The organism is Pseudoalteromonas sp. SMS1 (genome assembly GCF_021530565.1).
Lineage (GTDB): Bacteria > Pseudomonadota > Gammaproteobacteria > Enterobacterales > Alteromonadaceae > Pseudoalteromonas.
Genome location: NZ_JAKGBI010000018.1, coordinates 57,672 through 115,342 on the forward strand (window position 1 = coordinate 57,672; position 57,671 = coordinate 115,342).

General features: G+C 43.9%; 53 protein-coding genes (2 of these 53 cut by a window edge). 42 read left to right on the plus strand and 11 right to left on the minus strand.

The window, feature by feature from the left end:
- From flhA to L1286_RS18120, 12 genes are all read left to right on the plus strand, one after another.
- Window positions 1-377, plus strand: the final stretch of a protein-coding gene (gene flhA / locus L1286_RS18065) for a flagellar biosynthesis protein FlhA (RefSeq protein ID WP_235408433.1). Its footprint begins 1,723 nt before the window's first position; 377 of the gene's 2,100 nt are visible here — the last part of the coding sequence; its start codon lies beyond the left edge, outside the window; the stop codon is at window positions 375-377.
- Between the two features lie 19 nt (window positions 378-396).
- Window positions 397-1,926, plus strand: coding sequence for a flagellar biosynthesis protein FlhF (gene flhF, locus L1286_RS18070; RefSeq protein ID WP_235408434.1), 1,530 nt, complete (start codon window positions 397-399; stop codon window positions 1,924-1,926).
- Window positions 1,919-2,779 (plus strand): MinD/ParA family ATP-binding protein, encoded by an 861-nt coding sequence (locus tag L1286_RS18075; protein ID WP_023401816.1) that lies wholly within the window; start codon window positions 1,919-1,921, stop codon window positions 2,777-2,779. Before flhF ends, L1286_RS18075 begins: the two co-directional genes overlap by 8 nt.
- Window positions 2,780-2,781: 2 nt before the next feature.
- Window positions 2,782-3,516 (plus strand): RNA polymerase sigma factor FliA, encoded by a 735-nt coding sequence (locus L1286_RS18080; RefSeq protein WP_235408435.1) that lies wholly within the window; start codon window positions 2,782-2,784, stop codon window positions 3,514-3,516.
- Between the two features lie 47 nt (window positions 3,517-3,563).
- Window positions 3,564-3,947 (plus strand): chemotaxis response regulator CheY, encoded by a 384-nt coding sequence (cheY, locus tag L1286_RS18085; protein WP_010364893.1) that lies wholly within the window; start codon window positions 3,564-3,566, stop codon window positions 3,945-3,947.
- Window positions 3,948-3,968: 21 nt separating this feature from the next.
- Entirely contained in the window at window positions 3,969-4,733 is a 765-nt protein-coding gene (locus L1286_RS18090; RefSeq protein ID WP_235408436.1) for a protein phosphatase CheZ, read from the plus strand.
- Between the two features lie 15 nt (window positions 4,734-4,748).
- On the plus strand, window positions 4,749-7,025 hold the full coding sequence (locus tag L1286_RS18095; RefSeq protein ID WP_235408437.1) for a chemotaxis protein CheA: 2,277 nt from the start codon (window positions 4,749-4,751) through the stop codon (window positions 7,023-7,025).
- Window positions 7,026-7,108: 83 nt separating this feature from the next.
- On the plus strand, window positions 7,109-8,266 hold the full coding sequence (locus tag L1286_RS18100) for a protein-glutamate methylesterase/protein-glutamine glutaminase (RefSeq protein ID WP_235408438.1): 1,158 nt from the start codon (window positions 7,109-7,111) through the stop codon (window positions 8,264-8,266).
- Window positions 8,267-8,328: 62 nt separating this feature from the next.
- Window positions 8,329-9,114 carry a ParA family protein gene (locus L1286_RS18105; RefSeq protein ID WP_235408439.1) on the plus strand — a complete coding sequence of 262 codons (786 nt, stop codon included), beginning with the start codon at window positions 8,329-8,331 and terminating at the stop codon, window positions 9,112-9,114.
- Window positions 9,107-9,904: a chemotaxis protein CheW gene (locus tag L1286_RS18110; protein WP_235408440.1), complete on the plus strand. Its 798-nt coding sequence runs from the start codon at window positions 9,107-9,109 to the stop codon at window positions 9,902-9,904. The genes L1286_RS18105 and L1286_RS18110 overlap by 8 nt, the downstream gene beginning before the upstream one ends.
- 24 nt (window positions 9,905-9,928) lie before the next feature.
- Window positions 9,929-10,426 carry a chemotaxis protein CheW gene (locus tag L1286_RS18115; RefSeq protein ID WP_023401824.1) on the plus strand — a complete coding sequence of 166 codons (498 nt, stop codon included), beginning with the start codon at window positions 9,929-9,931 and terminating at the stop codon, window positions 10,424-10,426.
- A complete protein-coding gene (locus tag L1286_RS18120) occupies window positions 10,427-10,858 on the plus strand; it encodes a DUF2802 domain-containing protein (RefSeq protein WP_442961750.1) in 432 nt (143 codons plus the stop codon).
- Between the two features lie 461 nt (window positions 10,859-11,319).
- Here the strand turns inward: L1286_RS18120 and L1286_RS18125 are convergent, their stop codons facing one another.
- Both L1286_RS18125 and L1286_RS18130 read right to left on the minus strand, forming a co-directional pair.
- The gene (locus L1286_RS18125; protein WP_235408442.1) at window positions 11,320-11,616 is read right to left on the minus strand and encodes an EscU/YscU/HrcU family type III secretion system export apparatus switch protein; all 297 of its coding nucleotides are present in this window, start codon (window positions 11,614-11,616) and stop codon (window positions 11,320-11,322) included.
- A gap of 2 nt (window positions 11,617-11,618) precedes the next feature.
- Window positions 11,619-14,132 carry a flagellar hook-length control protein FliK gene (locus L1286_RS18130; RefSeq protein ID WP_235408443.1) on the minus strand — a complete coding sequence of 838 codons (2,514 nt, stop codon included), beginning with the start codon at window positions 14,130-14,132 and terminating at the stop codon, window positions 11,619-11,621.
- 106 nt (window positions 14,133-14,238) lie between these two features.
- On the opposite strand from L1286_RS18130, the gene ccmA reads away from it, so the two are divergent.
- From ccmA to L1286_RS18180, 10 genes are read left to right on the plus strand one after another with little or no spacing between them, the layout of a single operon-like run.
- Window positions 14,239-14,862 (plus strand): cytochrome c biogenesis heme-transporting ATPase CcmA, encoded by a 624-nt coding sequence (gene ccmA, locus L1286_RS18135; protein ID WP_235408444.1) that lies wholly within the window; start codon window positions 14,239-14,241, stop codon window positions 14,860-14,862.
- Window positions 14,862-15,548 (plus strand): heme exporter protein CcmB, encoded by a 687-nt coding sequence (gene ccmB / locus L1286_RS18140; protein ID WP_235408445.1) that lies wholly within the window; start codon window positions 14,862-14,864, stop codon window positions 15,546-15,548. Before ccmA ends, ccmB begins: the two co-directional genes overlap by 1 nt.
- Before the next feature lies 1 nt (window position 15,549).
- Window positions 15,550-16,287 carry a heme ABC transporter permease gene (locus L1286_RS18145; RefSeq protein WP_235408446.1) on the plus strand — a complete coding sequence of 246 codons (738 nt, stop codon included), beginning with the start codon at window positions 15,550-15,552 and terminating at the stop codon, window positions 16,285-16,287.
- 2 nt (window positions 16,288-16,289) lie between these two features.
- Window positions 16,290-16,496: a heme exporter protein CcmD gene (gene ccmD / locus L1286_RS18150; protein WP_235408447.1), complete on the plus strand. Its 207-nt coding sequence runs from the start codon at window positions 16,290-16,292 to the stop codon at window positions 16,494-16,496.
- Complete coding sequence (gene ccmE, locus L1286_RS18155; RefSeq protein ID WP_235408448.1) at window positions 16,493-16,972, plus strand: cytochrome c maturation protein CcmE; 480 nt, start codon at window positions 16,493-16,495, stop codon at window positions 16,970-16,972. The genes ccmD and ccmE overlap by 4 nt, the downstream gene beginning before the upstream one ends.
- A gap of 1 nt (window position 16,973) precedes the next feature.
- Window positions 16,974-18,926, plus strand: coding sequence for a heme lyase CcmF/NrfE family subunit (locus L1286_RS18160; RefSeq protein ID WP_235408449.1), 1,953 nt, complete (start codon window positions 16,974-16,976; stop codon window positions 18,924-18,926).
- 3 nt (window positions 18,927-18,929) lie between these two features.
- Window positions 18,930-19,508 carry a redoxin family protein gene (locus L1286_RS18165; protein WP_235408450.1) on the plus strand — a complete coding sequence of 193 codons (579 nt, stop codon included), beginning with the start codon at window positions 18,930-18,932 and terminating at the stop codon, window positions 19,506-19,508.
- Window positions 19,498-19,974, plus strand: coding sequence for a cytochrome c-type biogenesis protein (locus tag L1286_RS18170; protein ID WP_235408451.1), 477 nt, complete (start codon window positions 19,498-19,500; stop codon window positions 19,972-19,974). Before L1286_RS18165 ends, L1286_RS18170 begins: the two co-directional genes overlap by 11 nt.
- Entirely contained in the window at window positions 19,971-21,248 is a 1,278-nt protein-coding gene (gene ccmI / locus L1286_RS18175) for a c-type cytochrome biogenesis protein CcmI (RefSeq protein ID WP_235408452.1), read from the plus strand. Before L1286_RS18170 ends, ccmI begins: the two co-directional genes overlap by 4 nt.
- Window positions 21,249-21,980, plus strand: a complete 732-nt coding sequence (locus L1286_RS18180; RefSeq protein WP_235408453.1) for an MlaA family lipoprotein — start codon at window positions 21,249-21,251, stop codon at window positions 21,978-21,980.
- Between the two features lie 51 nt (window positions 21,981-22,031).
- On the opposite strand, the gene L1286_RS18185 is transcribed toward L1286_RS18180, so the two are convergent.
- Window positions 22,032-24,059 carry a TonB-dependent copper receptor gene (locus tag L1286_RS18185; protein ID WP_235408454.1) on the minus strand — a complete coding sequence of 676 codons (2,028 nt, stop codon included), beginning with the start codon at window positions 24,057-24,059 and terminating at the stop codon, window positions 22,032-22,034.
- Between the two features lie 227 nt (window positions 24,060-24,286).
- Window positions 24,287-25,510 (minus strand): EAL and HDOD domain-containing protein, encoded by a 1,224-nt coding sequence (locus L1286_RS18190; protein WP_235408455.1) that lies wholly within the window; start codon window positions 25,508-25,510, stop codon window positions 24,287-24,289.
- A gap of 276 nt (window positions 25,511-25,786) precedes the next feature.
- Between L1286_RS18190 and putP the strand changes: the two genes are divergently transcribed.
- Entirely contained in the window at window positions 25,787-27,265 is a 1,479-nt protein-coding gene (gene putP, locus L1286_RS18195; RefSeq protein WP_235408456.1) for a sodium/proline symporter PutP, read from the plus strand.
- 97 nt (window positions 27,266-27,362) lie between these two features.
- On the opposite strand, the gene L1286_RS18200 is transcribed toward putP, so the two are convergent.
- The 4 genes from L1286_RS18200 to map form a co-directional block, all read right to left on the minus strand.
- The gene (locus tag L1286_RS18200; RefSeq protein ID WP_235408457.1) at window positions 27,363-28,070 is read right to left on the minus strand and encodes a hypothetical protein; all 708 of its coding nucleotides are present in this window, start codon (window positions 28,068-28,070) and stop codon (window positions 27,363-27,365) included.
- 111 nt (window positions 28,071-28,181) lie between these two features.
- Entirely contained in the window at window positions 28,182-29,009 is an 828-nt protein-coding gene (gene dapD / locus L1286_RS18205; RefSeq protein WP_235408458.1) for a 2,3,4,5-tetrahydropyridine-2,6-dicarboxylate N-succinyltransferase, read from the minus strand.
- Between the two features lie 10 nt (window positions 29,010-29,019).
- On the minus strand, window positions 29,020-31,638 hold the full coding sequence (glnD, locus tag L1286_RS18210; protein WP_235408459.1) for a [protein-PII] uridylyltransferase: 2,619 nt from the start codon (window positions 31,636-31,638) through the stop codon (window positions 29,020-29,022).
- Between the two features lie 181 nt (window positions 31,639-31,819).
- Window positions 31,820-32,608, minus strand: coding sequence for a type I methionyl aminopeptidase (gene map, locus L1286_RS18215; protein ID WP_235408460.1), 789 nt, complete (start codon window positions 32,606-32,608; stop codon window positions 31,820-31,822).
- A 290-nt stretch (window positions 32,609-32,898) separates the two neighbouring features.
- Here map and rpsB point away from each other — a divergent pair, with 290 nt between their 5' ends.
- From rpsB to dnaE, 16 genes are all read left to right on the plus strand, one after another.
- The gene (gene rpsB, locus L1286_RS18220; protein ID WP_211010464.1) at window positions 32,899-33,627 is read left to right on the plus strand and encodes a 30S ribosomal protein S2; all 729 of its coding nucleotides are present in this window, start codon (window positions 32,899-32,901) and stop codon (window positions 33,625-33,627) included.
- A 106-nt stretch (window positions 33,628-33,733) separates the two neighbouring features.
- Window positions 33,734-34,585 (plus strand): translation elongation factor Ts, encoded by an 852-nt coding sequence (gene tsf / locus L1286_RS18225; protein ID WP_235408461.1) that lies wholly within the window; start codon window positions 33,734-33,736, stop codon window positions 34,583-34,585.
- A 141-nt stretch (window positions 34,586-34,726) separates the two neighbouring features.
- Window positions 34,727-35,467, plus strand: a complete 741-nt coding sequence (gene pyrH / locus L1286_RS18230; protein WP_063370658.1) for a UMP kinase — start codon at window positions 34,727-34,729, stop codon at window positions 35,465-35,467.
- Window positions 35,468-35,572: 105 nt separating this feature from the next.
- On the plus strand, window positions 35,573-36,130 hold the full coding sequence (gene frr, locus L1286_RS18235; protein WP_063370657.1) for a ribosome recycling factor: 558 nt from the start codon (window positions 35,573-35,575) through the stop codon (window positions 36,128-36,130).
- Window positions 36,131-36,358: 228 nt separating this feature from the next.
- On the plus strand, window positions 36,359-37,132 hold the full coding sequence (locus tag L1286_RS18240) for an isoprenyl transferase (protein WP_235408462.1): 774 nt from the start codon (window positions 36,359-36,361) through the stop codon (window positions 37,130-37,132).
- An 11-nt stretch (window positions 37,133-37,143) separates the two neighbouring features.
- Entirely contained in the window at window positions 37,144-38,010 is an 867-nt protein-coding gene (locus L1286_RS18245) for a phosphatidate cytidylyltransferase (protein ID WP_235408463.1), read from the plus strand.
- On the plus strand, window positions 38,007-39,212 hold the full coding sequence (gene ispC / locus L1286_RS18250) for a 1-deoxy-D-xylulose-5-phosphate reductoisomerase (protein WP_235408464.1): 1,206 nt from the start codon (window positions 38,007-38,009) through the stop codon (window positions 39,210-39,212). The genes L1286_RS18245 and ispC overlap by 4 nt, the downstream gene beginning before the upstream one ends.
- Before the next feature lie 3 nt (window positions 39,213-39,215).
- Window positions 39,216-40,577 (plus strand): sigma E protease regulator RseP, encoded by a 1,362-nt coding sequence (gene rseP, locus L1286_RS18255; protein ID WP_235408465.1) that lies wholly within the window; start codon window positions 39,216-39,218, stop codon window positions 40,575-40,577.
- A 61-nt stretch (window positions 40,578-40,638) separates the two neighbouring features.
- Window positions 40,639-43,110: an outer membrane protein assembly factor BamA gene (gene bamA / locus L1286_RS18260; RefSeq protein WP_235408466.1), complete on the plus strand. Its 2,472-nt coding sequence runs from the start codon at window positions 40,639-40,641 to the stop codon at window positions 43,108-43,110.
- Between the two features lie 10 nt (window positions 43,111-43,120).
- Window positions 43,121-43,639 carry an OmpH family outer membrane protein gene (locus L1286_RS18265; RefSeq protein ID WP_235408467.1) on the plus strand — a complete coding sequence of 173 codons (519 nt, stop codon included), beginning with the start codon at window positions 43,121-43,123 and terminating at the stop codon, window positions 43,637-43,639.
- Complete coding sequence (gene lpxD / locus L1286_RS18270; protein WP_235408468.1) at window positions 43,639-44,679, plus strand: UDP-3-O-(3-hydroxymyristoyl)glucosamine N-acyltransferase; 1,041 nt, start codon at window positions 43,639-43,641, stop codon at window positions 44,677-44,679. The genes L1286_RS18265 and lpxD overlap by 1 nt, the downstream gene beginning before the upstream one ends.
- An 11-nt stretch (window positions 44,680-44,690) precedes the next feature.
- Window positions 44,691-45,143, plus strand: coding sequence for a 3-hydroxyacyl-ACP dehydratase FabZ (fabZ, locus tag L1286_RS18275; protein ID WP_063357028.1), 453 nt, complete (start codon window positions 44,691-44,693; stop codon window positions 45,141-45,143).
- A gap of 2 nt (window positions 45,144-45,145) precedes the next feature.
- Window positions 45,146-45,916, plus strand: a complete 771-nt coding sequence (lpxA, locus tag L1286_RS18280) for an acyl-ACP--UDP-N-acetylglucosamine O-acyltransferase (protein ID WP_235408469.1) — start codon at window positions 45,146-45,148, stop codon at window positions 45,914-45,916.
- A gap of 121 nt (window positions 45,917-46,037) precedes the next feature.
- Window positions 46,038-47,192 carry a lipid-A-disaccharide synthase gene (lpxB, locus tag L1286_RS18285; protein ID WP_235408470.1) on the plus strand — a complete coding sequence of 385 codons (1,155 nt, stop codon included), beginning with the start codon at window positions 46,038-46,040 and terminating at the stop codon, window positions 47,190-47,192.
- Window positions 47,182-47,775 (plus strand): ribonuclease HII, encoded by a 594-nt coding sequence (gene rnhB, locus L1286_RS18290; RefSeq protein ID WP_235408471.1) that lies wholly within the window; start codon window positions 47,182-47,184, stop codon window positions 47,773-47,775. Before lpxB ends, rnhB begins: the two co-directional genes overlap by 11 nt.
- 2 nt (window positions 47,776-47,777) lie before the next feature.
- Window positions 47,778-51,269: a DNA polymerase III subunit alpha gene (gene dnaE, locus L1286_RS18295; RefSeq protein ID WP_235408472.1), complete on the plus strand. Its 3,492-nt coding sequence runs from the start codon at window positions 47,778-47,780 to the stop codon at window positions 51,267-51,269.
- Window positions 51,270-51,340: 71 nt separating this feature from the next.
- Here dnaE and accA read toward each other — a convergent pair whose 3' ends face one another.
- Window positions 51,341-52,300 carry an acetyl-CoA carboxylase carboxyl transferase subunit alpha gene (accA, locus tag L1286_RS18300; RefSeq protein WP_235408473.1) on the minus strand — a complete coding sequence of 320 codons (960 nt, stop codon included), beginning with the start codon at window positions 52,298-52,300 and terminating at the stop codon, window positions 51,341-51,343.
- A gap of 76 nt (window positions 52,301-52,376) precedes the next feature.
- Complete coding sequence (locus tag L1286_RS18305; protein WP_235408474.1) at window positions 52,377-52,631, minus strand: hypothetical protein; 255 nt, start codon at window positions 52,629-52,631, stop codon at window positions 52,377-52,379.
- Window positions 52,632-53,023: 392 nt separating this feature from the next.
- Between L1286_RS18305 and tilS the strand changes: the two genes are divergently transcribed.
- Together tilS and L1286_RS18315 are read left to right on the plus strand one after the other, a co-directional pair.
- Window positions 53,024-54,349 carry a tRNA lysidine(34) synthetase TilS gene (gene tilS / locus L1286_RS18310; protein WP_235408475.1) on the plus strand — a complete coding sequence of 442 codons (1,326 nt, stop codon included), beginning with the start codon at window positions 53,024-53,026 and terminating at the stop codon, window positions 54,347-54,349.
- Window positions 54,336-54,671, plus strand: coding sequence for a hypothetical protein (locus L1286_RS18315; RefSeq protein WP_235408476.1), 336 nt, complete (start codon window positions 54,336-54,338; stop codon window positions 54,669-54,671). Before tilS ends, L1286_RS18315 begins: the two co-directional genes overlap by 14 nt.
- A 49-nt stretch (window positions 54,672-54,720) precedes the next feature.
- On the opposite strand, the gene L1286_RS18320 is transcribed toward L1286_RS18315, so the two are convergent.
- Window positions 54,721-55,617, minus strand: coding sequence for a GGDEF domain-containing protein (locus L1286_RS18320; RefSeq protein ID WP_235408477.1), 897 nt, complete (start codon window positions 55,615-55,617; stop codon window positions 54,721-54,723).
- A gap of 197 nt (window positions 55,618-55,814) precedes the next feature.
- On the opposite strand from L1286_RS18320, the gene L1286_RS18325 reads away from it, so the two are divergent.
- A protein-coding gene (locus L1286_RS18325) for a cation:proton antiporter domain-containing protein (protein WP_235408496.1) crosses the window boundary here: on the plus strand, window positions 55,815-57,671 show its 5' portion. 141 nt of this gene lie beyond the right edge of the window; 1,857 of the gene's 1,998 nt are visible here — the first part of the coding sequence; the start codon lies at window positions 55,815-55,817; the stop codon falls past the right edge of the window.

Sequence of the window (57,671 nt, forward strand, 5' to 3'; positions counted from 1 at the left end):
CAGATGTACTGACCGCTGCAGTACGAATTTCACTGCGCAGATTAATCGTTCAAGATGCGGTTGGTAATGCAGATGAAATACCTGTCATAACATTGGCGCCCGAGTTGGAACAGATGTTGCATCAGTCTCTTCAGAACGCAGGTGATGAGGGGGCAGGCATTGAGCCAGGCCTTGCGGAGCGACTTCAAGGTTCTTTGAGAGAAGCGCACCAAACGCAAGAAATGCTAGGCGAGCCGTCCATCTTATTAACCTCAGGTATGTTAAGAAGTGTTTTATCAAGATTTGTCAAACATACGATCCCTGGTTTAAGAGTAATGTCTTATCAGGAAGTGCCAGATGAAAGACAAATTAAGATCATTAGCTCTGTTGGGCAATAGAGGAACGAGGTGCTGAGTCATGAAGATTAAAAGGTTTTTTGCAAAAGATATGCGTACGGCTTTGAAAGAAGTAAAAGAAGAGTTAGGGGCAGATGCAGTCATTATGTCGAATAAAAAACTCGCTGACGGTGTTGAGATCGTCGCAGCCATTGACAATGACAGAGTAGCTGCTCAAGCGCAACCAACTGCTGCACAAACTCAGATTGCACCAGAAGCACAGCAAACTTATAGCCAACCTGCGAGAGTCGTGAAGCCACAAACGCGTCGTGCCCAAACAGAACCTCAGGCGAGGGTCGCAGATAGCCTAGAAGCACTCCTAGAGCGTCAAGCACCTAAACCTCGTTCTCCAGAGCTTGCTTCTATGTTTTCTCAATCAGGCATCGACACTGGCGACCTTTTTGCACCAAAAGCAGAGCCAAGCACGGAATTTCAAAAGCCAGACTATCAAGCTGGTTACCAAAAAAATGACTATCAACAAGCCGAAATGCGGGCGGCTAAACCTCAGGCTGCATCGCGCCCAACACGCGCACCTGAACCAATCGCAGATGATTGGGGATTTGACGATGATCTTGACGCAGGTTTTGATGCAACGCCAGCAGCAGTAGAGCCCAAGCAAGATGAAATGAGCTCTATGCGAGATGAAATGAACGCAATTCGCCAATTGCTCGAATATCAACTATCAGGCTTAATGAAACAAGAAATGGAACGCAGAGACCCAACTAGAGCTTGCCTAGTCGATAGACTTCAAGGTATGGGGATCAGTGCAGACGTTGCAGAGCAAATGGCGTGTTTCATTCCCGATGACGTATCTCGCAAAGAAGCTTGGAACGCATTGTTGAATATGGTTGTTAATCAGATGCACACAACCAACAATGATATTCTTCGTCAAGGTGGTGTTTACGCCATGGTTGGACCAACCGGTGTTGGTAAGACGACGACAGTTGCTAAATTGGCCGCATTGGGCGCGCAAAAGTACGGCGCGGATAAAGTTGCCCTAATTACAACAGATACATACAGAATTGGCGCTTACGAGCAGCTAGCAACTTATGGTAGAATCATTGGCTGTCCGGTTAAGCAAGTAAAAGATGCGAATGAGTTAGCTGAAGTTCTTTATCATTTACGCAATAAGCGTCTAGTATTAATAGACACTGCGGGTATGAGTCAAAGAGATTTACGCTTGACTGAGCAGCTAAACACATTGATGCGTAGCTCGAGAGTAGATATTCGTAGTTATTTAGTATTAAGTGCAACATCTCAGATGCATGTATTGCAAGAGACCGTAAATCACTTTAAAAAGGTGAATCTAAGCGGTTGCATTTTTACAAAACTTGATGAATGTCTAAGTTTGGGCGAGATTATTAGTATTGCGATTCAAAATCGCTTACCAATAGGGTATCTTACCAACGGACAACGAGTGCCAGAGGACATTCGTGTAGCAAATGCTCAAAAATTAGTAAAAAAGGCTGAGCAGTTGTATTTAAAAAGAACAAAAGCACAACATTCGCGACGTGAAGCAGTGGCGTCCCAGACAGTAGGAATGTATGATTAATACAGTTTTAGATCAAGCAAGTGGCCTGCGTAAGATGAATCAAAAAAGTAACCACGGAGTCAAAGTAATAGCAGTAACTGGTGGTAAAGGCGGAGTCGGTAAGACCAACGTTTCATTGAATACTGCGATTGCGCTAGGACAACAGGGCCATAGAGTTTTAGTTTTGGATGCCGACTTAGGTTTGGCTAACTGTGACGTGATGCTAGGTTTAAGGGTCGAACGCAACTTATCGCATGTATTATCAGGTGAATGTGAACTTGATGAAATTTTAGTTGAGGGACCCGCGGGGATTAGAATCGTTCCTGCCACATCTGGCTCTCAAAACATGGTTGAATTGAGCCCAGCGGAGCATGCTGGCCTTATCCGTGCCTTCAGTGAACTCAGCAATGACTTTGACGTACTCATAGTAGACACTGCTGCAGGTATCTCAGACATGGTGTTGAGTTTCTCTCGTGCGGCGCAAGATGTAATGGTTGTTGTATGTGATGAACCAACATCAATCACAGATGCATACGCCTTGATTAAAGTGTTGAGCAGAGAGCATGGCGTCTATAAATTCAAAATCGTAGCCAATATGGTTCGTAGTTTACGAGAAGGCCAAGAATTATTTGCTAAACTCTCTAAAGTGACTGACAGGTTTTTAGATGTTGCATTAGAGCTAGTTGCTACGATTCCTTTTGATGAAAACATGCGTAAATCTTCGAGACGTCAAAAAACCATCGTAGAGCTTTATCCTAACTCTCCGGCGGCCGTGGCCTTTAGAGGTTTGGCGAGTAAAGCTGTAAAGTGGCCGGTTCCGCACCAACCTTCGGGCCATTTAGAGTTTTTCATTGAGCAATTGGTTAACGGGTAATTATGGCTACACCGGTCAATCGAATGGCGGGATATCAATCTGTGGACCACTTAAATAAAGTGGTCGAGCGTCATACACCTTTGGTCAAGAAAGTCGCATGTCACTTACTTGCCAGACTGCCTGCTAGTGTTCAGCTAGATGACCTTGTCCAGTCAGGCATGATTGGACTAATTGAAGCAACAAAAAACTTTGATGCAAGCAAAGGCGCTAGTTTTGAAACCTTCGCAGGAATCAGAATTCGTGGCGCGATGTTGGATGAAATTCGACGTGGTGACTGGGCTCCCCGTTCAGTTCACAAAAATAGCCGTCTAGTCGCAGAAGCTATCGCAGAGCTCGAATCTACCTTAGGCAGAGAACCTAAAGACACGGAAATTGCTGAAAAACTTGATATTCCTTTAGATGAGTACCATCATATTTTACATGACGTGAATGCAAGTAAAATTATTGGAATAGAAGACTTGGGCGTTGACCAAGATGTAATTTCACCTGCAGACAATGATTTAGCGCTAGACAAACCATTCAATAACGTTAAGAATGAGCGCTTTAATGAGTCGTTGATAGATGCAATAAAAACATTACCAGAAAGAGATTCATTGGTTTTGTCTTTGTATTACAACGATGAAATGAATTTAAAAGAGATTGGCCATATCTTAGATGTGAGCGAGTCTCGAGTGAGTCAGATTCACGGTCAGGCAATGATTAAACTCAGAGCCAAAATAAATGACTGGATCAATTAGAGTACATTTTAATATTTTTATAGGTTCAAACCTCACCGGAGGAAGTTTTGGATAAGAACATGAAAATTCTCGTGGTTGATGATTTCTCTACAATGAGAAGAATAATCAAAAACCTGTTGAGAGACTTAGGCTTTACAAATGTTCAAGAGGCTGATGACGGCAGCACTGCGCTTCCGATGTTGCAAAATCAAGAATTTGACTTTGTTGTTACCGATTGGAACATGCCTGGCATGCAGGGGATCGATCTACTCAGGGCTATTCGTGCAGACGACAGCCTTAAGCACATCCCTGTCTTGATGGTAACTGCTGAAGCCAAAAAAGAACAAATCGTAGCGGCTGCGCAAGCTGGTGTGAATGGCTATATTGTTAAACCATTTACAGCTGGAACACTAAAAACCAAGTTAGAAAAAGTTTTTGAACGCTTAGGCTAGCAACGAGTTAAGGATAGGCTTATGTCAGAATCCTCTGCGCCACAAATTACATTAGAGCAAGCTAAACAACTTGTTGAGTATCTTGAGAATGGTGACCAAGAGAAAGCCGACCAAATTTTAATTGAAGCAACCAATAAAGAGCAATCGGAGTTGTTTGCTGAAGTCGGAAAATTGACACGTCAATTGCACGAATCTCTAAAGAACTTTGAGTTAGATACACGGTTGTCAGATCTAACTACTGAGGCTCTTCCAGATGCAAAACAGCGTTTAAATTATGTTATGGAAATGACAGAAAATGCTGCTAATAAAACAATGGATGCAGTGGAAGCGAGCCTGCCGCTTGCTCAAGAGTTAGCGGACGAGCTCTCAGAGATAAAACCTACCTGGGATAGGTTGATGAGTCGTGACATTCAACTTGGAGAGTTTAAATCTCTGTGTCACGACCTAAACGACTTTATGCAATCTTCGCAAGGCCGTACAGACGAATTACAGTCGTTGATGACGAATGTTTTAATGGCTCAAGACTATCAGGATTTAACTGGACAAGTCATTCGCCGAGTCATAGAGCTCGTCAGAGAAGTTGAAGACAGCTTAATACATCTGTTAACCGTATTTGGTACAGCAGAAGTGGGTCAACTTAACACGGCTCCAAAACCACAAGAAGTAGTTGAAACCACTGATGAACTATCGGGTCCAGAGGGGCCAATCATTGACGCTGAAGAGCGAGACGATGTCGTCTCAGGTCAAGACGAAGTTGATGATCTGTTATCTAGTTTGGGTTTCTAATAGGAGAGTATAATAATGAGCTTTGAAGTCGATGAAGATATCTTACAAGACTTTCTTGTTGAAGCTGGAGAAATACTCGAACTGTTATCTGAGCAACTCGTTGAATTAGAAAATAACCCAGATGACAAAGATTTACTGAACGCAATATTCAGAGGGTTCCATACTGTTAAAGGTGGAGCAGGTTTTTTGGGTATGAACGAGCTGGTTGATGCTTGTCATGGTGCAGAAAACGTTTTTGATGTGTTAAGGCAAGGACAGCGCTCAGTTAATCCTGAATTAATGGATGTAATCCTGCAATCTTTGGATACCATAAATGATATGTTCGCTTGTATTCAAAACCGCGAACAGCCAGAGCCTGCAGACCAAGAGTTACTCGATGTCTTACATAAACTCAGCCAGCCAGAGTCCGCTGATGAAGCCCCCGCCGCTGCAGAACCGGTTGTAGAGGCGCCTGTCGTGCCCGACACACCAGTTGCCCCTGCAGTTGAAGATGATGTTTTCTTTGAACTGGATGGCAGTGCTGACAATGACGGTGAGGGTAAAGCGCAATCAGACAGCATTGATGAAATTACTGAAGAAGAATTCGAAAGCTTGCTGGATGAACTACACGGCGCTGGAAAAGCCCCTGCACCTGAAGGCAAGGTAGAATCAGCGCCACAAGCACCTGAACCGAGTAATGCGAATGATGGTGACATTACAGACGACGAATTTGACAGTCTGCTTGATGAGTTACATGGTGTAGGGCAATTTGGAAGCGCACCAAGTGAGCCTCAGCCAGCGGCGCCAGCAGCCAGCGAACCTGCTGCATCTTCTCCTACGGCCAGTTCTGGTGGAGATGATGAAGAAATCAATGATGATGATTTTGAGGCGTTACTAGACGAGTTGCATGGTAAAGGTCAGGCACCAAAGAATTTAGAAAGCGAAGCACAGAAGAGTGCTGAGCCAGCTAAACCAGCGGCTCCCGCGACGCCAGCGCCACAACCTGCAGCAGCGCCACAACCTGCAGCAGCGCCACAACCTGCAGCAGCGCCAAAACCGTCACCCAAGCCAGCTCCAGCAGCCAAAGCTGCACCACCCGCAAAATCCGAACCCAAAGCAGCAGCGCCAAAGAAACCTGCGGCACAGGCAGAAACAACGGTACGTGTTGATACTAAACGCCTTGACCAAATAATGAATATGGTTGGTGAGTTGGTACTAGTCAGAAACCGCTTAGTGAGCCTTGCTAACAATAGCAACAGCGAAGCAATGGGTAAGGCAATTTCGAATTTAGATGTTGTGACTGCTGATTTGCAGGGCGCGGTTATGAAAACGCGAATGCAGCCAATTAAGAAAGTCTTCGGACGTTTCCCTCGCGTAGTACGCGACTTGGCTCGCAGCCTGAAAAAAGATATCAATCTAATTCTTGAAGGTGAAGACACAGATTTAGATAAAAACTTAGTTGAAGCGCTTGCGGATCCTCTTGTCCACCTAGTTAGAAACTCGGTAGACCACGGAATTGAAATGCCTGATGTTCGTGAGGCAGCAGGAAAAGCTAGAACGGGTACTGTGACTTTATCAGCGTCACAAGAAGGCGATCATATTCTCCTAACGATCAGAGATGATGGTGCGGGAATGGATCCTGAAAAGCTGAAGAAAATTGCCATTAGTAAAGGTGTCATAGATTCTGATCAAGCAAGCAGATTGTCTGATACAGAAGCTTATAACTTAATCTTTGCACCCGGTTTCTCGACTAAAGAACAAATTTCAGACATCTCAGGCCGTGGTGTAGGCATGGATGTTGTGAAAACCAAAATTACCCAACTCAATGGTCAGGTAAATATTCAGTCTGAGCTTGGTGTAGGGACTATTTTAGAAATCAAAGTACCACTGACGTTAGCGATTCTACCTACCTTAATGGTGATGGTAGGAGAGCAAACATTTGCATTACCTTTGGCAGGTGTGAGTGAAATTTTCCACCTAGATTTGACCAAAACAAATGTGGTGGATGGTCAGCTCACAATTATTGTCAGGGAAAAAGCCATCCCACTGTTCTATTTGGAGCATTGGCTGGTTAAAGGCACAGACATAAACCAGAAAAAAGCCGAAGGGCATGTGGTAATAGTCCAAATAGGTACACAGCAAGTCGGCTTTGTAGTGGACTCGTTAATTGGTCAAGAAGAGGTTGTGATAAAACCTCTGGACTCACTTCTTCAAGGTACTCCAGGTATGGCAGGTGCAACGATCACGTCAGATGGCGGTATTGCATTGATTTTGGATGTGCCAAGCATGTTGAAGCATTACGCGGGTAAGTAGTCTTAAGGACTATTTGCCATCACCGATAAGTGGTGCCATGTGCACCACTTTTCGGATCTGTAACATAAAAAAGAGCGATGCCAATGGCAGTTAAAGTATTAGTAGTTGACGACTCAAGCTTTTTTCGTCGTCGTGTAAGTGAAATACTAGAAAAAGATACTGGAATTGAGGTTATTGATTTTGCTGTCAATGGCCAAGAAGCTGTAGAGAAGGCAAGTAAACTCAGACCTGACGTTATTACAATGGATGTGGAGATGCCTGTACTGGATGGTATTAGCGCCGTCAAAAAAATTATGCAGAGTAATCCAACGCCTATCTTAATGTTTTCATCTCTAACCAGAGAGGGGGCCAGTGCAACCCTAGATGCATTGGATGCCGGTGCGGTAGACTTTTTGCCGAAAAAGTTTGAAGACATAGCAAGAAATAGTGAAGAGGCCATCCGCGCTTTACAAAATAAGGTAAAGGAAATTGGACGTAAGCGGGTAAGCCGGTTTACAAGGCCTATGTCGCCAACTAAACCAGCTGCACCAACGAGCACATCAAGCTTCTCACCGAAACCCGTCAGCAGTACTCGCTCAAGTACGGTTTCACAACCAGATAGAAGCTTTCAAAAGGCGGCACCAGAGACTACGCCTCAAAGAAACTTCAAAGCTTCAGGTAAGTCTTATCAAGTGGTTGCAATTGGCACATCTACAGGCGGTCCTGTAGCATTGCAAACGATTTTAACGCAACTTCCTGCTAACTTCCCTCATCCTATTTTGCTTATTCAACATATGCCTGCGGCATTTACACCTGCATTTGCTCAAAGGCTCAATAGCTTATGCAAAATTAAAGTGAAAGAAGCAGAACAAGGCGACCGGCTGATGCCAGGCGTGGCTTACCTAGCACCTGGTGGCAAGCAAATGATGGTTGAGTCACGTGGTGGCAGTAAAACGCTCAAAGTCTTTGAAGATGATAGCCCAAGAATTACATATAAGCCCTGTGTTGATGTGACATTTGCAAGTACAGCAAAAGCATATTCAGGTGACGTATTGGCAATTGTATTAACAGGCATGGGGGCCGATGGCAGAGACGGTGCTAGAATGCTCAAACAAGCTGGTGCTACTATTTGGGCACAAGATGAAAAGACATGTGTTGTTTATGGTATGCCACAAGCAGTTGCCGCGGCAGGCCTTTCATCAGAAAGTTTGGCACTTCAGGATGTCGCTTTGCGCATAAACAAAGAATTAGGAATTGCTTAAATTTAGTCTGGGCGTTAAATACAGCTTAGCCATGACCAATCACAAAGGAATAAAACAATAAAGTGAAAATTTGGACGGTTGCTAATCAAAAAGGAGGAGTGGGGAAAACGACCACAACAGTCAGCCTTGGTGGTATTTTAGCTGCTCAAGGTAAAAAGGTATTGCTTATTGATACTGACCCCCACGCCTCTTTGACCTATTACTTTGGTATCGACTCGGAAGACCTCGAAGTGAGTGTGTATGATATTTTTATACGCGGCTCGAACATGGCTAGCGAGGAAATCCTACAAGCTCTGTGCCCATCAACGGTAGAAAACTTAGATATTCTCCCAGCGACAATGGCGATTGCGACGTTAGATAGAAGTATGGGAAATCGCTCTGGAATGGGGTTAGTCCTAAAAAAAGCACTCGCGAAGATCAGTGATTATTATGATTACGCTATCTTAGATTGCCCGCCAGTGTTAGGCGTTCTCATGGTCAATGCTTTAGCGGCGAGCGAACGTATTTTAATTCCTGTTCAGACTGAATTTTTAGCTCTTAAAGGATTGGATCGAATGATGCGAACGATGACATTAATGCAAAGTTCGCATTCTAAGCAATATCAATATACTATAGTCCCTACAATGTACGATAAGCGTACTAAGGCATCTTTAGAAGCATACAAATCTCTTGTAGAATCCTACAAAGACAATGTATGGCCAGGCGTTATTCCGGTCGATACAAAGTTTAGAGATGCAAGTTTGGCTCAACAGGTGCCGGTACAGTATTGCCCTAAATCAAGAGGGGTGTATGCATATCGTTCACTGCTGGAGCATATTGGTGAACTAGAAAGAGGTAATAATGAGTAAGCACCTGTTTGCAAACGAACAAGTGATGAAACAATATCTTGGCGCCTTGTTACAAGAAGAGGATGAACAGGATGTTGCGCTTGCTCCCGTTGCTCGGTTGCTTGAGTCTGTGCCTGACGCGCAAAAACAAGTACAGACTCCCCCTAAGGTAGACGCCCTAGAACAAACTGAGGTAAAAACAGAAGCTCAAATTGAAGAAAAAGTTGAACCTCAAATAAAGCCTGTTGTAAAAGATCTACAAGAATCTGCGGTTGCGCCAGCCCAAGAGCTTGAGATAACTGAAAATACAACTATTATCAAAGAACAAGCACCAGCATTGAGTGCCGCTAAGGACGCCTTCATTGAAGGAGAGTTTCAAGCTTTGTTTTTTGAGGTGGCAGGTTTGACATTGGCAGTGCCTTTACAGTCGCTAGGTGGTATTCACCAGCTGACAGAAGTAAACCAATTATTTGGTAAGCCAAAATGGTTTAAAGGGGTGATGCTCAATAGAGAGGAAAAGCTGAATGTGGTGGATACAGCGCGTTGGGTGATGCCTGAAAAGTATACACCTGAGCTGGAAGAACAGCTTAACTATCAGTATTTAATTATGCTGGGAGATAGCCCTTGGGGTTTACTAGCTGAAAAATTAGTGAACAATATCACACTGACTGCTGACGACGTTAAATGGCGAACAGCATGTGGAAAACGTCCATGGCTTGCGGGCGTTATTAAAGAAAAAATGTGTGCGCTTATTGACGTAGAGAATTTAAATAGGTTGCTAGAGCAAGGCCTCGATAGCCGAGAGCAGTAACTAGCATCAATCTGGAGTTTAATCATGAGTCAAGAAAGAATACTTTCTGCAGATAAAAATGCCGATAGTAATGATGAAGTCCTACAGTGGGTGACATACAAGCTAGAGGAAGAAACATACGGTATCAATGTGATGCAAGTGCAGGAGGTACTTCGTTACACTGAGATCGCACCAGTGCCAGGCGCACCAAGCTATGTGCTCGGTATTATTAATTTACGTGGTAACGTAGTGACGGTTATTGATACTCGTGCAAGGTTTGGCTTGATGAGTGCGGAAGTCACAGACAACTCTAGAATTGTCATTATTGAAGCTGAAAAGCAGGTTATTGGTATTTTAGTTGATAGCGTTGCTGAAGTTGTATATTTACGTAGTTCTGAAATTGACAGTGCACCAAATATTGGCACAGAAGAAAGCGCTAAATTTATCCAGGGTGTATCTAACCGCGAAGGTGAGTTGCTCATCTTGGTTGATTTGAACAAACTACTCAGCGACGATGAGTGGGATGAGTTGAGTCATCTATAAATCGTGGCTGCAGTAACTTTAGACGATATCTTAATCGTACTAGTGATTGCCTCAAGCTTTATCAGTTTACTGTGCTTGGGGCTTTTGTTTGTTTTTAGTAAACGTATTCAACAAGGTCAACAGCATTGCGCAAGGCTGCAAAAACAAACGCAAAGCGATTCGGAACAAATTAGTATTCTAAGAAGTGAAATCGCAGAGGTGAGAGCCAGTGTACTGAGTATTGGTAAACGACTTGTCGCCTGTGAAGGGTTTGCAAAAGAACTGGCGCAGCATCAAGCAGCTCAAAAATACGATGATCCAGATGCGAAGATCTACTCTAGGGCCGTTAAAATGGTTGAGTTAGGGGCTGATCTTGAAGAAATAATGCGAGAGTGTGAGCTGCCAAGGGCTGAGGCCGAATTGCTGATGTCTTTGCATAATAAATCTCAATGAAAAAAGCGCCATCTGGCGCTTTTTTATCATTCAAAATTAAGCATTTAGATAATAAATTTGATTAACTTTACGCGTTCAAGCTTTTTATATCGTGAGTTTAGCCTATTATCTTCATGGCTAAAGTAAGGCTTTGGGCATGCGTAACATGGTAATCGTAAGAAGGTTTAAAAAACTTCCATGGCTCGGGGGTCATAGCGCTTAGGGAGACGATTTAGAGGTCATGCCATTGAGCTCAAATTAAGCGTGTGCGTGCAAATATCAAAGGATGGGGCGCCTGACATCTACGCGGCGTTTATCCTGCTCACTTACATCTATTTTAGAATAAAGCGACCTGTGACGAGAATACAGCCAAGCTGGATAAAAGCACTGCTATTTAATTTGACCCTTCAACAATAACATGGCTTTTGCTCAGTGATTTTATTGGTGATGTTGTCAGTGATTAAAAGGTATAAAGCTATACCTTAGGCTTTTATGTTTAATTTACCTTGAAAATTCTTCCAACCAGGTGGAAACTTACCCCGTAGGACATAAGAGAAAGCGATAAGTTCTGCTATCACATAGTAGAGCTCTCTTGGTATTTCTTCATGTAAATCTAGTTGCCCGAGTGTTTTTACAAGTGCAGCATCTTCATGGATCATAATCTCTTTTTCTTTTGCCAAAGCGATAATCTCTTCGGCCAGTTCTCCAAAACCTTTGCAAACCACTTCTGGCGATTTCCCAGCTTCGTATAATAAACCAACGGCTGTCTTTTGTCCCATAACTACACCTTTATGTTCACGATGGCATGCTTATCATAAAACTGTTTGACTTGCTGTGCATCTTCTTTCAGCTCTATTTCTCCAACTTGCAAGCCATGTGCTGCCAGCTTACTGCGCAGCGCATCTAAGTGAGGGTCAGCAAGTTGGCAAACACTCGCACTACTGCCAACAATCTCACAGTCAACAGCTTTATCCATGAGTTCTGCTTGGACACTAAGTTGGCCAAGTACTTCGTAATCAAAGTTGAGTCTGACAAACCACACCTGTTTTTCTGGCATGCCAGACTTAGCCGGCTTTTTATACTGACCAATTTGTAACTCGCTTTGGCTGCACTCAGGTGGGGTTTTCAGTGGAAGAAATAAGTTGATCAGAAGTTGACTGTCGCTGTCAAATTTTTGTCCCAATGCTTGTCCCTGACTAGTTGCACTCATTGAGTTCTGAATAAAGCTTAAATCTTCCATTAAACTTTGTTGGGCCGACAAATTTACTGCTTGAATAAACTGTTTTGGTTGTTGGAGTTTATTTCCTGGAAAAATCGCTTCTACCATACTGGCGACACGCTGCTCTTGAGAGATGTTTTTTGGCAGCTGTGCATCTGATTGTGCCGTCAACTGCGTGCCTAGGAGGGTTACTAGCAGTTTATCTAAAGCCTGTGTAAAACTGCTCACGGGGACACTGGTATTCAGTGGTGACGCGATACTTGGCAAGCGAGTAAATAAATCTTGGCTAACTTCCTGTGCGGTAGACTTGTTTTCATCGATTAATCGCGAAAAAGCTTGATGAACAAGGCGAGTTAAATCCGCTGATTGTGAGCTCTTAAACGACTGCTTATCGGCAATTTTCTCGCTAAGAAGAGTTGCACTTGGTGATTGCTCTGAAGCTCTATCTACCAAAGCCGCAGCGCGAAGTGGCTTGCTGAGAATATGGGCTAACGGTAATGAAATCACAGCTGTGCGCTTACCCTCCACAGAATCTTGTGAAGTGATTTCTTTAAGGGGTCCTGGGAGTGCGTTTTTTGGGAGCGACTGATCGACGAGTTTGCTTTTTGTTAAGTTGAGTTGCTCAGCAGCATAGGGCTTCATATCCTTTGGTAATGCAGCAGCCATAACCTGCTGCAATAGTGCTAAGCGGGCTTCAAACGTCGGTTTTGAGTGTGGGTGATTTAAACTGGACAGGTGTGTTGAAGCCGGCGTCGCCTTCACCTGAGGGACTATTGCCTGAGCACTTGTCGCTGGTTTACCTGGTTGCGTCATTAAATGTGAGGCTTTGATGGGGCTGTGAGCCTTATCGCTAGGCGCGGCAATTGAACTTGATGCTTTAATGGTACCTGGCTCTGGGGTGAAACTGTGTTTTATCCCCTGTGCAAGTGTCATCAATGGGGCGATAGCCGGTCGCACTGCATTTTTAGAAATCAACGGTTGATGTAGATAATTTGATTTGTTAGGTATTAATTCGGGCACATTTACCATGCTTTTTGAAGCGTTTTTCTGCGTTGTTTGTGTACCGATACGACTAAAGAATGGCTTATCAACAATGGCTTGTAGGGCGGTTTTCACAGTTTGCTTAATGTCTGCCAAAGAGACAGTAAAGAGCGGTTTATTATATTTCAAGGTGGGCTCTGAGGCATGCTTACTCGCCTGCTCGAGCTGAGCCTGAAAAGGTTGGGTGTCCAACTTCGGCAGCATATTTTTGATTGACGTGGTTAACTGAATGGTCGTCGTTTTTGTTGCAATCGCGACTTCAATGCCATCTGGCATGCCGTTGATTTTTACTGGGTGCCAAGCTTGTTGTTGTAGTTGATTGAGTTGAGTTGGTGTATTTGATTGTAGTTGGGCTATATGATGTTGATGTCGCCCTAGCTTCAGCACCCCTTTTTGTTGGGATAGTTGTACATAGTTTGTCGTTTGTTGACTCAAGTGCGTAACCAATTGCGCAATGGCTTTTTTGGCGATTGGCATTTGATGCAGTTTGTCGCCAAACATATTAAACAGCTGCATCTGTATTTTGTCCCCTTTATTACTCAGGCTGGCGATGAGTTTTTCCTCTTGTTTTAATAAATTGCCAATGCCTGCGGGTATCGGCATATTAATGCCCAGTTTGGGTAGTGTTACTTGAGTATTGGGTTGAGGTTTGATTTGTGCTTCAGTTTGCAAGGCACTATGGTCACCAAAGCCTTTGAGCAAACTTAATAAACTGAGTAATGACTGCGCTGAATTGAGTGTTAATTTGGCCTCCGGTGTGGCCAGCGTAAGGACTGTACCCGTGGCGTCTAGTTTTAGCTGCGCCTCTGCTAGTTTCAAAGGTTGTTCTATGCTTGCTTGGCTGCTTAAGCGTATGGGTTGCCAGCGGCCCTCAAGCGCAACTTCCATCTGAATTGAATCAGGTTTAATCACAATATTACGCGCCAAAAACGTCTTGTCAGCTTCCAAAATAGCTTGGTTGTTGCTATGTTGTGAAGAAAACGTTGTTGTTGACACATTAGCCTGACTTTGTACAGGGATAGTTTGCTTGTTCATTATTCTAAATCAAATTTTCAGTAATCGTCTGCAACGTGTTATTCGTATTACCATATCACTATGATAGACTTACGCCCACATATAAGGGTCGCGAGAATAACAAATTTTGCTAGAGATTAAGGCTTTAACGTGTATCAAACAAGAGCGTTGTTTGTTCGAGTCACTTAACTTTTCATTGTTACCTGGTCAAATCATGCAAGTAGAAGGCCCAAATGGTGCAGGAAAAACGTCACTACTTAGAATTATCTCTGGCTTTGCACGACCTGATGAAGGTAATGTACTGTTTAATAATCAAAATATCACAGAAGACTACGATAGCTTTGCCGAGTCATTATTGTTTATTGGGCACAAAACGGGCGTTAATTTGCAATTAACGGCATATGAAAATGTGCAACACTGGCTAGGGGTACACGGTTATCAATGTAATCGTGATGACATTTATCACCGTTTGGGTAAGCTGGGCCTTGTGGGGTTAGAAGATGTGCCTGTTAGAACGCTGTCGGCAGGCCAGCAGCGTAGGGTAGCATTGGTGAGGCTGTGGCTCAATCAGGCCAAACTGTGGATATTGGATGAGCCTTTTACGGCGCTCGATAAGCGTGGTGTAGCTATGTTGCAGAATCGCTTTCAAGCGCATTTAGATGGGGGTGGTTCTATTTTGTTAACAACTCACCAAGATCTCACCAGTTCATTTGACTCATTACAAACACTGGTTTTGGAGTACCGACATTGATGCGAGCGAGTAATTCATATTGGACTCTGTTTTGTAATGTTTATCGAAAGGATGTGACGCTGGCATTTAGGCAACGAGCTGAAATCGTCAATCCCCTGTTGTTTTTTCTTATTGTGATTACACTTTTTCCGCTTGCGATAGGCCCTGAGCCAGCTCTACTAGCCCGGATGGCGCCGGGTATTATTTGGGTCGCAGCGCTTTTATCTACTATGTTAGGGTTAGACAAGATTTTTCGTGATGATTACATGGATGGGTCGCTCGAACAGTTGATCGCCTCTCCGTATCCCTTGTCATTGGCCGTGCTGGCCAAGGTCGCCGCACATTGGACTGTGGCTGGGTTGCCAATGGTCATAATGGCGCCTGTGTTTGCGTTATTGATGAATTTGGAATCTCAGGCTCTGGGCGCTACGGTTCTTACGTTATTAATTGGAACACCGTTATTGAGTTTTATCGGTGCCATTGGGGCAGGCCTAACCGTCGGCCTGCAAAAAGGAGGTATATTAATGAGTTTACTTGTGTTGCCTCTATATATCCCTGTACTTATTTTTGCAACTTCCGCGATTGATACTAGCAGCATGTCGCTAGCATACAGCGGGCAGCTTGCAATCCTTGGTGCTATGCTTGCCGTCGCATTTGTCGCAGCACCAATTGCCATATCGTCAGCTTTAAGAGTGAGTGTAAGTTAAAATGTGGAAGTGGTTACATCCTTATGCTAAAGCGGAGCGTGCTTACCAGTTGTGTAACACCTTGCTTCCGTACTTTGCCGTAGTATCCGTGCTGTGTATTGTTGTTGGATGGGTTTGGGGCTTAGCGTATGCGCCAGCCGATTATCAACAAAAAGACAGTTATCGAATTATTTTTATTCATGTCCCGTCGGCTATTCTCTCTATGGGAGCCTATTCATCCATGGCTGTGGCCGCAATTATCGCGCTGGTTTGGCAACTTCGTAACGCTGAGCTCGCCGTGATTGCGATTGCGCCTGTTGGCGCGGCGATGACTGCGATTGCACTTATCACAGGCGCCGCTTGGGGGAAGCCTATGTGGGGCGCATGGTGGGTATGGGATGCTAGATTGACGTCAGAACTTATTCTTCTGTTCCTGTATTTAGGTGTTTTATCTTTGTATCACGCTTTTGAAGATAAAAAAGCAGGGGGAAGAGCTGCGTGTATACTGGCCATCGTGGGGGTAGTAAATCTACCTATTATCCATTTCTCAGTGGAGTGGTGGAATACCTTACATCAAGGCGCCACCATTACAAAGTTTGACACGTCAGCTATCGACCCATCAATGCTGTGGCCATTATTAATTAATTTATTGGGCTTTGCCGCGCTTGTTGGTGCGATGTCTTTGATCCGTCTAAAAAATGAAATTATGCAAGCAGATAAGCACCGTCCTTGGGTGCGTCAATTAGTGAGTCGGGGTTGATTATGCAGTTTGAATCATTTAGCGACTTTATCGCCATGGGTGGTTATGGGTTTTATGTTTGGCTCTCTTTTGGGAGTTGCTTAGCCATTATTTTAGGATTGCTATTTGTTTCTCTACACGAAGGAAAGCGTTTAAAACAACAAGTTAAAATGCAGATGTCTAGAGAAGAGCGTATCAAAAAAGCAAAAGAAGCGGAGGCACAGGCATGAACCCGAGAAGAAAAAAGCGTATGTTTACGGTGCTTGCTGTCATATTTGGCATTGGCTCTGCGGTTGGCTTAACGCTTTATGCCCTGCAAGAAAATATCAATTTATTCTATACCCCCAGCGAATTGGTTAATGGGAAGGGTCCGGGGTTAGAGAAGCCGACGCTGGGTCAAAAGCTCCGTATTGGCGGAATGGTGGTACCAGGTTCAGTTGTCAGAGATGAAAGTTCGCTTGATGTTGAGTTCAAGCTAATTGATACCGGGCCTTTGGTCACCGTGCGTTACAAAGGGATTCTGCCGGATCTATTTCGTGAGGGTCAGGGTATTGTTGCGCAAGGGACACTAATTGAGTCTGACGTAATTGAAGCGTTCGAAGTACTAGCTAAACACGATGAGGAATACATGCCCTCAGAAGTTGCCGAGGCTGTAAAAGGTATTAAACACGAAAAGCCCAAATACAACATAAATAGCGAGAACTAGTATGATCCCTGAAATAGGATATTTTGCCCTAGTCTTAGCTATGGCACTAAGCTTACTGCTGTGTATTTTTCCATTGTGGGGCGCATATACGGGCAATCTAAGGCTAATGAGAGCGGCACCCTCGTTGGCCATTGGACAATGCCTACTGGTATTCTTTGCATTTGCTGTTCTCATATACATTACGTTGACTGATGATTTTACTGTTGCGTATGTAGCACATCACTCTAGCAGTACATTACCCTGGTATTACAAAGTCACCTCTACTTGGGGTGGACATGAAGGCGCAATTTTGCTGTGGCTTGTAATGCAATCAGGATGGACGGCTTTAGTGGCAATGATGTCCAAGTCCTTACCTTGGGTATTGCGTGCACGTGTATTGGGTGTATTAGGGTTTTTGGGTGTTGGTTTTATGCTTTACACGCTTTGGATGTCTAGTCCATTTGAGCGTTTATTGCCTTATTTTCCTGTAGAGGGCCGAGATCTGAATCCGTTACTTCAAGATCCCGGTATGATCATTCACCCACCATTACTGTACATGGGCTATGTCGGCCTATCGGTGTCGTTTTCTTTCGCCATTGCAGCACTACTAACTGGTAAATTAGATAACACATGGGCTAAGTGGTCTCGCCCATGGACGATGGCTGCATGGGCATTTCTGACTTTAGGTATCACTATTGGCAGTTGGTGGGCATACGCAGAGCTTGGCTGGGGTGGCTGGTGGTTCTGGGACCCCGTTGAAAATGCATCCTTAATGCCTTGGCTAGTTGCCACAGCATTGTTACATTCACTCGCCGCGACGGAGAAGCGGGGGGTGTTTAAATCATGGACTGTGCTGCTGGCAATCGCAGCATTTAGTTTATGTTTACTTGGTACGTTTATCGTCAGGTCGGGCATTATTGTGTCGGTGCATGCGTTTGCAACTGATCCCGATAGAGGTCTTTATATTTTGTCATTCCTTGCCGTTGTCGTTGGTGGTAGTTTGGCACTGTACGCAACACGTGTAGCGCAAGTCCACAGTGAAGGACGGTATCGATTTGTCTCACGAGAAGTCGGACTTTGGTTGAATAATATCTTTCTAGTTGTTGCCACTCTCATCGTACTGTTGGGGACGTTGTTGCCCATGATCCATAAGGAGCTCGGGTTGGGATCTATTTCGATAGGGGTGCCTTTTTTCAATCAGATGTTTGCCATTCTAATTGTGCCTTTTGCTATTTTACTTGGCTTGGCACCAATGTTGCGATGGAAGCAAAACAAACTGACAGGATTGGTTAAAAAGTGGGGCGTGATTGTTGCACTGAGCATTGTAACAACAGCGGCCTGGCTGTTTTCAAGCTATGAAAAAGTAACACCACTCACATTTATGGCGACCGCTTTAGCCGTGTGGATTGTGTTTGCAACTGCTTCTGATCTGCTACAAAAAGTAACGAGTCAAAAATCGGTAACCGAAGGGGTTAGGCGCATCGGACTGAGCTACTGGGCAATGATGCTGGGTCATGTTGGCCTTGCGTTTGTGATTGCCAGTGTGACCCTTACTTCTGCCTATTCAGTAGAGCGTGCCGTGGCGATGAAGCCGGGCGATATTGCAATGTTAAACGAGTACCAGTATCGCTTTGAGGGAGTGAAAGAAGTTCGTGGACCGAACTACAGTGGTCATGCTGGTGTGGTTACGGTATTGAAAGAAGACGAGTTTGTCACTGAGCTCTATGCAGAAAAGCGCCTGTATGATATTGGCATGCAATTTATGACGGAAGCAGCCATTGATGACGGCTTTTTTAGAGACTTATACCTCGCCTTAGGTGAACAATTAAGCCAAGGCGCATGGTCGTTGCGAATTTATCATAAGCCGTATGTACGATGGATGTGGCTGGGTGGGTTACTCATTGCTTTGGCTGGATTCATTGTACTAGGCGATAAACGCTATCGTCGCCGTGCAGAAAAAGGGATAAAAGGATAACAAATGAATCGCAAGATATTAGGCTTTTTGCCCTTTCTAATTTTCGTGTTTTTGTGTGTGTTCTTGTACCAAGGATTATTTGGCAACCCAAGAGAACTGCAGACTGGTCGACTTGGGCAAGCTATGCCAAGTTTTAACTTACCTGATCTGATGAATGAGCAAAAACGTTGGACAGAAAAAGATTTATTGGGCGAAGTATATTTAATGAATGTCTGGGGGACTTGGTGTCCCACATGTATCGCTGAACTGGGGTATTTGACCAAGTTAAGGGAGCAGGGCATTAAGATTGTGGGCCTGTATTATGAGCAGGCTTACGATGCTGACTTTGGCGATCAGTTTAATATTCACGCGTTGCGTGAAGAAGTAGATACGATGTTAAGTCGAGCGGGTAACCCATATCAATTTAATATCCTAGATTTAGAGCGTAGCTTGGCTTTAGATTTAGGTGTCTCAGGTGCACCTGAAACTTTTTTAGTTGATAAGTCTGGCACTATTTTACTGCACCATACAGGAGATATTAATCAGAGAGTTTGGCGCAGTAAGTTTTTACCAGCCCTTGAGGAGCTACGTGATGAAAATTAGAAGTGTGATCGTGCTTGTGGTGGTGTTACTTTGCAGCATTAGTTTGGTTGAAGCTGCTGAGGACAAATATCAATTTAAAAGTGTTGAACAAGAGCAAACATTTCGAGAACTCACTTTAGAACTTCGTTGCCCCAAATGCCAAAACCAGAATATTGCAGACTCAGATGCCGTGGTTGCTAAAGATCTCCGTGACAAGGTTTTGGCGTTAGTACATGAAGGCAACTCAAAGCAAGAAGTCATTGATTACATGATCGACCGTTATGGTTACTTTGTTCATTATCAACCGCCAGTTACGCCCGCCACAATTATTTTGTGGGTGCTGCCTGTTATCATTGTCGTACTGGGTTTTGGTTTTATCGTTTTTCGCCAGAAAAAAGCCGCTAAAAAGCAGCATTGGAGCGAAGAAGATGAAAAGTTGCTTGGGCAACTTATCAAGCAGTATCAGCGTAAGGAGCGTCATTCATGAATGAGCTGTCACAAATGTGGGGGGTGTTTGCATTATTGGCTGTCCTCAGCTGCTTATTCGTCGTTGCGCCTTTTATGCGTAAAGAAAAATTAGTTTCAGTTGACCATGATGCTAATGCCGAGCGTATTGATATTTTTAATCAACGACTGGAAGAGTTGCAAGTTGAGCTCGATAACCAACGCATAGAATGCAATGACTTTGATGAGTCCGTCATTGAAATGAAAAGACGCTTATTAAATGAGTTATCTCCTGAGCGTACATTGGATACGCGTGGTAATAACTTTGTGCTTGCAGCGACTGGTGTGGCGTTTACCCTTGTTGTCAGTGGCGTATTTTACTACTTCACTGGCAGCCATCAACAAATTGCAAATTGGCATAAGGCATTTGAGAAATTACCTGAATACGGTCAACGTGCTGTGCTCCAAACTGGTGAACCGCTCAGTGCAAACGAATTGCAGGCGTTTGCACTAGGCTTGCGGACCAAGCTTGCAAATAGTGGTGATGATGCAGTCGCGTGGATGTTGCTTGGTCGTGTTGCCATGTCGCTCAATGACTACGAAATGGCGATGCAAGCGTTTGATAAGGCCCTAATCATGCAGCCTGACAATCACAATGTGTTGGTAAATTATAGTCAGGCATTATTGATTGAAGGCACAGAAGCCAGCGTAAATCGGGCCGCTCAGATGCTGTCACGTGTATTGAGGCAAGATCCACAGAATATTGATGCAATTTCTTTGCTCGCACTGATTGCATATGAACGAGAAGATTGGTTGGAAGCGAAAACAGCGTTTGAGGTATTACTCTCAACCATGACTCAAAATGATCCGCGTTATAGCATGGTTGCCCAGCGCATTGCGGATATTGAGGCAAAGCTAGAGACTAAAAGTGCCCAACTGAGCCCGCCTTATTCAGGACCTGAGCTTGCGGTCAATGTTAATATTGCGCCATCTTTAGCCGAACAAATTCCGAGCAGGGCAACACTCTTTGTGTTCGCAAAAGCAGCAAATGGACCAAAAATGCCGCTTGCAGTAAAAAAACTTACAGTTTTTAACTTGCCTTTACTGGTCAATTTGAATGATAGTATGGCGATGATGCCAGATCTGAAGTTATCGAACTTTAATGAAGTGGTGATAACTGCGCGTATTTCAGTGGATGATTCCGTGAGTCTTCAGGGGGGAGAACTTGAAGGTAACTCTGAGGTGATCGTTTTACGTGAAGGTACGCAACAGGTCGATGTAACTATAAGTCGTGTTATAACCAGCACAGGAAGCTAAATGTATAAAAAAATTGTTGGCGCAGCGCTTGCGCTAATACTCGTGGGATGTGCTCAGGTCCCAGAGGAAAAGCAAGATCCGCGTGACCCTTTGCAATCGATGAACAGACCCATCTATGATTTTAATATGGATGTGTTAGATGCTTATATTTTGCGTCCAGCAGCGAAAGGTTATGTGGCCATTACACCCGCACCGGTTCGTAGTAGTATTGTCAACTTTACGACAAATATTGCTGCGCCTACGGATGCTATCAATGCAGCATTGCAAGGGAAGCCGGGTGACGCAGGCGTTAATGTTGCTCGATTTTTAATTAACTCTACGGTTGGGATCTTAGGCCTTTTTGATGTGGCGAAAGAAATTGGCTTAGACCATAAAGACGAAGATTTCGGGCAAACACTCGGTGTGTGGGGAGTTGGAGATGGCGCCTACTTGATGATACCTGGTATGGGGCCTTCAACGGTGCGAAACACTACCGGTGATATTGTGGATAACGTAGTGATTCCAAAAATCGCGTTGTCGACACCACAAACCCTGATTGTATTCGCACTAAGAGCGGTTGAGGCGAGAGCGTCATTGATGTCGCAAGAGAAGTTACTCAATGAGTCTCTAGATCCATATATATTCCTCAAAGATATCTACTTCCAGAGGCAATTGTATGAGGTTTATGATGGCAATCCGCCGATGGAAGAAGAGCCGGAAGATTTTGATGATGACTTCTTAGAAAATCTATAAAAGCCACGAGATAGAAATTTGAAAAGCCAGCGAATGCTGGCTTTTTTCGGTTTAGAACTGCCAGTTCATATTGAGCCAGATAGTACGTCCGGCTTCATTCACTTTTGCTGTTTGTGGGTATCCACTTACCATCGCGCCAGAGCGACTTAAATGTTCGGCATATGCTTTATCAAATATATTATCTATACCGAGTGCAAAGACCAGATCTGAAGAGTGCTGATATGATGTGTTTAATGCCAATGTACCAAACCCATGACTCGGCGACACGTCTTGACCTGCAATGTTTCCTTGGCCAATCGCGACTCGATGTTGCTTTTGCACAACGCGCCATAATGTACCAAATTGCCATTTGTCAGTGTTGTAGCTTACAGCCAGTCTAACTTGCAGAGGTGGTTGCTGAGCGAGCGCGATATCATCCGTGCGATTTTCTCCACGTACATAGTTGATACTTGCAGTCGCTGATAGGTTTTTGTTGACTTGATAGCGGCTTTCAGCCTCAAAGCCATATGTTTGCGCGTCGATATTGCGAGTGACTTTACTCGCCATATCCATTTTTTGATACAGGTTATCTGTCAGTAAATAATTGTCGATACGATTAAAGAATACAGAAATAGAGTGCTTAAAGGCTTTGGATTGGCCAAGCCAGCCGATGTCTAATTGATTCGTGGTTTCATGGTCGACTAAGAACGCACTCGAGCTGTCTCCCGCACCGCGGCCACCTCCCATCAGTTCCCAATAGTCAGGGAAACGTTCTGTACGACCAATACCGATATAGTAACTATCGTTGCTTGATTGTGCTTGATAGCGCGTAAAGCCGCTGATGAGCGTGTCATCACGTGTCAGGTCGGCAGTTGGATTCGGAACAACTTGCATCATGACTGAACGCGTCTGCCTGCGGTCTGTGGCCTCCCATTCATCAATTCTCAATCCACTCACCCATTGACGATTTGAGCTCAAACTGTACTCAATCTCAGCGAACAAACCGGTTTGTATGAACTCTGCAGTTTCTGAGCGCGGTAAGGTCTCTACTGGTGTCGTATTGTGATCTCGGCTGACCCTAAGGCGATGTGTATTTTGCTGATGGTCAAGTCCATAAGCGAGATTAATTTGCTTTGTGAGTTCAGAGTTTAATAGTAGCTTTGTCCCCCACGTTTTTCTATCCGGGTTAGAAGAGGTGGGGGCTTTCATCATCATATTCGGCATAAATTGACGCAAACTATGGTTGTCCATTATGTGGTCTATTTCATTAAAGTACATATTTGCTTCAATACTTTTTACAAAACCCGATAGCTCTGACTTTTCAAACTGTAAGGCAATTTGTGTTCGGTCAAATAAGCTGCCGTCCATCATTCTATCAGCATAGGCCACATCGCCATCGCCGCGACCTAGGCTGAGACTGTAAAGGCTATTGTCGTCGGGGGTGTAGGCGAACTGAGTATCGATATTCCATTTTTCATAAGCAGAGTGAATACTTGTTCCGTTACCGTCTTGATAGTCATTCGCTTCACTGTAACTAGCAGCAACGCGAGCGAAGTAGTCTTGGGTTCCTGCTTTGATGTCTGAATTTAAAATAGCCTTGCCAAATTCCCCAACTGTGGTATTCACAAACCCCATAACACCAGATTCAAGTAACCGCTCTGATTCACGTTCAAATACAACCGTTGCGGCGCTATTGCCTGGCCCATAAAGGACTGTTTGAGGACCCTTAATCACCGTTAGGGTATCGTATGTCTGTGGTGTAATATATGCTGTTGGTGGATCCATGCGGCCGCCGCAGCCGCCTAACGCAATACCACCATCTGTTATGATATTTACGCGTGATCCAGCCATGCCTCGAAAGACAGGGTCGCTGCTAGCACCGCCTTTTTTGACAAGCGAAAAGCCCGCGATACTAGAAAGTAAATCTGCCCCATCTTGTGCTGGCAATGGTTGTCTTGTTGCTTTGGGGTCCATTTTAATATCGAGTGGGCTGTGCATTGGCGCAATCACTTCAATATGCTCCAGCGTTTGTTCCGTTTGCGCGTAGCTATGCCAAGAACATGATGCTGCGACAGCGATATAGATCAGGCGTTTGTTCATTTGTATCCTCGAGGTTAATCTTGATAACACAGACAGACATAAGTAGCTGTGTACTGATAAGTAATTGAATATTTGATGAGGATATTTTACTGAGCGGCGTCGGAGTTGGGATGTGACATAATGTCGCACCTTAGGTACTACCTACTATCTAATTGATGTAGCTCAAGTTTGTGGAGGATATATGGTACCTATCCTGATTAGGTACCACAAAAGACCAAAGCCAGAGTTTAAATAGCCATGACTTCAATTTGTTGGTCGCACCATTGCAATGCTTCTCGATACAATTCTGGCAACTCTTCAGCGGCTAATCCTAATTTGTCAGTCAGCACAGATGCCTCTTCCCACTTCGCTTGTTCATATGCCATGACCAAGGCGAGATATTCGGCCAACAACCCTTCACCTTGCAGTAAGGCGTCTTTGATGTCTATGGTTAAGGGGAGCTTCTGCATGACACTGTCCATGGTTTCATCTAAGATGGCGTCCATCAAAGACATCATCCCAGTCAAAAACGCCATACCGATATCAGGCAGTTTTTTATGCTTTATCGCAAGCAGTTCATTGAAGCGCGCTCTCGTTAGTGACAAACGGATCAGTTCCATTGGCTTTTCTGACGCCACTTGCGATGCAAAAAGTAATGACAAAAACTTTTTAAGCTCTTGATTACCAAGTACAACAAGCGCCTGTTTAATCGTTGAGATTTCAGCTCTGCGTTTAAAAGCTGCTGAATTAGAGTAACGTAGTAGCTTGTAACTCAAATTGACGTCTCTTTCGAACACTTGAGTAATGCGCTTGAGGTCTACATCGACACTCGATGTCTCGTAAAGGAGTTCGGCTAGTGCCATTTCTGAAGGTGGCAATGCTTTTGTTTGTACCATTTCAGGCTTCGCGAAAAAGAACCCTTGAAATAGGGTAAACCCGAGCTCTAATGCCAACTGATATTGCTCATAAGTTTCAACTTTTTCTGCAACAAGTTCTATTTGTGGATGAGGCACAATCGCTTCTTTGATTTCGTGAATTTCCTCTACGCTTGTAACAAGCATATCCACTTTAATTTGGTCTATATAGGGGTAAAAGTGACGCCAAACTTTCTGATGTTTGTAATCATCTAAAACCAGCTTATAGCCCTTTTCTTTTAATTCTTGAACAGCAGCTAACAAACGCTTCCCAGGTTGGACTGTCTCTAGTATTTCTACTATGAGCTGATCTCTACCCATCATGGTGGGGTAGCCTTTTAAGATTGTTTCGAGCGTAAAATTGATATAAGCAGGTTTGCCGTCGGTAAGATCTTCTAGACCAAAATTAAATTGACTGCCTTCGATTAATTTAGAGGTCGCCTCTACATCGTCAACGTTAGGAAAGACATTGTCTACCCCATCACGAAAAAGCAGCTCATAGCCAACAACATCTTTATTTATATTTAAAATAGGTTGCCTTGCGGCATAAAAATACATGAACGAGACACCCAAAATGTTACTTCTTATGGTTCAAATATAAGGTAATCTAAAGCATATTTCATTAATAAATTTACAGTTATTTAGTATTTTCGTACTAAAGGGTAATATTTCAGAATGTTAAATGTGCAATAACAGCAATTTATACTGAGTGGCTTGGGCACTGAATAGAGCCATGATATAGTGGCCCTTTGTGTTTGGCTTTTGTTCCAATACCAGTCTGTACAAATTGATAGACTGTTATTCGGAGAGAAGCTCTATTTATCGGAGGTCATTTTGGAAATTGGCACAATGATATCGTTGGCGTTGTATTTTATTGTAATGCTGGCGATTGGCCTTTATGCCTATCGTAAATCTACCAATGATGTATCGGGCTATATGCTAGGTGGGCGAAACCTGCCACCTAGTGTCGCAGCATTATCTGCAGGTGCATCAGATATGAGTGGTTGGATCCTAATGGGCCTGCCTGGAGCCATGTTCGTTACTGGTTTTAGCAGTACTTGGATAGCAATCGGTTTGGTGATTGGTGCATTCTTAAATTATCTACTCGTTGCGCCTAGGCTACGTGTTTACACTGAAATCGCCAATGATGCGATTACGATTCCAGACTACTTCGCCAATCGGTTTGAAGATAATAGTAATGCGTTACGCATCGTATCCGCTGTTGTTATTATTGTGTTTTTCACTTTGTATACCTCTTCTGGTGTTGTGGCTGGTGGCAAGTTATTCGAAAACTCATTTGGCTTGAGCTACGAAACGGGGTTATATGTAACGACTGGGGTCGTGGTACTTTACACCTTATTTGGCGGCTTTTTAGCGGTGAGCCTGACTGACTTTGTACAGGGGTGTATCATGTTTATCGCGTTGGTATTGGTGCCACTTGTGACCTTCAATTTATTGGAACAACCTTTATTAGGTACGCTCAGAGAGATAAACCCTCAGATGTTAACTTGGATTGGCGCAGGTGGTGTGATTGGCATTATATCGGCAATGTCATGGGGATTAGGCTACTTTGGCCAACCACATATCATTGTGAGGTTTATGTCAGTGCGCAGCGTCAAAGATATGCCAACGGCACGTAATATTGGGATGAGCTGGATGGTGGTTGCAACCATGGGGGCAATTACAACTGGTTTATTTGGTGCAGCTTACGCCCATGAAAATAACCTACAGATAAAAGATGCAGAAACAATATTCTTGGTGTTGTCTGAGCTATTGTTCCATCCACTGATTGCTGGGTTTTTACTGGCAGCTATCCTTGCGGCCATCATGAGTACCATTTCATCTCAGCTACTAGTAAGTTCAAGTTCATTGACTGAAGATGTTTACAAGGTGTTTATCAAACCAACAGCATCCGAAAAAGAGCTGGTTATGGTCGGTCGAATCAGTGTTGCAGCTGTGTCGGTTTTAGCTATCTATCTAGCGCACGATCGGAATAGCACTATTTTAAGTCTCGTGAGTAACGCGTGGGCAGGCTTTGGTGCTGCATTTGGCCCGTTGGTACTATTTAGCTTGTTTTGGAGCCGCATGAACTTTGCAGGGGCACTCGCAGGCATGATTGCTGGCACTGTGACCGTCTTATTGTGGATATATGCGCCGTTTACGATCGCAGGGCAAGCACCCAGCGCCTTTATTTATGAAATCGTACCTGGTTTTGTCGTTGCTTCAATTGCAATCGTAGTTGCGAGTTTGATTACAGCGCCACCTTCAAACTCAATTGAGCAAAAGTTTGAAGAGATGAACAGAGGCTTGTAGTCTCGGATTTATGTATTCAGGCGAAAAAAGGTGAGCACACGCTCACCTTTTTAGTTTGAGGGTGATAAAACTTTGCACAATACAGAGAGTGTTCTCTTTACATCCTAACCCCATACTCATAAAAACAGGCCTGAGTGATATGGTGCTGTTCAACAGGGCGCAGCTGTATCACTTCAATCTGGCTCACTTTATCTTGTTTTACAACTTGATGGATTTCGAAGTAACGGCTCCAACTGATCCCTTTGTAAGGGCGTAGCTCTAAATATGGATACTGAACATAGTGCCAAGTACCGTTTAGAAGTCCTTTATTCTCGTCTGAAACTGGACTGCCCGAAATTTCATAAGCACCATTGGCAGAAAGCTTAAGGTCAAATGAGAGATCACAGTTTGCGGTTTTAAATCGGCGAGCCAAATCTTGCTTTAAGAGTGGGCTGTGCTCGCTATCTTGTGGAAAGGGGTATATGGCAATGGCATCTTTGGTATACCAGTGATTTCCCTCTTTGAGACCTTGTATATCCGCGATGTTGAAGCCATGCTCTATGGCAATTGCTTTTACGGACTCTACTGCTGAGGCGTCTCTGAGCATTAATGAGTGAAGAATCGTGTTTTGAGAGATGCTGGTGGGAAAATCAAGGCTGTTTATCTCAACCTCAAAACCCTGCTCATCTAAGGCCGATTGTAATTTGCTAAGATCTTCGTTGGGTAAATACTTACCAAAAACATGCACTGTGGTCGTGTGGGTACAACCTAAAAGCAAAAAGCTTAGGGCGTAAAGCAGAAGTTGTGTGTTTATTATTTTGTTCATCACTTCAGTCCTTTTAATCTCTGCCATATGTGTAGCATAATTGGGACTGAAAAGTCAGTAAGAAGATAAAAACCGTACACCGAAGTGCGGTGTACGGTAAAAGAACAGAATTTAGTCCTGAACAGAGCGAAGCAGGGCGTTGACACCTACTTTTTCGCGAGTTTGCTTGTCGACCTTTTTAACAATGATTGCGGCATATAAACTATGCGTTCCATCTTTGCTTGGTAGGGAGCCTGGCACAACAACTGAACCAGCAGGCACACGACCGTAGTGGATTTCACCCGTTTCTCTATCGTAAATACGTGTACTTTGAGAAATGTATACGCCCATTGAAATGACCGCACCTTCTTCAACGATAACGCCTTCAACGATCTCAGAGCGAGCACCGATAAAGCAGTTATCTTCAATGATAGTAGGATTTGCTTGTAATGGTTCTAATACACCACCGATGCCTACACCACCAGATAGGTGGACGTTTTTCCCAATCTGTGCACATGAGCCAACCGTCGCCCAAGTATCAACCATGGTGCCTTCGTCAACGTAAGCACCAATATTGACATATGACGGCATGAGTACAACATTTTTACCTACAAAGCTGCCTTGGCGTGCTACCGCATTAGGAACAACGCGCATACCACCTTGTTGAAATTGCTCTGGCGTATAGTCACTGAATTTCAGTGGCACTTTGTCGTAAAACTGGTTTACGCCATCGCTCATTGGCTGGTTGTCACGGATTCTAAACGATAACAATACCGCTTTTTTTAGCCATTGGTGAACAACCCACTCTCCACTGATTTTTTCAGCAACACGTGCAGCACCAGAATCTAAAAGCGCTAAAGAGTCGATAATCGCTTTTTTAATTTCAGGGGCAACGCTTGAAGGTGTGATGTTGTCACGGTTATCCCATGCTTGTTCAATAATACTTTTTAAATCCGACATAGTATCCTCGTTATTCAGATTCGGCGTTTAATTTTTTCATAAGAGAGAGATGCAGATCACTCTTTTCATCTTCACTCAATGCTTGATATTGTTCATTTGAAACGACAAAGAAATCTTCTGCTCGTTCACCTACCGTAGTGATCCTTGCGGCATGAATATGTAAGTTTTTAAGCTGTAATACTTCCGCAATTTTGGTTAATAAACCCTGAATGTCAACGGCTTGTATCTCGAGTAAATTGCGGTCTTCCCGAGCATGTGGGCGCAAAATGACTTTAGGTTTGATATTAAAATCTTTAAACCGATGTGAGCGATTCTTTTTCAGTCGTATTTTCTTCTTTGGATCGGCCAGTATACTTTCTAAGCCTCGGCGAATATTTTTGGCTCTACTGCCACTGATTGCATCGCCATTCACTTCTAATATGACAAAACTAAAAACCACATATCCATCTTTAGTTGTCATTACTTGGGCATGTTGAATTTGTGCTTTTTTAGTGCCGATCACTGACACTAACTTAGCAAATAAGCTGGCTTCGTAAGGTGCGTAGACAAAGACTTGAGTACCCCCATGCATCGGCTTTTCCGATACTGCAACCCCTGAGCAGCTTTGGTCATTCCTAGATAGTAAGAACTCACTGTGCCAAGAGATTTGCTGCTCACTGAACCCAGTAAAATAGTTTGCTTTGAACCGTGACCAAAGCAGCGTGATGCGATCTTCTTCGTATCCGGCATCTAAAAGTCGTTGAATAGCTTGGGCTTTTTTATCCCGGATCTGATCTCGCATATCCATCGGGTTTTCCAAACCGAGTCTTAGCGCACGCTGGGCATGCAAGTAGAGCTCTCTGAGCAAGGTATTTTTCCAATCGTTCCACAGATTGTCATTTGTTGCACGAATGTCAGCAACGGTTAGACAGTATAAGTAATCCAATTGGCGCTCATTTTTTACTTTAGAAGCAAACTCATTTATCACGTCAGGATCGTTGATATCTTTGCGCTGTGCGGTTACCGACATTAACAGGTGATGCTCAACTAACCACGCAACCAGTTTACCGTCAGAAGGTGTCAGTTTATGCATACTCGCAAACGCAGTGGCATCGACAGCACCGAGCTCTGAGTGGTCGCCACCTCGCCCTTTGGCAATATCATGGAAGATACCTGCTAAATATAGTAGCTCAGGTTTATCCATACGCGTCATGATTTCAGAACAAATCGGGAATTCTTTATTGTACTGTTTATCGCGATATTTATGGATGTTATTAATCAACTTATGGGTGTGCTCATCCACGGTATAAGCATGAAATAAGTCAAATTGCATTTGCCCGAAAATACTACGCCACTGGGGTAAGTAGGCAGCAATTAAGCCGTGTTTATGCATGAGCGTGAACGCTCTACCCATGCCATTGGGGTGTTTCAGCAAACGCATAAATGCGTCTCGACATGCTGCATAATCTTGTAGATCCCCCAATAAACGGCGCCGTACCTGCCTTACTGAGCGTATAGTATTGGGATCAATGTCTGTAATATCTGGATTATCAGCGATGTGCTCAAACAACACTAATAAGTTCTCGCGCAAGAAAAACGCAGAAGGGTTTTTCACGCGGATTTTATGACCAATGCGCTCAAAATGCGTATCTAGAGGCACCACAGTCAGGGCATCTTGGTCAGGTAAAATACTTTGCTCAAAATAGGCTAAGAGCATTTGGTTCATTTCTCGCACACGGCTCATGATACGAAACAGGCGTTTCATCATGCGCTCAACAGAAGGCTTACCTTCTGACCCAAACCCTAATAACTCTGCGGCATGCGGTTGATAGTCAAAAAGCAGACGGTTTTCCGGACGGCCAGCGGCGAGGTGCAATGCGAAACGAATATTCCACAAGTTCTCGAGGCACTCCATGAGTTCTTGATATTCCTCATGGGTTAAGTAGCCATGACCAATAAGCTCTTCGAGGGTTTCGGCGTGAAAATGCTTTTTGGCAACCCAAAAAATCGTTTGCAAGTCGCGTAAGCCACCTGGATTTTCTTTAATATTGGGTTCTAAGTTGTAAGCCGTACCATGGCATTTTTTACGCCTAACTCGTTGTTCATTCACTTTGGCAATAAAAAAGTCATCGGAGCGCCAGATTGGGGTTTTGACGATATGACTTTTAAGGCGTTCAAATTCGACTAGATTGCCACAGATTAAACGGCTTTCAAGCAAGCTCGTTGTAAAGTGAACATCTTGGCGCTTTTGCTCTAGTACTTGTTCATGAGTACGGACACTATGGCCTATATCGAGATTTAAGTCCCACAACAGTGTGACAAATACCTCTAGTCTTTGCCTTAATTCATCGTTGGGTTCGCCATCCGTCAGCAACAAAAAATCGACGTCAGAAAAGGGGTGTAACTCGCCTCTGCCATAGCCACCAATACCAATTAAGGCCAATTGCTCAAAATCTGACAAGCCGGTTTGAACGAACAGTTTTTGAAGCAGGGTATCAATGAAATCTGAGCGGGCATTGATGAGCAGTCTTACGGGTTGTTTGGAGAATTGGTTGTTCAGCCATTTGTAAAAATAGCTCATACAACCCTTGTAATCACAAAGTTGCTCGGCTTCTTCTAGCAACAATTTTACTTTGTTCGGTAACGCCACGGGATATCCTTGGGTGCTTATTATCGTTAAGTATTTTTTGTCGCTGCAAGCATATCAGGCCGTGTTTTACGGCCTGTGCTTTGAAAATATTTGCAACGTTGTCCGCAGCGGGGAACCCACAGCGGTCTGGGTGGTCGACATGTTACTTACTATCTGAAAAGCAAGCACATCATAGTTGCAATTATGCGTGCTCAATGACTTTTTCGATGGTGTCATCTTTACGATGAGTGAGTATTTCGACGCCATTGTCAGTTACGAGTAACGTATGCTCCCACTGAGCTGATAGACTACGGTCTTTAGTGACAACAGTCCAGTTATCTTTTAGCAGTTTACACTGGCGTTTGCCCGCGTTCACCATTGGCTCGATGGTTAAACACATACCAGCTTTTAAGACTTCGCCTGTACCAGGTTTACCGTAGTGCATGACTTGTGGCTCTTCATGGAATTCAGCACCAATCCCGTGGCCACAGTATTCACGAACGATCGAGTAATTGAAGCCCTCCGCAAATTTTTGAATCGCGGCGCCAATGTCACCTAACTTAACACCTGGTTTAACCATTTTTATTGCCAAGTACAATGATTCTTGCGTAATTTCGCTCAAGCGTTTGCCTTGGATGCTCGGCTGACCTACGTAGAACATTTTTGAGGTATCGCCGTGGTAACCATCTTTGATGACCGTGACATCGATGTTGACGATATCGCCTTCTTTGAGTGGTTTCTCGTTAGGGATACCATGGCAGATTACGTGGTTAACTGAGGTACAAATTGACTTTGGAAAACCGTGATAATTTAATGGTGCTGGGATGCAACCTTGTACATCCACAATGTAATCATGACAAATTGTATTTAATTCGTCTGTGGTAACCCCAGGCTTCACATAAGGTTCAATCATTTCTAATACTTCAGCCGCTAACCTACCGGCAACACGCATTTTTTCGATTTCATCAGGGGTTTTAATCACTGCACTCATTGAGACTCCAAGTCATAATTTCTAGTAGCAATAACGAGCAAATTTTGCTCTCGTCATTGAGTTAATTTAATTTATATGGTATAAAGCGCGCCGTCTTTTTACAAATAAATCTTCTCTAACAGATGTTGAGGTTGTTTGTACTTAAGGCAAGCAAATTTAAATTTTAACACACACACATATCGACACATACACTTGGGTGCATGTTTGTATCGGTCAAAGATACGTAATTAGCATGTTGGTGATATGGGATATGTGGAGGCCTAACCCTAATTAAATAGAGGAAAATACAAATGGCAAACGTTTCAATGCGCGATATGCTTCAAGCTGGTGTTCACTTTGGTCACCAGGCTCGTTACTGGAACCCTAAGATGAAGCCGTTCATCTTCGGTGCTCGTAACCGCGTTCATATCATCAACCTAGAAAAGACAGTTCCACTTTTCAACGATGCACTTAAGTTTTTATCAAACGTTGCATCTAACAAAGGTAAAATCCTTTTCGTAGGTACTAAGCGCGCAGCTGGTGAAGCAGTTAAAGAAGCAGCTATCTCAAGTGAGCAGTTCTACGTAAATCACCGTTGGTTAGGTGGTATGTTGACTAACTGGAAAACAGTTCGTCAATCAATCAAGCGTCTTAAAGACCTTGAGACTCAAAGCCAAGACGGTACTTTCGAGAAGCTTACAAAGAAAGAAGCGCTAATGAAGACGCGTGAAATGGAAAAGCTTGAGAAGAGCCTTGGTGGTATCAAAGATATGGGCGGTCTACCTGACGCTATCTTCGTAATTGATGCTGACCACGAGCACATTGCTATCCGTGAAGCTAACAATCTAGGTATTCCAGTAGTATCAGTTGTTGATACTAACTCAAACCCAGACGGTGTTGACTTCATCATCCCAGGTAACGACGATGCGATCCGTGCAATCCAGCTTTACACTAACGCTGTTGCAACTGCTATCACAGAAGGTCGTGAAAGCAACATCGTTGCTCAAGCAGAAAACGACGATTTCGTAGAAGCTGAGTAATTAGCTGTCATCAAGTCTTCATCAATTTAATGGTGAAGACTTGATATTCTTTACAAGCGGAAATTCGCTTACCTAAAAAACCGAATTCAGAATTGAGGATATTCTAATGGCTGTAACTGCTGCCCTAGTTAAAGAACTTCGCGAGCGCACTGGCGCTGGCATGATGGATTGTAAAAAAGCACTAACTGAAACTAACGGTGACATCGATCTAGCGATCGAGAACATGCGTAAGAGTGGTGCTGCGAAAGCTGCTAAGAAAGCGGGTAACATCGCTGCAGAAGGTACAATCCTTATCAAGCAAGGTGAAGGTTTTGCTGCACTTCTTGAAGTTAACTGTCAAACTGACTTCGTTGCAAAAGACGAAAACTTCCTAGGTTTTGCTAACACTGTTCTTGACGACGCTGTAGCTACTAAAGCATCAATTGCTGACCTTCAAGCTAAGTTTGAAGAGACTCGTGTTGCTCTAGTTGCTAAGATCGGTGAAAACATCAACGTACGTCGCGTTGAGTACATCGATGGCGACAAGCTTTCTGCATACCGTCACGGCGACCGTATCGGTGTTGTTGTAACTGGTGATGCTGACGAAGAAACACTTAAGCACGTTGCAATGCACGTTGCTGCTTCTAAGCCTGACTTCCTAAAGCCAGAAGACGTACCTGCTGACGTTGTTGAAAAAGAAAAAGCGGTTCAAGTTGAAATCGCTATGAACGAAGGCAAGCCTGCTGAAATCGCAGAAAAAATGGTTATTGGCCGTATGAAGAAGTTCACTGGTGAGATCTCTCTTACTGGTCAAGCTTTCATCATGGAGCCTAAGAAGTCTGTTGGTGAGTACCTTAAAGAGAAAGGCGCTACTGTTTCTTCATTCATTCGCCTAGAAGTTGGTGAAGGTATCGAGAAGAAAGAAGAAGACTTCGCTGCTGAAGTTGCTGCACAGATTGCTGCTGCAAAAGGCGAATAATCGCAATAGAATAATCTTATTGACATAAAAGTAGTGATTTGCTTTTGCGTCAATGCAGAAAATTCTCTAAAATAACCGCGCATTTATGTCTATCATAAGCGCGGTTATTTTTTGTCTCAATTTTAACTTGGCCCGGAAATTATGACTATCAATCGAAAACCTGTTTTTAGACGCGTTCTTCTTAAATTAAGCGGTGAAGCTTTAATGGGAGATGAAGGCTTTGGTATCGATCCAAAAGTATTGGATCGTATGGCGCAAGAAATCAAAGAACTTGTAGAACTCGACGTAGAAGTGGGTTTGGTGATCGGCGGCGGTAACTTCTTACGCGGCGGCTCTTTAGCTGAAGCGGGTATGAACCGTGTAGTGGGTGATCACATGGGCATGCTAGCAACGGTAATGAATGGTTTAGCAATGCGTGACGCGCTACATAGAGCGTTTGTAAACGCACGTTTGATGTCAGCTATTCCACTAAATGGTGTGTGTGATGCTTACAACTGGGCAGAGGCAATCAGCTTGTTAAAATCAGGCCGTGTTGTTATCTTTTCTGCAGGTACTGGTAACCCGTTCTTTACGACTGATTCTGCGGCATGTTTACGCGGTATCGAAATTGAAGCGGACACCGTGATCAAAGCAACTAAAGTTGATGGTGTATACAGTGATGACCCGGTTAAAAACCCAGAGGCAACATTGTACAGTCAGTTAACGCATGATGAAATTATCGACAAAGAACTTAAAGTGATGGACTTAGCTGCTTTCACATTGGCGCGTGACCACAATATGCCACTAAGTGTATTCAATATGAATAAGCCTGGTGCGTTGAAACGCGTTATCATGGGCGAAGACGAAGGCACTTTGATCACATCGAAAAAAGTAGCGGAATAAAGCAATTTCAGATGGTGCGTGTCGGCACCATTTGTTTAGAACAAACTCAGATCAATCTGTTTGAAGATGTAGATTGGTTAGAACAGTAAAAATAGGATTGCAACTGTGATTAATGATATCCAAAAAGACGCTCAAGAGCGCATGAAAAAAAGTGTGGCAGCACTTGCTAGCCAACTATCTAAAATCCGAACTGGTCGTGCACACCCAGCTTTGTTAGATGGTATTTCAGTATCTTACTATGGCGCTGACACACCATTAAACCAAGTTGCTAACGTAACTGTTGAAGACTCGCGTACATTGGCTATCAGTGTATTTGATAAGTCGCTTGCTCAAGCTGTTGAAAAAGCGATCATGGCGTCTGATTTAGGTTTAAACCCGATGTCTGCGGGTACCGTGATTCGTGTTCCACTTCCGCCACTAACAGAAGAGCGTCGTAAGGACCTTATCAAGATCGTTCGTGGTGAAGTAGAAGGCGGTCGTGTTGCGGTACGTAACATTCGTCGTGACGCGAATGGCGACATCAAATCACTGCTAAAAGACAAAGAAATTTCAGAAGATGAAGCGCGTCAAGCAGAAGATGAGATCCAGAAAATCACTGACACGCATATCAAAGAAATGGATACGCAACTTAGCGCAAAAGAAGCCGAGTTGATGGAAATCTAAAACGACCTTGAGTTGTATAAAAAAGCCGCTTTTGAGCGGCTTTTTGTTGTTTTACTAGCTTGCTTTTGAACACGATAATGGACTTGTAGCCGGCTGATTTTAATTTGGGCTAGCATGTACTTATATTCACTACGATTGTGCTTGCTAATTGAACAAAAAGAATTTTATTAGGTTTGCAGCGTTGTCTGCGCTATACTAGGCGGCGTTTTTTTTATTTAAAATAGTACTATGGTTTTAAACGCTGACGCGATTTCTCAACAATCACTACCCAAGCATATTGCAATCATTATGGATGGCAATGGGCGCTGGGCACAGGCACGTAAGCGACCGAGAGCTTACGGGCATAAAAAAGGTGTAGACTCTGTTCGCAGCGCGGTACAGTTTTGTACAAAATTAGGCATTGAGTCTTTGACACTGTTTGCATTTAGCAGTGAAAACTGGCGCAGACCTGAAGATGAAGTTAGTACCTTAATGGAGTTATTCCTCTTTGTATTAAGTAAAGAGGTTAAAAAATTACATAAAAATAATGTAAAACTAAAAATCATTGGTGACATATCAAAGTTTCCGGCGGGTCTACAAGATAAAGTACATGATGCACACGCATTGACCTCTGAAAATACAGGACTAACCTTGAACATAGCCGCGAACTATGGTGGAAGATGGGATATCGTTAGTGCTGCGCAATCTCTTGCAACTCAGGTGCAACAAGGTGAATTGTCAATCGCAGATATCACCGAAGACGCTTTATCAGCTAATCTGACCATGGCGGAACAAAGCCCATTAGATTTGTTGATCCGTACTGGTGGTGATTATCGCATCAGTAACTTTTTACTGTGGCAAGCTGCTTATGCAGAACTGTATTTTACAGAAACGCTATGGCCTGATTTCAATGAGGAAGCTTTCTCAGAAGCGATTGCTTGCTATATTTCTAGAGAAAGGCGCTTCGGTTGCACGGGCGAACAAATACAACAACTACTCGCCGAGAGCAAATCAACAAGTTAAAGGTATAAAATTTGTTAAAACAACGTATTATGACGTCGGTGGTACTTGCACCGCTGGCGCTACTATTAGTATTTTATACGCCACTACAGCTATTTAGTCTTATTGCCGGTGCAATTGTACTATTGGGAGCTTGGGAGTGGGCTTCTTTGATGGGACTTAAAACGAGCGCGCACCGAGCCGTGTATGTTTCTATCACAGCCACATTAATCGCGTTGCTTCACGTACACTGGCCAATTGAGAGCTTGTGGCAATCTGGTAAATTGGTTGCCGATGCAAATTACTTGTTTACACTCGCTGCCGCATGGTGGATAGTCGCCACTTTACTGGTGATCAGATACCCCAAAATGGCGCGTGCTTGGAGTCAAGGGGTTGTTATGCCCGCCGTAGCAGGCTTTCTAACACTTGTTCCTCTCTGGTTAGCGTTAAACGTGCTAAGAAGCGCAGAGTATAATTCATCGGAGCAATTTGGCTCTGTCCTGATTATGGTCGTTCTGGGGATTGTTTGGAGTGCCGACATTGGCGCATATTTTGCCGGTAAAAATCTTGGTAAAAGAAAGCTGATGCCTAATGTCAGTCCGAACAAAACGATTGAAGGCTTAATCGGCGGTTTACTGACTTCGGTCGTGTTCGTATTGATTTTCTGTTATTGCTCCGACATCGATTACAAGCATTGGTTATTATATGGCGCCTTGACGCTGGTCATCGCATTGTTTTCAGCGATTGGCGATTTGTTAGAGAGTATGTTTAAGCGAGAAGCTGGATTAAAAGACTCTGGCAGTTGCTTACCCGGGCATGGTGGTATATTAGATCGTATTGATAGTTTAACCGCAGCAGCCCCATTGTTTGCTCTACTCTACGCTTGGACGGTAACGCTATGAGTGCCAAGTCTCATAGACTAGAGCAGGTCGTTATACTGGGGGCCAGTGGGTCCATTGGCACTTCTACTTTAGATGTTATCGCGCGAAATAAAGCTCGCTATGGTGTTTTTGCGCTCGTAGCTGGCTCTAACGTCGAGGTGATCCTCAAACAAGCGCGTGAACATCAACCTAAATACATTGTGATGCAAAATGAGCATGCCGCGGCATCCTTGCGCGTGCAGCTCAGCGGTACACCCATTAAGGTGTTGAGTGGCACTGAAGCAATGTGTGAATTGGCGGCGCATAGCGAAGTAGACATCGTGATGTCAGCCATCGTCGGCGCTGCGGGATTACTCCCCACTCTGGCTGCTGTCGAAGCCGGCAAAAAGGTGCTCCTAGCGAACAAAGAGTCCTTGGTAATGTCTGGTCAGTTATTCATGGACAAAGTAAAGCGCCATGGTGCAACACTGTTACCCATAGACAGTGAGCACAATGCGATCTTTCAGTGCATGCCAGGCGACATACAACGTGGCACACAGTCCGATTTTAACGCTGTAGGCATTCGAAAAATTCTTCTAACGGGATCCGGTGGGCCATTTTTAACGCGCGATGTAAACACGCTTGAACAGGTTACTGTGGAAGAGGCTGTCGCGCATCCTAATTGGTCAATGGGACGAAAAATTTCAGTTGACTCTGCAACGATGATGAACAAAGGCCTTGAATTTATTGAGGCTAAATGGTTATTTGCGTGTCAAGCAGATGATATTGAAGTGGTGATCCACCCTCAGAGTATGATCCACTCAATGGTACAGTACCAAGATGGTTCTGTAATCGCGCAGATGGGACAGCCTGACATGCGTACACCCATCGCATATGGTCTCGCTTATCCTGAGCGAATTGATGCAGGGGTTAAGCCGTTGGATTTTTCAGATATGCGTGATTTCACATTCACACATCCTGACTATTCGCGTTATCCAAACTTAAAGCTTGCAATTGATGCCTGTCGCCATGGACAAGCCGCTACAACCGCGCTCAATGCGGCCAATGAAGTCTCAGTCGCTGCGTTTCTAGACAAGCGTATTAACTTTATGGATATTTTCAGAGTCAATGAGCAAGTCCTTGAGCGTAGCACGTTAAACGATTTAAAATCATTGGATGAAATTTTGGATATGGATAGTCAAGCTCGTCGGCTTGCAGGACAGATAATTGCGAAGCAGGGGTAGGTAATGTTCGATTTTTTCTGGAACCTTGGCTCATTTATTGTCGCATTGAGCATTCTAGTTGCTGTGCATGAATATGGACACTTTTGGGTTGCCAGAAAAGCGGGCGTAAAAGTACTTAGATTCTCTATCGGTTTTGGTAAACCGATCTTCAAATGGTATGACAAAATGGGAACCGAATATGCGATATCGGTGATCCCATTGGGCGGCTATGTCAGGATGTTGGACTCCCGTGTCGATGATGTAGACGAGAAGAGCTTCGATAGTACCCTCGATAATAAGTCCGTGTTCGCCCGTATGGCTGTATCAGCAGCAGGCCCAGCTGCAAATTTTTTATTTGCGATTGTTGCACTTGCGATTATGTATTCTGTTGGGGTCCAAAACGTCAAGCCCGTTGTTGGTACGGTCACTGAGTCCTCTATTGCGCAACGTGCTGGTATTATGCCAGGTGATACCATCAAACGTATAGGCAGTGAAACCGTCAATTCTTGGCAAGAAGTAAACTTTGCAGTGATGTCAGGGCTTGGGGAGCAACAGCTCGATATTAAGGTGATTGACACGAAGGGGCAGATTGCAATTCGCACACTGGATGTCAGCAAATGGAAGTTAGATCAAAAAGACGTTGCGCCTTTGGCATCGATAGGCATAAACCCCTATCGACCTGATATCACAACTGAGTTGGCTCTCATCGCCGAGGGTTCAGCAGCGGAGCGTGCACAGTTGAAAGCACAAGATGTGATCGTTGCTTTCAATCAACAAACTGTCACAAGTTGGACGCACTTTGTGAGCCTGGTTCAACAAGCTGCGAATCAACCTAGTATTTTAACCGTCTTAAGAAATGGCGAAGAAATCGTCCTGAATGTTACACCGGATGGGAAGGCACTGTCTGACGGTCAGGTGATTGGCTATTTGGGAGTTGTACCAAAGCAGAAAAGTTGGCCTGAAGGCTACATTGAGACTAGACAGTACGGTGTATTCGATAGTATCGTGCTTGGCGTTCAGAAAACCTATGCGTTGACAGCGCTCAGCTTCGATATGATCGGTAACTTACTCACCGGTCAAGTTTCTGTTCAAAATATCAGTGGGCCAGTTGGTATTGCGGTTGGCGCTGGAGACAGTGTCAGTTATGGGTTAGTTGCCTTTTTAAGCTTTTTGGCACTAATTAGTGTTAATTTAGGCGTTTTTAATCTTTTGCCACTTCCAATGTTGGATGGTGGGCATTTGATGTATCACTTAATTGAACTAATTCGAAAAAAACCGGTCTCTGAAAAGACACAAGAGTTAGGTTATATGCTAGGAGCGATGATGCTGTTAGCCCTGACTTGTTTTGCACTGTTTAATGACGTATCGAGGCTCTGGGCTCTGTAATAGGGCGGTAGCGCACGTGGCGTATAGTACGCCGTAAGCTGTAAAGGATAAAGATAATAAAATGCCTATAAAAAAACATTTAGCTGTAACGAGTTTACTTGGCGCCAGTTTTGCCGCTTTAGGGCAAAACTCCTTTATCGTAGAAGATTTAAAAGTTGAAGGGTTACAACGTGTTGCACTTGGTGCGGCATTGACGCATATTCCAATTAATGTTGGCGATGAGATTGACAACTACACCGTTTCAAGAACCATCAAAACATTGTTTTCGTCAGGTCATTTTGATGATATTACTGCTTATCGTGACGGTAATCAGATCATTTTCAAAGTGAAAGAGCGTCCGACGATTGCTTCAATTGAGTTTGACGGCAATAAAGATATCAAAGATGAGCAGCTCCAAGAAAGCCTAGATGACAAAGATATTCGTACCGGTGAAACTTTAGATCGTACGGTAATTGATGGCATTGAGAAAGGCTTAATTGAGTTCTTCCATAGCATTGGTAAATACAATGCAAAAATTGAAGTGAGCATCGTTGAGTTACCCCGTAACCGAGTGAAACTTAAGTTTGATTTTGAAGAAGGCGATGCCGCTTCTGTTCGTCAAATAAACTTGGTAGGTAATGAGCTGTTTTCAGATGAGCAGTTGTTGCGTTTAGTCGAGTCTCAGCAAGATCTACCGTGGTGGAAATTTTTATCAAGTGACCGTTACCAGAAACAAACGATTGAAGGCGATCTTGAAAAGATCCGCAGTTATTACCTAGATCGAGGTTATCTGAGGTTTAACATTGATTCTACGCAAGTGTCCGTGAGCCCTGAGCGTGAATCAGTCTATGTGACGGCGAATATCACCGAAGGTGAAAAATACACGGTGAAAGGGTTTGACTTCATTGGTGACCTACTGGGCCGTGAGGAATTGATCCGTAGTGTCGTACCATTAAAGGCTGGTGAGCTATACAATGGCTCACTGGTGACTTCCTCGGAAGAGTTTATCAAGGGCTATTTGGCGAGATTCGGCTATGCCAACGCTGAAGTACGCACTATCCCTGAGATTGATGATGAAAATAAAGAAGTGCATTTGACGCTGTCGGTCGACCCTGGCAAGCGTGTCTATGTTCGTCGAATTTTGGTGAATGGTAACCAAAGCACTGCGGATCACGTTGTACGAAGAGAAATGACGCAACTTGAAGGCGCATGGCTATCCAATCAAAGCTTAGAGCGTTCAAAGTTGCAAATTCAACGTTTGCCATATATGGAAAAAGTTGAATTTGAAGTCAAGCCTATTCCGGGTGTTGATGATCAAGTTGACGTCGACTTCAATGTAAAAGAGCAGCCAGCCGGTAGTTTCCAAGCGGGTGTTGCTTACGGTTCATATGCAGGTTTGCAATTTAACGTTGGAGTCAGTGAGTCTAACTTCCTTGGCTCTGGTGATCAGGTTGCCTTTAATATTAATACCTCACGTGCGTCGACACGATATAGTGTGTCCTACACAGACCCTTATTTCACACCGGATGGTATTTCTCAAGGTAGTAGTATTTTCTACAGTAACTTTGATGGTGGTGAAATTGGTCTTGTGGACTATGACTCGCGTAGTTATGGTATTGGTACCCACTTTGGTATTCCAATTAACCCTGTCAACCGTTTGAATTTTAGTTTCCGTTGGATAGAAGAAGACTTGGACCGTATTGCTGACTATGAGCAAACGCGCGTGATGAGACTGACTTTTGAAGATCCAAACAACCCAGACAGCGGTTTTGACTTTACTAAATTTGAATTAGGTGTTGGTTGGTCACGCATTACTGTCAACCGTGGTATGTTCCCGACTGATGGTTCGAGACAATCAGCGAATTTCACCTTTACGACACCAAACTCAGATTTGAACTACTTCAAATTGAGTTATGACTCACGTTTTTATTGGCCAATTAGTAATGATCATCGTTGGGTATTCTCAACGCGCGCAGCACTTGCTTATGGTAATGGCTACGGCGAGAAGAATGGTTTTGATCAGGTGTTACCTTTCCAGGAGTTCTATCGTATCACTGAGATGGAACTGAGAGGTTTTGAAAGAAACACCATCTTACCTCAAGCTGTTCAGCGTACTCCATTGCCAATCACGGGTACACCAAACCCGGATGGCTCAACAACCGGCACGATTGGCGGTGACCCGCAATTCGACCAATTGATTCCGTTAGGTCGTATTGGTGGTAATGCGAAAGCCGTGTTGGGTGCTGAAATGATAGTACCGACGCCTTTCCTTGATGAAGAAAATACAAGCTCAGTGCGTACTAGCTTCTTCGTTGATGCGGCGAACGTGTGGGATACTGAATTCGATGTAAGTCGTTATTCAAACTTGCCAGAAGATCAATACAAACAATTATCAGATTTCTCTGATCCTGGCCGTTTTAGGGTTTCAACTGGTTTATCTATTCAATGGATTTCACCAATGGGACCAATGTTAATTAGTTTTGCGTATCCACTGAAAAAAGAAGACGATGATGACACTCAAAACATCAGCTTCAATATCAGTAATACTTTCTAAGGAGTTTATTGTGAAAAATATTTTGAAAACATCTGCTATGGGTATTTTAGCGGCATTGTTAATGGGTAACTCAGTGAATGCTTTCGCTCACAAAGTGGGTTTAATCGACATGCAGTCAATTTATTCTCAGTTACCGCAAATGGCTAAAATTGAACAATCGCTTAAAACTGAGTTTGCAGAGCGTCGCCAAGAACTAGAAAAACTACAAGGCGATATTCGTTTTGAAGCTGAAAAATTTAAGCGTGAAAGTGCGACTATGAGCGAAGAGCAAAAAACGGCTTTGCGTGACAAAATCCAGCAAATGCAGAAGACGTTGGCTGAAAAGGGCCGCCCTTTAGAGCAAGAAATTAAACAGCGTCAAAACCAAGAGATTGCAAAAGTTCAAAAACTAATCTTTGACGCGATTCAAGATGTTGCTAAAAAAGGAAAATTTGACGAAGTTCGAGTAAAAGATACGACAATTTACTTCAACCCTGATAAAGTTAGCGATCTATCAAATGAAATTGTTGAAGTAGTTAGCAAAAAATAATGACGAAACAGTACACGTTATCACAGTTGGCTGATTATCTAGGCGCTTCCTTAGAAGGAAGTGCCGATCAGCCGATCGTGAAAATCGCTACCTTGGCGAATGCCAAGAGTCAAGACATTGCGTTTTTGGCAAACAAAAAATATCGCAGTCAATTAGAGTCTACAGAAGCTGGAGCGGTTATTTTGTCAGCTGACGAGGCTGAGTATTTCACCGGCAATAAAGTGATCTGTGATAACCCTTATGTTGCTTACGCCAAGCTAGCGCAATATATGGATACGACTCCAAGTGCAGCGAGCAATATTCACGCTAGTGCATGTATCGACAACGAAGCTACGCTTGGTGAAAACGTTAAAGTGGCCGCCAATGCAGTTATTGAATCTGGTGCTATTATCGGCGATAACGTGGAAATTGGCCCAGGCTGCTTTATTGGCAAAAATGCTCGCATAGGTGCAAATACTAAGCTGTGGGCTAATGTCACGATTTACCATGAAGTTGTGATTGGTGAGCAATGTTTGTTTCAGTCCGGTACTGTGATCGGCAGTGACGGATTTGGCTATGCTAACGAGTCCGGTGAATGGGTGAAAATTCCCCAAATTGGAACGGTTGTGATAGGAAATCGTGTTGAAGTCGGTGCGTGTACATCGATTGATCGTGGTGCGATTGACGATACGATTATTCATGACAATGTCATTCTCGACAATCAAATCCAAATTGCCCATAACGTAGAAATTGGCTATGGCACTGCCATTGCTGGATGTACGGTATTGGCAGGAAGCGTAAAAATTGGTAAGTACTGTCAAATCGGCGGTATGGTGGCCATCAATGGCCACAATGAAGTGTGTGATGGCGTGGTTATCACTGGTATGAGTATGGTAACGAAAGGCATCACTAAGCCTGGCGTATACTCTTCTGGCATGCCACACACGACGAACAAAGAATGGCGCAAGAGTATTGCCCACTTACGTAATCTTTCTGATTTTAAAGCGCGAATCAAAGCGCTAGAAAGCTTAACTGCGCAGTTACAACATACGGATAAATAAAAGGTGGTATTTTGGCCAACGAATTAAACAGCTTTGACATTCAGGAAATTTTAAAGTTATTACCACATCGCTACCCAATGCTATTGGTCGATAAAGTTGTCGACTACAAACCGGGTGAATATCTTCATGCGATTAAGAATGTTACTGCGAATGAACCCATTTTTACTGGACATTTTCCTGAACAGCCGATTTTCCCTGGTGTCATGATCCTTGAAGCGCTAGCTCAAGCGACAGGTTTACTTGGATTTAAGACTGTCGAAAACCGCTCTGATAATGAGCTATACTTATTCGCAGCCATTGACAACGCAAGGTTTAAACAGCCTGTTGTTCCTGGTGATACGATGCATCTGCATGTACAGTTTGTTAAAGAGCGTCGCAATATCTGGAAATTTTCAGGTGAAGCGAAGGTTGATGGCAATGTAGTGTGTAGTGCCGAATTAATGTGTGCTAGAAGAGAGTTTTAAGCGTGATCCATCCTACCGCAATTATTGAACCAGGTGCTAAATTAGGAAATAACGTCTCTGTAGGACCATACAGTTACATTGGTAATGATGTAGTTATTGGTGATGACTGTAAAATTGAATCTCATGTGGTTATCAAAGGACCTAGCGAAATCGGTTCTGGTAATCATATTTTTCAATTCGCATCAGTAGGCGAAGCCTGTCAAGATAAAAAGTACAAGGATGAACCGACAAAGCTAATCATTGGTGATAACAACGTTATTCGAGAGTGTGCGACGATCCATCGTGGCACAATTCAGGATAAGGGCGTTACCATTATTGGAAGCAATAACTTATTTATGGCTTACACACATGTGGCGCATGATGCAGTGATTGGCAGTAATGTAATCTTCGCAAATAATGCGAGTGTCGCGGGCCATGTACACATTGGTGACTGGGTTATCCTTGCTGGTAATTCTGGTGTACATCAATTCTGTAAAGTGGGGTCGCACGCTTTTGTTGGCATGTATTCTGGTGTCAATCAGGATGTACCGCCATTTGTGACAACCACTGGCACGCCGGCGCGACCAGTTGCGATAAATACGGAAGGCTTGAAGCGTCGTGGCTTTGAGTCTGATGAGATTATGGCAACGCGCAGAGCGTATAAAACACTATTCCGTAAAGGTTTAAAACTGGATGAAGCGATTGCTTCATTGCAAGAAGAAGCGCAAAAGTTCGCTGCTGTTCAGCAAATGTTAGACTTTATCGCCACTTCAGAACGCGGCCTAGTACGCTAAAACAGATTATCCCTGTGAGCAGCTAAATTGAATGTTCAATTAGGCAACGAAGACAGGGTAGGTTCTGATATAATGACGCCATACTTAGTATGGCGTTTTTTTATTTTCCAGAAGAACAAAAATGGCAAACGAAAAATCAATTATCATTGGTATTGTTGCAGGCGAGTTGTCTGGCGATATTCTCGGTGCAGGGTTAATCAAAGCCCTTAAAAAACGGTACCCTAATGCCCAGTTTGTGGGGATTGCGGGTCCAAAAATGCAAGCTGAAGGTTGTAAGAGCTTATTCGATATGGAAGAGCTCGCAGTAATGGGGCTTGTAGAAGTGTTGGGGCGTTTACCAAGACTACTAAAAATTAGAAAAGAGCTCGTCAATTATTTTATCGACAATCCACCTGATGTTTTCATTGGTATCGATGCACCGGATTTTAATTTACGTGTTGAAAAGCCATTAAAAGCTGCTGGCATAAAGACCATTCAATATGTTAGTCCATCAGTGTGGGCGTGGCGCCCGAAACGAATACATACGATAGCTGAAGCGACAAACTTGGTTCTTTCACTCCTACCATTCGAAAAAGCATTTTATGACAAGTATGAAGTGCCTTGTACTTTTGTTGGTCATACTCTAGCCGATGAAATTCCACTAGAATCCGATCAGCAAGCCGCTCGGGCAGAGATTGGGTTGGACGCTTCAGATACCGTCTTGGCGTTGCTTCCTGGCAGCCGGGGCTCCGAAGTCGGGTTATTGAGCGAAACCTACTTACAAACGGCAAAACAACTGGTGGATAAAATCCCTGATTTGAAGATAGTAGTGCCTTTGGTCAATGAAAAGCGACAAAAACAATTTAAGCAAATTATGAATAAGGTGGCGCCAGATATTCGACCAATTTTGCTGGATGGGCAATCTTCATTGGCAATGAAAGCTGCGGATGCTGTCTTACTCGCATCAGGCACTGCCACGTTAGAAGCCATGCTTTATAAAAAGCCGATGGTTGTAGGCTACCGTCTAAAAACTTTGAGTTATAAAATCTTTAGCACGTTCTTCACCTTTAATATCAAACATTTTTCTTTACCTAACTTACTTGCTGATGCGCCTTTAGTGCCTGAGTTTTTGCAAGAAGAGTGTAATCCAGACGCGCTAACAGACGCTTTACTTCCATTATTGCGTGAAGACAATTCGGCGTTAATAGCGCGCTTTTACGAAATTCATAAAGATATCCGTTTGAATGCCAGTGAACAGGCAGCCATTGCAGTTGCGGAGGTAATAGATGCAAATTGAACGCCCTGATTTCAAATATATAGCAGGCGTAGATGAAGTGGGTCGCGGCCCGCTCGTCGGTGACGTTGTTACGGCAGCGGTTATTCTGGATCCTAACAAGCCAATTGAAGGATTAACAGATTCCAAAAAACTCTCTGAAAAAAAGCGTAACGCACTTGCACAGGAAATAAAAGACAAAGCACTGTGCTACTGTATAGCACGTGCCAGTGTTGAAGAGATAGATGAACTCAACATACTGCATGCGACCATGCTGGCTATGAAACGGGCTGTTGAAGGGTTGGAAGTACCCGCCGAGTTTGTTTTTATCGATGGCAATCGCCTCCCCCAGATTAATGTACCAGCCCAAGCGGTCGTAAAAGGGGATAGTTTAGTACCAGAGATCAGCGCGGCATCTATTTTGGCCAAGGTGACGCGTGACAACGAAATGATTGAGTTAGATGCCAAGTTTCCTGAGTTCGGCTTTGCAGGCCATAAAGGCTACCCAACCAAAGCCCATTTTGAAGCATTGGCTACACATGGTATTACACCTTATCACCGTAAGAGCTTTAAGCCTGTCCAACGTATCCTCGCGGAGCAGTCTTAATTATGCCAGCACCGAATTTTGTACATTTACGCGTCCACAGTGACTTTTCTATGGTAGATGGCTTGGCAAAAACCAAGCCGATTGTCGCTCGAGCTCAAGAGCTCGAAATGCCTGCTTTTGCAATCACTGATCAAATGAACTTATGCGGCTTAGTGAGATTTTATAGTGGAGCGCATGGTGCTGGGATTAAGCCAATAGTCGGCGCCGATCTATGGCTCAAAAGTGATGAATTTCCGGATGAGCCTTGTCGTATCGTGGTATTGGCAAAAAACAATGAAGGTTATAAGAATCTCACCTTACTGATCTCAGAGGCATTTTTGCGTGGGCATGTGTTTCATCGTCCAGTGGTTGATAAAGCTTGGTTAGCCAAATTTAAAGAAGGGTTGATCATTCTTTCGGGCGCAAAAGATGGCGATGTAGGCAAAGCCCTGCTCAAAGGGAACCCTCAGTTGGTTGAGCAAACACTGGCCTTTTATGAAGAACATTTTGCTGATCATTACTATTTAGAATTGCATCGTACTGAAAGAGAGCACGAAGAAGCGTATCTACATGCTGCTGTGGCATTGGCAGCAGAACGTAATCTTCCGGTTGTGGCGACAAATGAAGTGGTCTTCTTGAATGAGAAAGACTTCGAAGCTCATGAAATCCGAGTGGCTATTCATGATGGCTATACACTCGAAGATAAAAATAGGCCCAAACGTTTCTCTAAAGAGCAGTATTTAAAAACGCCTGAGCAGATGCATGAGTTGTTCAGCGATATTCCAGAGGCACTTGAGAATACGGTAGAAATAGCCAAGCGCTGTAATGTTACGGTGCAGTTGGGCACCTACTTCTTACCCGACTACCCAACGGGTGACCTAAAAATTGAAGACTTCTTGGTCAAGGTCTCTGAGGATGGCCTAGAAGAACGTTTACAGTTTTTATTCCCGGACGAAGAAGATAGAAAAGTCAAACGGGTTGAGTATGATGATCGATTAAGAATTGAATTGGACGTAATCAACCAAATGGGATTCCCAGGGTATTTCTTGATCGTAATGGAATTCATCCAGTGGAGTAAAGATAATAATATTCCAGTTGGTCCAGGGCGGGGTTCTGGTGCGGGCTCTTTGGTCGCGTATGCATTAAAAATCACAGATCTCGATCCCCTAGAGTTTGACTTACTATTCGAGCGATTTCTAAACCCCGAGCGTGTCTCGATGCCTGACTTCGATGTCGACTTTTGTATGGACAGACGAGATGAGGTAATCGATCACGTTGCTAAACTTTATGGTCGTCAAGCCGTCTCGCAGATCATTACGTTTGGTACGATGGCAGCTAAAGCGGTTATTCGAGATGTCGGTCGAGTACTCGGGCACCCTTACGGTTTCGTTGACCGGATCTCTAAACTGGTTCCGGGCGACCCTGGTATGACACTGGCGAAGGCGTTTGATGTAGAACCACGCCTGCCAGAAGCTTATGACGGTGATGACGAAGTTAAAGAGTTGATCGACAAATGCCGTATCCTCGAAGGGTGTACGCGAAATGCCGGTAAACACGCTGGGGGGGTTGTTATCTCACCCACGAGCATTACAGACTTTGCCGCCTTGTATTGTGATGAAGAGGGTAAGTTTCCGGTTACCCAATTTGATAAAAACGATGTTGAAACAGCCGGCTTAGTTAAATTTGACTTCCTTGGTCTGAGAACACTGACTATCTTGCAGTGGGCGCTAGACATGGCAAATGAGCGTTTGGCACGTGAGCAAAAGCCATTTGTTGATATCAACGCGATTCCACTGGATGATCATGCCAGTTTTGAAGTGTTACTTAGAGCGGAGACCACTGCGGTATTCCAGTTAGAATCTCGTGGTATGAAAGACTTGATCCGTCGCCTTAAGCCGGACTGTTTTGAGGATATGATTGCACTTGTGGCACTGTTTCGACCGGGCCCCTTGCAATCAGGAATGGTAGATAACTTTATTGACCGTAAGCACGGTCGAGAAGAGATCTCCTTTCCGGATGCACAATATCAGCACGAAAGCTTAGCTCCGATACTAGAGCCAACGTATGGCATTATCTTGTATCAAGAGCAGGTCATGCAGATAGCGCAGGTACTGGCTGGGTACAGCCTAGGTGGCGCAGACTTACTACGTCGTGCGATGGGTAAGAAAAAGCCTGAAGAGATGGCCAAACAGCGATCGACCTTTGAAGAAGGCTCAATCAATAATGGCGTCGATGGCGAACTTTCGATGAAGATCTTCGATCTTGTAGAAAAATTTGCTGGATATGGCTTCAACAAATCTCACTCAGCAGCCTATGCACTTGTTTCTTATCAAACACTGTGGATGAAAACGCACTTTCCTGCGGAGTTTATGGCCGCGGTAATGTCCGCGGATATGGATAACACAGATAAAATTGTCACCCTAGTTGACGAATGCGAAAACATGAAGCTGACGCTACTCCCGCCTGATGTCAATGCGGGCGTGTATAAGTTTACAGTGAATTTGCAGGGTGAAATCGTTTATGGTATCGGAGCGATTAAAGGTGTCGGTGAAGGCCCAGTAGAAGCCATACTTGAAGCGCGTGAACACGGGGGAGAGTTTAAAGATCTTTTTGATTTTTGTGCCCGTGTGGACCTCAAACGCTTAAACCGCCGAGTGATTGAAAAGCTGATTTATGCTGGTGCGCTAGATAAATTAGGGCCAGATTCAACGCAAGGTGGCCGAGCAACGTTATTGGCGAGCTTAAAAGACGCAATGAAGTCTGCAGAGCAACACCATAAGGCAGAGCAGCTAGGGCAATCCGATTTATTTGGACTGCTTGCCGTGGAGCCTGAAGAAGTTGCGCAAGCGTTTGTAAAGGCTACTCCGCTGAGTGATAACGAGTGGTTAGATGGTGAAAAAGAAACGCTGGGTTTATACCTGACCGGTCACCCAATTAATCAGTATCGTAAAGAGTTAAGAAATTATACGTCTGGCAAGCTAGTCGATTTGCAGCCAACGAATCGAGATGTTCACTCGACAGCGGCAGGTTTGGTGATAAATGCACGAACCTTAATAAATAAAAAGGGCAACCGTTGGGGATTGATCACATTAGATGATAAGAGTGCCCGAATTGACGTACGCTTCTTTCCCGAGCAATTTGAGATGTATCAAGAGTTGCTACAGGTAAACCAAATTCTGGTGATTTCTGGCCACGTTGCTTTTGACAACTTCTCTGGCGGCATTTCGATGACTGCTCGGGAGGTGAATACCATTGCTCAAGCCCGTGAAAAGCGCATCAGCGCACTGAAGATGACTTTGAATATGACACAAATGGACGCAAACTTTGGCGAGAACTTGAAAAGAGTGCTTGAACCATACAAGTTTGGGACATGCGAAGTGATCATTGAGTACCAAAGACCTGATGCAACAGCAGAGCTGACATTGGGGATGCAGTGGTGTGTAACCCCAAGTGATGAACTGATCCGTTCGTTGAAAAAGCTGACAGGGCAGGATGTTGAACTAGTGTTTGACTAGCACTTGCTCACCGAGACACAAATAAAAAGGCCGCCAAGCTAGCTTGGCGGCCTTTTTGCATCAAATACGGCTTAGTTACAGTAGCCGAAAGACATAAGACGTTGGTATCTCTGCTCAAGCATTTCTTCTTGGCTTAATTTAGATAAGTCAGAGAGATCTTTTAGGATCTGTGCCTTTAAGCTGCTTGCTGCCCCATCGTAATCACGGTGTGCGCCACCTAACGGTTCTGAGACAATTTCATTGATAAGGTTGTTGTCCTTGATACGCTGTGCAGATACGCCCATTGCTTCAGCAGCCAAAGGTGCTTTTTCTGCGCTTTTCCAAAGAATAGATGCACAACCTTCAGGCGTAATAACTGAGTAAGTGCTATAACGCAGCATGTTTACGCGGTCGCCCACACCAATTGCCAATGCGCCACCTGAGCCACCTTCACCGATTACGCTACAGATTGTTGGCACTTTTAAAGAAGCCATAACTTTTAAGTTCATTGCGATAGCTTCACTTTGACCGCGCTCTTCAGCACCAATACCGGGGTATGCACCTTGTGTGTCTATCAGCGTGATAACAGGCATCTTGAAGCGCTCAGCCATTTCCATTAGACGCTTAGCTTTGCGGTAACCCTCTGGTCTAGGCATACCAAAATTACGTTTAATCTTTTCTGCGGTATCGCGACCTTTCTCTTGACCAATTACCATGACTGGCTTGCCGTCTAGTCGTGCAGTACCGCCAATAATAGCTGGGTCGTTTGCAAATGCACGATCACCTGCAAACTCATCGAATTCTGTAAAGATGCGCTTGATGTAATCGCTTGCATGTGGGCGCATTGGGTGACGTGCTAGTTGTAGTAGCTGCCATGGGTTTAATTCTGAGTAAATTTTTTCAGTTAGCTGTACGCTTTTCTCTTTCAGCTTACTGATCTCTTCTTCCAGACTTAGGTCCAAAGAACCTGAGCGACTAACAGCTTGTAGCTCTTTTATTTTTTGCTCTAATTCAGCTACTGGAAGTTCAAATTCTAGATAATTTAAGCTCATTTTCTAACCTATCTGATAATTTTTTTAAAGTTTGTCTCGGTCCAATGTAGAGAGTACAGATTCAAAGTGCCATGACTTAGTTATTTGCAACGCCTTTACTAGCATAGTTTGTTTTGCTAAATGTTGCTTCAACTATTAGCCAGTATTGCTTATTTACATCATTTTTTGGAGAAGTTCGCGAATTTTCACAGCAAAATACTTCTTCATCTAACAACTGTTTTTCCTTCGTGAAGGCGAGATCTCTGTCATCACATACAATTTTCTTCACATTATACTGCCCCAAGCCGCATCTTGAAAACAGACCAGCAAGATAATGCGACTTTTTATACATAAGTAGCGATTTACCTAGATTTTGGCGCAGATGTCAATCATTTTTGGGTTTGATCTGTTTTTGTGTTGTTTTAGTAAATAATGATAATTTTAATCGTCTTAAATAAATTGTAAGTGAAAAGTAAGACGTTGAAATGTAGGTTTTATTCAATCGCCTTGTTGGAAATACAGTCTAAATGTATAAAATCGACGTCCGCGTATAATAATATGCTGCTTTTACCCCTATCCAAGCCCTGTTCGTATTAATATAATTTGCGCTGTTTTAGACCTATTTTAGTAAAATTAATTTAGTTATTTCTGATCTACTTCATAGTATGAAGTGAATATGGCAATACTCATTGCAATTCTAGCTCGATGAGGTATAACGCCACAGTAGTCAAATTGGGGAGAGTTATGGAACGCACAAGCGTATATGAGCAATTTGTCATGCTGCTTGAACAACATAGCGGTGGTCGTATTCAGAACGGCTTTACTGTGGCTCTATCTGGCGGTGTGGACTCTGTTGTACTACTGCATTTGTGTCACACCTATATCAACCAACACCGTGGCATTCCACTCAAAGCGGTTTATGTAAACCATGGATTATCGGATAGCGCGATGCAGTGGCAGCGGTTTTGTGAGCAGCTTTGTCATACATTGTCGGTCGAGTTTAGCGCTGTGACGGTAACATTGTGCCCAAAGCCTCGGGTGAGTCTGGAAGCAATGGCCCGAGAGGCGCGCTATCGCGCATTGGATGAGCATGCACTGCCTGACTCCGCTATTTTATTAGGGCAACACGCTGATGATCAGGTCGAAACATTTTTTATTCGCTTGAAAAGAGGATCAGGGCTTCAAGGACTCGGTGCGATGCGATTTTCTACACAGCTACAATCTGGGCGCCACTGTTTACGGCCTCTGTTAAATGTTGAGCGCTCAGACATCGAAGCGTTTGCCAAAACATTTTCACTTGCGCATATTGAAGATGAATCCAATCAAAGTGATGTCTTTGATCGAAACTTTTTACGTAACCACGTACTACCGCTTTTGAAAACACGGTTTAAAGGGTTTGTGCCCAGTGTCTTAAGGTCAATTTCATTGCTGCAAGCGCAGCAAGCACTGGTCGATGAAATATCTTACGGTGATCTGACACGATGTACTGAACATCAATGTCTGCTTGTGACGCAACTAAACACGCTCTCTGCATTACGTCAAAACAATGTCGTACGTGCTTGGCTAGCACAGAAGCATGTAGATATGCCGTCTAAAAAGCAATTGGCGCAAATAATACAACAATCACTTAATGCGCGCCCTGATGCACAAGTCAATATTCAGTTAGCTCAGGGAAGCATAAAACTGTATCAAGGCAAGCTCTATTGGGTGACAAAAGATCAAGTTCCACTGCCAGTGGTGAGCGATCTCAAGCTCACTCAGCCTGTTCGTATAGCGGATGGTCGCCAACTTATTGTTTGTGAAGGGAAGGGGGTTCGAAGGCCGCTTTGCGCCGAGACAGTGTCTCTCAAGTTTGGGTGTTTGTCGGAACACATTAAACCGCTAGGCAAGCCAGGCCACAATAGCGTGAAACATTGGCTGAAGGATTTAAAGGTACCAACTTGGGAACGTACGCGTGTCCCTTTGATCTTCTATAATGAGACCTTAGTGGCGGCGGTGGGGTATTTTGTTAATGAAACCTACGCTAGCGAGCAGGGGATTTACTGGAAAGAAGTTAATGCAAACGAATAATAAAATAAGCTTGTCTTTGGCAAACAAAGCGCCACTAGCAACATTAGGTTGCAGTATAGTTTTTTGTATATTGGCTTTGATGTCAACATTTAATGTGACGAATGTTGCGTTGGCAATAGGTGTTGGGATTTTATCTGCAACATTATTACTTGCCTATTGGCATGGTAAGGGCGGGAGTTTTTTTATTTTAGGTTTGGCTGCGCCTATGTTGTCGATTTTATTTAGTACGTTACCTGACTTTTGGTCGCTGGGGTGGGTGATAAACGGCTTTTTTTGTGGCTTTGCAATATTGCTCTGGGCCTTTAAAATTAAAAACCGTTAATCACTGGTCGTACTTACCGTTAGGGGAGGGTAAGTACGAATTAGCTTGATTACACTGCGCGTGCACAGTTCCTTCCCGATTCTTTGGCTTTATAAAGGCCGCCATCAGCCCTAGCGAATATTTCGTTTGCGCAGTCTTGGCTAGAAGCCAGCGTAAACCCAATACTGGTGGTTACTTCGTGTTTGGCCAGTAAATTACAGTTGTTTACTCGTTCCATGATACGCTCTGCGATGACTTTATTCGTGGTAAAAGCGGGATCGTCGATAAGAACGGCGAACTCATCGCCCCCAAACCTGAATACGGCATCCGTTGCGCGGATACTTGAGGTCAAAATATTGGCAAATTCAACAAGAACTTCGTCACCTTTTTTATGCCCATATTTGTCGTTGACTTGTTTGAAGTTGTCTAAATCTAACAGCATCAAGCTAAAGTTTCTGTGATGACGACGGCTACGCTCTAGCTTGGTTTCTAAGTATTCATTGAACTGACTGCGGTTGTACAAGCCGGTAAGGGTGTCTTTGGTTGCCAGTTGTAGCACACGATGATACATCAAGGCATTTCTGAGCGGATACAGCAAACATGTGTGAAGCTGCATCAATCTCGCTCTTATCGTACCGCTTAAGCTATATTTACTGAAATACACAAGTTGGCCCAAGTGTTGACCATTTAATTCTAGATCGAAGGTATATGGCTTCAATTGATCATCGCTCTGGTGCATTTGAAACAAGCCTTGGCTCGAATGAAATTGCAGGCCGGCGAGATCGGTAATACGTTTAACATAACCTGCAAAAATGTCTAAGATGCCATTGACCTCCAAAGTTGTTTGCAACTTTTCGACCAATGTATTTGGTTGTTCTGGCGCTTGTGAAACATATTGATCCGTCGCAAACGGTATGTAGTCACCGCGCGAAGGCGTTCGCTGAGCCAAAATATGGACATTTTCCATCTGGTAATTCCCCTAATTACAACATTCCCAAACAATTAAGCTAGTTTCGTGCCAACAAATTAAACTGGCTGAAAAACAGTTGCTTGCTATAGTTAATGTTGAGTGAAAAATAATCTATAACGAATCTTTGACACCGGGGAGGCCATTTGCAGCAAAATTTTGCCGGGCTTTTTTCAGAAAAAGTGCTTACCGTAATTGTGAATGCTTTACATGGTCATTTTACCGGTTTTGTGGCGCTATTACTGTGTGCGGTTGCACTCGTATGGTCCTTTAAACGAGTAGGCTTGCCGCCTATTTTAGCGTATTTACTTACCGGGCTCGTTGCGGGTGGATATGGGTGGATGGACAATAGTCACGAGATCCATCTTATTGCTGAATTGGGAATTGTATTTTTATTGTTTAGCTTGGGGTTGGAATTCTCTATTCCTAAGCTTATGGCGATGCGCAGTGTTGTGTTTGGACTTGGCAGTACACAGGTACTTCTGTCTATTTTATTGGTTACGTTGCTTTTATTTAAAGTAGGCGTCGCTTGGTCTGAGTCACTGATCATCGCATGCATTGTGGCGCTCTCATCAACCGCTGTCGTCGTAAAAATAATGAAAGAGAATGGCATGCTGAACCTACGAAAAGGACAGCTTGCTGTGGGGGTGTTGTTATTTCAAGACATTGCCGTAGTTCCGATGTTGATTGTATTTCCTTTGATGGCGCAAACCGACAATCAAGTTTTGGTTGGGGCGCTTGTTTTGGCACTGGCTAAGGGTGCATTTGTATGTATGTTACTTTGGGCAATTGGCAAATGGGTGTTGCCAAAAGTATTTAATGAAGTGGCATTAGCACGGACCGACGAGTTATTTGTATTAACGACACTGGTCGTTGCGCTATGTGCTGGTGCGCTGACCTATGCTTTTGGCCTCTCCATGGCGTTAGGCGCGTTCCTCGCAGGTATGATGTTAGGGGAAAGTCAGTATCGACATCAACTCGAAGCAGAGATACGACCATTCAGAGATATTTTAATGGGGCTATTTTTTGTCACTGTAGGCATGCAGTTAGATGTTGGCTTTGTGATCAATTCATTTATGTACATTGTGGGCGCTATGGCCTTGTTGCTCGTCACTAAAGTTGCGATTGTGTATATCAGTGCCCAACTGATGGGGGAGTTCAAGAGAGACGCGTTTGCATCAGGTGTGATGCTGTGGCAAATGGGGGAGTTTGGCTTTGTTTTGGTCGCATTGGCGAGCAAGCACCATTTACTTGAACCCAATGTCGCCTCTTTTCTACTGGCTCTGGGGGTGTTGTCTATGGCCGTAACACCATACTTGATTAGCCAAATAGATCGGTTGTTGGCGGTGTTTAAGCTGGATTCAGAGCATAAATCTGACTTTTCAAATACAGGATTTAAGGACCCTACGATTAAAGATCATGTGGTGATTTTTGGCTATGCGCGGGTTGGGCAAACCATTGCCCGTTTTTTAAAGCCTGAGGCAATACCGTATATTGCCATAGAACGAAACCCGATTATTGTTCAAGAAGCGCAAACGGCGGGTGAGCCGGTAATATTTGGCCATGCAGCACAAAAGGCAATATTAAAATCAGCATGTGTTAGTCAGGCGCGTCTAGTTATTGTCACGATGGATGACTTTGAGCAAAGCCAGATTGTTATCGATGCGATAAAACACTTTGCGCCAGAAGTTAAAATACTCGTGCGTATGCAAGATGATACCCATTTAGAAGACTTAAAGCAGCTGGGTGTAACGGAAGTGGTCCCTGAATCACTCGAAGCCAGTTTGATGTTGGTGTCGCATGTGTTGTATATGTCTGGTGTACCTATGCGACGCATTTTCAAACGCGTCAGCAAGGAGCGGCAAAACCGATATGAATACTTACACGGGTTTTTCACTGGCAATAGTCATGAAATACACGAATATGGCAATAGTCAATCTAGCTTTGTTTCAGACCGATTGGAGTATTTGCATGCGATAGCGCTTCCTGAAGATGCATATGCCGTAGATAAAACGATTTCAGAACTTCAGCTTGTGCGGCACAAAGTAGTTGTC

What these genes read in the sequence shown, in the direction of transcription:
- flhF (WP_235408434.1), top strand. Translation starts at nt 397, where the DNA reads ATGAAGATTAAAAGGTTTTTTGCAAAAGATATGCGTACGGCTTTGAAA.
- L1286_RS18075 (WP_023401816.1), top strand. Translation starts at nt 1,919, where the DNA reads ATGATTAATACAGTTTTAGATCAAGCAAGTGGCCTGCGTAAGATGAAT.
- L1286_RS18080 (WP_235408435.1), top strand. Translation starts at nt 2,782, where the DNA reads ATGGCTACACCGGTCAATCGAATGGCGGGATATCAATCTGTGGACCAC.
- L1286_RS18090 (WP_235408436.1), top strand. Translation starts at nt 3,969, where the DNA reads ATGTCAGAATCCTCTGCGCCACAAATTACATTAGAGCAAGCTAAACAA.
- L1286_RS18095 (WP_235408437.1), top strand. Translation starts at nt 4,749, where the DNA reads ATGAGCTTTGAAGTCGATGAAGATATCTTACAAGACTTTCTTGTTGAA.
- L1286_RS18100 (WP_235408438.1), top strand. Translation starts at nt 7,109, where the DNA reads ATGGCAGTTAAAGTATTAGTAGTTGACGACTCAAGCTTTTTTCGTCGT.
- L1286_RS18110 (WP_235408440.1), top strand. Translation starts at nt 9,107, where the DNA reads ATGAGTAAGCACCTGTTTGCAAACGAACAAGTGATGAAACAATATCTT.
- L1286_RS18115 (WP_023401824.1), top strand. Translation starts at nt 9,929, where the DNA reads ATGAGTCAAGAAAGAATACTTTCTGCAGATAAAAATGCCGATAGTAAT.
- L1286_RS18125 (WP_235408442.1), bottom strand. Translation starts at nt 11,616, where the DNA reads ATGGGACAAAAGACAGCCGTTGGTTTATTATACGAAGCTGGGAAATCG.
- L1286_RS18130 (WP_235408443.1), bottom strand. Translation starts at nt 14,132, where the DNA reads ATGAACAAGCAAACTATCCCTGTACAAAGTCAGGCTAATGTGTCAACA.
- ccmB (WP_235408445.1), top strand. Translation starts at nt 14,862, where the DNA reads ATGCGAGCGAGTAATTCATATTGGACTCTGTTTTGTAATGTTTATCGA.
- L1286_RS18145 (WP_235408446.1), top strand. Translation starts at nt 15,550, where the DNA reads ATGTGGAAGTGGTTACATCCTTATGCTAAAGCGGAGCGTGCTTACCAG.
- ccmD (WP_235408447.1), top strand. Translation starts at nt 16,290, where the DNA reads ATGCAGTTTGAATCATTTAGCGACTTTATCGCCATGGGTGGTTATGGG.
- ccmE (WP_235408448.1), top strand. Translation starts at nt 16,493, where the DNA reads ATGAACCCGAGAAGAAAAAAGCGTATGTTTACGGTGCTTGCTGTCATA.
- L1286_RS18160 (WP_235408449.1), top strand. Translation starts at nt 16,974, where the DNA reads ATGATCCCTGAAATAGGATATTTTGCCCTAGTCTTAGCTATGGCACTA.
- L1286_RS18165 (WP_235408450.1), top strand. Translation starts at nt 18,930, where the DNA reads ATGAATCGCAAGATATTAGGCTTTTTGCCCTTTCTAATTTTCGTGTTT.
- L1286_RS18170 (WP_235408451.1), top strand. Translation starts at nt 19,498, where the DNA reads ATGAAAATTAGAAGTGTGATCGTGCTTGTGGTGGTGTTACTTTGCAGC.
- ccmI (WP_235408452.1), top strand. Translation starts at nt 19,971, where the DNA reads ATGAATGAGCTGTCACAAATGTGGGGGGTGTTTGCATTATTGGCTGTC.
- L1286_RS18180 (WP_235408453.1), top strand. Translation starts at nt 21,249, where the DNA reads ATGTATAAAAAAATTGTTGGCGCAGCGCTTGCGCTAATACTCGTGGGA.
- L1286_RS18185 (WP_235408454.1), bottom strand. Translation starts at nt 24,059, where the DNA reads ATGAACAAACGCCTGATCTATATCGCTGTCGCAGCATCATGTTCTTGG.
- L1286_RS18190 (WP_235408455.1), bottom strand. Translation starts at nt 25,510, where the DNA reads ATGTATTTTTATGCCGCAAGGCAACCTATTTTAAATATAAATAAAGAT.
- L1286_RS18200 (WP_235408457.1), bottom strand. Translation starts at nt 28,070, where the DNA reads ATGAACAAAATAATAAACACACAACTTCTGCTTTACGCCCTAAGCTTT.
- dapD (WP_235408458.1), bottom strand. Translation starts at nt 29,009, where the DNA reads ATGTCGGATTTAAAAAGTATTATTGAACAAGCATGGGATAACCGTGAC.
- map (WP_235408460.1), bottom strand. Translation starts at nt 32,608, where the DNA reads ATGAGTGCAGTGATTAAAACCCCTGATGAAATCGAAAAAATGCGTGTT.
- rpsB (WP_211010464.1), top strand. Translation starts at nt 32,899, where the DNA reads ATGGCAAACGTTTCAATGCGCGATATGCTTCAAGCTGGTGTTCACTTT.
- tsf (WP_235408461.1), top strand. Translation starts at nt 33,734, where the DNA reads ATGGCTGTAACTGCTGCCCTAGTTAAAGAACTTCGCGAGCGCACTGGC.
- pyrH (WP_063370658.1), top strand. Translation starts at nt 34,727, where the DNA reads ATGACTATCAATCGAAAACCTGTTTTTAGACGCGTTCTTCTTAAATTA.
- L1286_RS18240 (WP_235408462.1), top strand. Translation starts at nt 36,359, where the DNA reads ATGGTTTTAAACGCTGACGCGATTTCTCAACAATCACTACCCAAGCAT.
- ispC (WP_235408464.1), top strand. Translation starts at nt 38,007, where the DNA reads ATGAGTGCCAAGTCTCATAGACTAGAGCAGGTCGTTATACTGGGGGCC.
- rseP (WP_235408465.1), top strand. Translation starts at nt 39,216, where the DNA reads ATGTTCGATTTTTTCTGGAACCTTGGCTCATTTATTGTCGCATTGAGC.
- bamA (WP_235408466.1), top strand. Translation starts at nt 40,639, where the DNA reads ATGCCTATAAAAAAACATTTAGCTGTAACGAGTTTACTTGGCGCCAGT.
- lpxD (WP_235408468.1), top strand. Translation starts at nt 43,639, where the DNA reads ATGACGAAACAGTACACGTTATCACAGTTGGCTGATTATCTAGGCGCT.
- lpxB (WP_235408470.1), top strand. Translation starts at nt 46,038, where the DNA reads ATGGCAAACGAAAAATCAATTATCATTGGTATTGTTGCAGGCGAGTTG.
- rnhB (WP_235408471.1), top strand. Translation starts at nt 47,182, where the DNA reads ATGCAAATTGAACGCCCTGATTTCAAATATATAGCAGGCGTAGATGAA.
- dnaE (WP_235408472.1), top strand. Translation starts at nt 47,778, where the DNA reads ATGCCAGCACCGAATTTTGTACATTTACGCGTCCACAGTGACTTTTCT.
- accA (WP_235408473.1), bottom strand. Translation starts at nt 52,300, where the DNA reads ATGAGCTTAAATTATCTAGAATTTGAACTTCCAGTAGCTGAATTAGAG.
- L1286_RS18305 (WP_235408474.1), bottom strand. Translation starts at nt 52,631, where the DNA reads ATGTATAAAAAGTCGCATTATCTTGCTGGTCTGTTTTCAAGATGCGGC.
- tilS (WP_235408475.1), top strand. Translation starts at nt 53,024, where the DNA reads ATGGAACGCACAAGCGTATATGAGCAATTTGTCATGCTGCTTGAACAA.
- L1286_RS18315 (WP_235408476.1), top strand. Translation starts at nt 54,336, where the DNA reads ATGCAAACGAATAATAAAATAAGCTTGTCTTTGGCAAACAAAGCGCCA.
- L1286_RS18320 (WP_235408477.1), bottom strand. Translation starts at nt 55,617, where the DNA reads ATGGAAAATGTCCATATTTTGGCTCAGCGAACGCCTTCGCGCGGTGAC.